Source organism: Alteribacter salitolerans (assembly GCF_016901055.1).
Classification (GTDB): Bacteria; Bacillota; Bacilli; order Bacillales; family Salisediminibacteriaceae; genus Alteribacter; species Alteribacter keqinensis.
On the sequence record NZ_JAFEUX010000003.1, the window covers coordinates 461,373 to 519,043 of the forward strand.

Annotated in this window: 47 protein-coding genes (2 of these 47 cut by a window edge); 39 read left to right on the forward strand and 8 right to left on the reverse strand. The window is 45.9% G+C overall.

Annotated features, from left to right (window positions below; translation table 11 throughout):
* A protein-coding gene (gene ggt / locus JSY36_RS08325; RefSeq protein ID WP_205166006.1) for a gamma-glutamyltransferase crosses the window boundary here: on the forward strand, positions 1 to 1,161 show its 3' portion. It extends 609 nt beyond the left edge of the window; the window shows 1,161 of its 1,770 coding nt (coding positions 610-1,770); its start codon lies beyond the left edge, outside the window; its stop codon occupies positions 1,159 to 1,161.
* Positions 1,162 to 1,212: 51 nt separating this feature from the next.
* Here the strand turns inward: ggt (JSY36_RS08325) and JSY36_RS08330 are convergent, their stop codons facing one another.
* Entirely contained in the window at positions 1,213 to 2,130 is a 918-nt protein-coding gene (locus JSY36_RS08330; protein ID WP_205166007.1) for a LysR family transcriptional regulator, read from the reverse strand.
* Positions 2,131 to 2,429: 299 nt separating this feature from the next.
* On the opposite strand from JSY36_RS08330, the gene JSY36_RS08335 reads away from it, so the two are divergent.
* From JSY36_RS08335 to pgmB, 25 genes are all read left to right on the forward strand, one after another.
* Positions 2,430 to 3,017 carry a GNAT family N-acetyltransferase gene (locus tag JSY36_RS08335; RefSeq protein ID WP_205166008.1) on the forward strand — a complete coding sequence of 196 codons (588 nt, stop codon included), beginning with the start codon at positions 2,430 to 2,432 and terminating at the stop codon, positions 3,015 to 3,017.
* A 177-nt stretch (positions 3,018 to 3,194) separates the two neighbouring features.
* The gene (locus JSY36_RS08340; protein WP_205166009.1) at positions 3,195 to 4,214 is read left to right on the forward strand and encodes a tripartite tricarboxylate transporter substrate binding protein; all 1,020 of its coding nucleotides are present in this window, start codon (positions 3,195 to 3,197) and stop codon (positions 4,212 to 4,214) included.
* A 57-nt stretch (positions 4,215 to 4,271) separates the two neighbouring features.
* Complete coding sequence (locus JSY36_RS08345; protein WP_122899234.1) at positions 4,272 to 4,703, forward strand: tripartite tricarboxylate transporter TctB family protein; 432 nt, start codon at positions 4,272 to 4,274, stop codon at positions 4,701 to 4,703.
* A gap of 12 nt (positions 4,704 to 4,715) precedes the next feature.
* Complete coding sequence (locus JSY36_RS08350; protein WP_122899232.1) at positions 4,716 to 6,203, forward strand: tripartite tricarboxylate transporter permease; 1,488 nt, start codon at positions 4,716 to 4,718, stop codon at positions 6,201 to 6,203.
* Positions 6,204 to 6,304: 101 nt separating this feature from the next.
* A complete protein-coding gene (locus JSY36_RS08355; protein ID WP_205166010.1) occupies positions 6,305 to 6,937 on the forward strand; it encodes a phosphate signaling complex PhoU family protein in 633 nt (210 codons plus the stop codon).
* A gap of 15 nt (positions 6,938 to 6,952) precedes the next feature.
* Positions 6,953 to 8,551, forward strand: a complete 1,599-nt coding sequence (locus JSY36_RS08360) for a Na/Pi cotransporter family protein (RefSeq protein ID WP_205166011.1) — start codon at positions 6,953 to 6,955, stop codon at positions 8,549 to 8,551.
* Between the two features lies 1 nt (position 8,552).
* Positions 8,553 to 10,700, forward strand: a complete 2,148-nt coding sequence (locus tag JSY36_RS08365; protein ID WP_272873273.1) for a BglG family transcription antiterminator — start codon at positions 8,553 to 8,555, stop codon at positions 10,698 to 10,700.
* A gap of 58 nt (positions 10,701 to 10,758) precedes the next feature.
* Positions 10,759 to 11,013, forward strand: a complete 255-nt coding sequence (locus JSY36_RS08370) for a PTS sugar transporter subunit IIB (protein WP_419466033.1) — start codon at positions 10,759 to 10,761, stop codon at positions 11,011 to 11,013.
* A 12-nt stretch (positions 11,014 to 11,025) separates the two neighbouring features.
* On the forward strand, positions 11,026 to 12,279 hold the full coding sequence (locus JSY36_RS08375; RefSeq protein WP_205166013.1) for a PTS ascorbate transporter subunit IIC: 1,254 nt from the start codon (positions 11,026 to 11,028) through the stop codon (positions 12,277 to 12,279).
* 177 nt (positions 12,280 to 12,456) lie between these two features.
* Positions 12,457 to 14,445 (forward strand): transporter substrate-binding domain-containing protein, encoded by a 1,989-nt coding sequence (locus tag JSY36_RS08380; RefSeq protein WP_205166014.1) that lies wholly within the window; start codon positions 12,457 to 12,459, stop codon positions 14,443 to 14,445.
* Positions 14,442 to 15,794: a sigma-54-dependent transcriptional regulator gene (locus JSY36_RS08385; protein ID WP_205166015.1), complete on the forward strand. Its 1,353-nt coding sequence runs from the start codon at positions 14,442 to 14,444 to the stop codon at positions 15,792 to 15,794. Before JSY36_RS08380 ends, JSY36_RS08385 begins: the two co-directional genes overlap by 4 nt.
* Positions 15,795 to 15,956: 162 nt before the next feature.
* Positions 15,957 to 16,970 carry a TAXI family TRAP transporter solute-binding subunit gene (locus JSY36_RS08390; RefSeq protein WP_205166016.1) on the forward strand — a complete coding sequence of 338 codons (1,014 nt, stop codon included), beginning with the start codon at positions 15,957 to 15,959 and terminating at the stop codon, positions 16,968 to 16,970.
* A 530-nt stretch (positions 16,971 to 17,500) separates the two neighbouring features.
* A complete protein-coding gene (locus JSY36_RS08395) occupies positions 17,501 to 17,956 on the forward strand; it encodes a DUF1850 domain-containing protein (protein ID WP_236784662.1) in 456 nt (151 codons plus the stop codon).
* A 7-nt stretch (positions 17,957 to 17,963) separates the two neighbouring features.
* On the forward strand, positions 17,964 to 19,949 hold the full coding sequence (locus JSY36_RS08400; RefSeq protein ID WP_205166017.1) for a TRAP transporter permease: 1,986 nt from the start codon (positions 17,964 to 17,966) through the stop codon (positions 19,947 to 19,949).
* A 12-nt stretch (positions 19,950 to 19,961) separates the two neighbouring features.
* A complete protein-coding gene (locus JSY36_RS08405) occupies positions 19,962 to 20,750 on the forward strand; it encodes an SDR family oxidoreductase (RefSeq protein ID WP_205166018.1) in 789 nt (262 codons plus the stop codon).
* 345 nt (positions 20,751 to 21,095) lie between these two features.
* A complete protein-coding gene (locus JSY36_RS08410; RefSeq protein WP_205166019.1) occupies positions 21,096 to 21,788 on the forward strand; it encodes a hypothetical protein in 693 nt (230 codons plus the stop codon).
* Positions 21,789 to 21,900: 112 nt separating this feature from the next.
* Positions 21,901 to 22,428, forward strand: a complete 528-nt coding sequence (locus JSY36_RS08415; protein ID WP_236784663.1) for a transposase — start codon at positions 21,901 to 21,903, stop codon at positions 22,426 to 22,428.
* 352 nt (positions 22,429 to 22,780) lie between these two features.
* Positions 22,781 to 23,449, forward strand: a complete 669-nt coding sequence (locus JSY36_RS08420; RefSeq protein ID WP_205166020.1) for a hypothetical protein — start codon at positions 22,781 to 22,783, stop codon at positions 23,447 to 23,449.
* A 311-nt stretch (positions 23,450 to 23,760) separates the two neighbouring features.
* A complete protein-coding gene (locus JSY36_RS08425) occupies positions 23,761 to 24,768 on the forward strand; it encodes a LacI family DNA-binding transcriptional regulator (protein WP_205166021.1) in 1,008 nt (335 codons plus the stop codon).
* Between the two features lie 238 nt (positions 24,769 to 25,006).
* The gene (locus tag JSY36_RS08430; protein WP_122899200.1) at positions 25,007 to 25,876 is read left to right on the forward strand and encodes a carbohydrate ABC transporter permease; all 870 of its coding nucleotides are present in this window, start codon (positions 25,007 to 25,009) and stop codon (positions 25,874 to 25,876) included.
* Positions 25,873 to 26,934, forward strand: coding sequence for a carbohydrate ABC transporter permease (locus tag JSY36_RS08435; RefSeq protein WP_249414089.1), 1,062 nt, complete (start codon positions 25,873 to 25,875; stop codon positions 26,932 to 26,934). The genes JSY36_RS08430 and JSY36_RS08435 overlap by 4 nt, the downstream gene beginning before the upstream one ends.
* An 86-nt stretch (positions 26,935 to 27,020) precedes the next feature.
* On the forward strand, positions 27,021 to 28,337 hold the full coding sequence (locus tag JSY36_RS08440; RefSeq protein WP_205166022.1) for a sugar ABC transporter substrate-binding protein: 1,317 nt from the start codon (positions 27,021 to 27,023) through the stop codon (positions 28,335 to 28,337).
* A 96-nt stretch (positions 28,338 to 28,433) separates the two neighbouring features.
* On the forward strand, positions 28,434 to 30,521 hold the full coding sequence (locus tag JSY36_RS08445; protein ID WP_205166023.1) for an amylo-alpha-1,6-glucosidase: 2,088 nt from the start codon (positions 28,434 to 28,436) through the stop codon (positions 30,519 to 30,521).
* Between the two features lie 114 nt (positions 30,522 to 30,635).
* The gene (locus tag JSY36_RS08450; protein ID WP_205166024.1) at positions 30,636 to 32,879 is read left to right on the forward strand and encodes a glycoside hydrolase family 65 protein; all 2,244 of its coding nucleotides are present in this window, start codon (positions 30,636 to 30,638) and stop codon (positions 32,877 to 32,879) included.
* Positions 32,880 to 32,924: 45 nt separating this feature from the next.
* A complete protein-coding gene (pgmB, locus tag JSY36_RS08455; protein WP_122899192.1) occupies positions 32,925 to 33,590 on the forward strand; it encodes a beta-phosphoglucomutase in 666 nt (221 codons plus the stop codon).
* 374 nt (positions 33,591 to 33,964) lie between these two features.
* On the opposite strand, the gene JSY36_RS08460 is transcribed toward pgmB, so the two are convergent.
* Entirely contained in the window at positions 33,965 to 34,633 is a 669-nt protein-coding gene (locus JSY36_RS08460; protein ID WP_205166025.1) for a hypothetical protein, read from the reverse strand.
* Between the two features lie 173 nt (positions 34,634 to 34,806).
* Between JSY36_RS08460 and JSY36_RS08465 the strand changes: the two genes are divergently transcribed.
* Complete coding sequence (locus JSY36_RS08465) at positions 34,807 to 35,148, forward strand: hypothetical protein (protein WP_205166026.1); 342 nt, start codon at positions 34,807 to 34,809, stop codon at positions 35,146 to 35,148.
* 325 nt (positions 35,149 to 35,473) lie between these two features.
* Here JSY36_RS08465 and JSY36_RS08470 read toward each other — a convergent pair whose 3' ends face one another.
* Positions 35,474 to 36,283, reverse strand: a complete 810-nt coding sequence (locus JSY36_RS08470; protein ID WP_205166027.1) for a carbon-nitrogen hydrolase family protein — start codon at positions 36,281 to 36,283, stop codon at positions 35,474 to 35,476.
* A 71-nt stretch (positions 36,284 to 36,354) separates the two neighbouring features.
* Here JSY36_RS08470 and JSY36_RS20450 point away from each other — a divergent pair, with 71 nt between their 5' ends.
* Positions 36,355 to 37,194, forward strand: a complete 840-nt coding sequence (locus tag JSY36_RS20450) for an NERD domain-containing protein (protein ID WP_205166028.1) — start codon at positions 36,355 to 36,357, stop codon at positions 37,192 to 37,194.
* Positions 37,195 to 37,256: 62 nt separating this feature from the next.
* Here the strand turns inward: JSY36_RS20450 and JSY36_RS08480 are convergent, their stop codons facing one another.
* The gene (locus JSY36_RS08480) at positions 37,257 to 37,466 is read right to left on the reverse strand and encodes a hypothetical protein (protein WP_205166029.1); all 210 of its coding nucleotides are present in this window, start codon (positions 37,464 to 37,466) and stop codon (positions 37,257 to 37,259) included.
* 265 nt (positions 37,467 to 37,731) lie between these two features.
* Between JSY36_RS08480 and JSY36_RS08485 the strand changes: the two genes are divergently transcribed.
* Entirely contained in the window at positions 37,732 to 38,526 is a 795-nt protein-coding gene (locus tag JSY36_RS08485; protein ID WP_205166030.1) for a VanZ family protein, read from the forward strand.
* A gap of 397 nt (positions 38,527 to 38,923) precedes the next feature.
* A complete protein-coding gene (locus JSY36_RS08490; protein WP_205166031.1) occupies positions 38,924 to 39,856 on the forward strand; it encodes an ornithine cyclodeaminase family protein in 933 nt (310 codons plus the stop codon).
* On the opposite strand, the gene JSY36_RS08495 is transcribed toward JSY36_RS08490, so the two are convergent.
* Both JSY36_RS08495 and JSY36_RS08500 read right to left on the reverse strand, forming a co-directional pair.
* Positions 39,853 to 40,320 (reverse strand): VanZ family protein, encoded by a 468-nt coding sequence (locus JSY36_RS08495; RefSeq protein ID WP_205166032.1) that lies wholly within the window; start codon positions 40,318 to 40,320, stop codon positions 39,853 to 39,855. The two genes, JSY36_RS08490 and JSY36_RS08495, sit on opposite strands and share 4 nt — an antisense overlap.
* 69 nt (positions 40,321 to 40,389) lie before the next feature.
* Positions 40,390 to 40,767, reverse strand: coding sequence for a hypothetical protein (locus JSY36_RS08500; protein ID WP_205166033.1), 378 nt, complete (start codon positions 40,765 to 40,767; stop codon positions 40,390 to 40,392).
* A gap of 439 nt (positions 40,768 to 41,206) precedes the next feature.
* Here JSY36_RS08500 and JSY36_RS08510 point away from each other — a divergent pair, with 439 nt between their 5' ends.
* The 7 genes from JSY36_RS08510 (at position 41,207) to JSY36_RS08535 (ending at position 54,264) form a co-directional block, all read left to right on the forward strand.
* Complete coding sequence (locus JSY36_RS08510; RefSeq protein ID WP_205166035.1) at positions 41,207 to 42,001, forward strand: nuclease-related domain-containing protein; 795 nt, start codon at positions 41,207 to 41,209, stop codon at positions 41,999 to 42,001.
* 394 nt (positions 42,002 to 42,395) lie between these two features.
* Positions 42,396 to 48,083: a pullulanase gene (locus JSY36_RS08515; protein ID WP_205166036.1), complete on the forward strand. Its 5,688-nt coding sequence runs from the start codon at positions 42,396 to 42,398 to the stop codon at positions 48,081 to 48,083.
* 145 nt (positions 48,084 to 48,228) lie between these two features.
* A complete protein-coding gene (locus JSY36_RS20665) occupies positions 48,229 to 48,360 on the forward strand; it encodes a hypothetical protein (RefSeq protein ID WP_272873274.1) in 132 nt (43 codons plus the stop codon).
* Between the two features lie 589 nt (positions 48,361 to 48,949).
* Positions 48,950 to 51,691: a phosphoenolpyruvate carboxylase gene (ppc, locus tag JSY36_RS08520; protein WP_205166037.1), complete on the forward strand. Its 2,742-nt coding sequence runs from the start codon at positions 48,950 to 48,952 to the stop codon at positions 51,689 to 51,691.
* Positions 51,692 to 51,934: 243 nt separating this feature from the next.
* Positions 51,935 to 53,329: a DUF4910 domain-containing protein gene (locus tag JSY36_RS08525; RefSeq protein WP_205166038.1), complete on the forward strand. Its 1,395-nt coding sequence runs from the start codon at positions 51,935 to 51,937 to the stop codon at positions 53,327 to 53,329.
* A gap of 158 nt (positions 53,330 to 53,487) precedes the next feature.
* A complete protein-coding gene (locus tag JSY36_RS08530) occupies positions 53,488 to 53,958 on the forward strand; it encodes a hypothetical protein (protein WP_205166039.1) in 471 nt (156 codons plus the stop codon).
* 168 nt (positions 53,959 to 54,126) lie between these two features.
* Positions 54,127 to 54,264: a hypothetical protein gene (locus JSY36_RS08535; protein WP_205166040.1), complete on the forward strand. Its 138-nt coding sequence runs from the start codon at positions 54,127 to 54,129 to the stop codon at positions 54,262 to 54,264.
* A 343-nt stretch (positions 54,265 to 54,607) separates the two neighbouring features.
* On the opposite strand, the gene ggt (JSY36_RS08540) is transcribed toward JSY36_RS08535, so the two are convergent.
* A complete protein-coding gene (gene ggt, locus JSY36_RS08540) occupies positions 54,608 to 56,266 on the reverse strand; it encodes a gamma-glutamyltransferase (RefSeq protein ID WP_205166041.1) in 1,659 nt (552 codons plus the stop codon).
* A gap of 4 nt (positions 56,267 to 56,270) precedes the next feature.
* On the reverse strand, positions 56,271 to 56,444 hold the full coding sequence (locus JSY36_RS08545) for a hypothetical protein (RefSeq protein WP_183163862.1): 174 nt from the start codon (positions 56,442 to 56,444) through the stop codon (positions 56,271 to 56,273).
* A 491-nt stretch (positions 56,445 to 56,935) separates the two neighbouring features.
* Between JSY36_RS08545 and JSY36_RS08550 the strand changes: the two genes are divergently transcribed.
* Positions 56,936 to 57,208 carry a hypothetical protein gene (locus JSY36_RS08550; protein WP_205166042.1) on the forward strand — a complete coding sequence of 91 codons (273 nt, stop codon included), beginning with the start codon at positions 56,936 to 56,938 and terminating at the stop codon, positions 57,206 to 57,208.
* Positions 57,209 to 57,312: 104 nt separating this feature from the next.
* Positions 57,313 to 57,671 carry the beginning of an SGNH/GDSL hydrolase family protein gene (locus tag JSY36_RS08555; protein WP_205166043.1) on the forward strand. 472 nt of this gene lie beyond the right edge of the window, so only the first 359 of its 831 coding nucleotides appear in the window; the start codon lies at positions 57,313 to 57,315; its stop codon lies off the right edge, out of view.

Consider the following 57,671-nt stretch of genomic DNA (forward strand, 5'->3'; position numbering starts at 1 on the left):
GTGTTTTTACCGGGTGGAGTGCCGGTAGGGGAAGGCGAGGTACTGGTCCAGGAAGATCTGGCGGATACGTTGAAGAAGATTCGTTCCCACGGTGCTGATTCCTTTTACCACGGTGAAATTGCTGAGGCCATTGCTGACACGGTTCAGGAATTCGGGGGCAGCATGACCACTGAGGATCTTGCAAACTATCAGCTGACCATTGACGAGCCGGTTGTTGGCAATTACAAAGATTACACGATTGCCAGTATGCCGCCGCCAAGCTCAGGAGGGACCTTCTTAATTCAAATGTTGAAGATCCTTGAGGATTTTGATCTGGGTCAATACGAAGTAAGGTCTTTTGAAAAATATCATCTCCTTTCGGAAACGATGAGACTTGCTTATGCCGATCGGGCGGCTTATGCAGGAGACCCTGAATTTATAGACGTGCCGGTAAATGGATTGCTGCATCCGGATTATATTGAAGAAAGACGTTCGCTGATTTCTCTTGACTCCGTAATGACAGATATCGAGCCTGGTGATCCATGGGCGTATGAAGAAGGTTCAGCAGACTATGAAATTGATGCGTCCGGTCACGATGTGGACAATAATCCAGGTGAAACAACGCACTTTACAGTAGCTGACCGCTGGGGAAATGTCGTCTCCTACACGAGCACGATCGAGCAGATATTCGGCTCCGGTATTATGGTTGATGGGTACGGAATTATGCTGAATAACGAGCTTACTGATTTTGACGCTGTACCAGGCGGGGCGAATGAAGTGCAGCCAAACAAGCGTCCGTTAAGCAGTATGACACCGACGATGATTCTTGAAGACGGAAAGCCGGTGGCAACTCTTGGCTCACCGGGTGGTCCGAGAATCATTACCGCTGTACTTCAAGTGTTCCTGAATATTGCCGAATACGGAATGGACCTTGAGGATGCAGTCAAAGAACCGCGTATTTACAATACCCATACGACAGCAACGTGGTGGGAAGAGGGCGTTCCTGCGGATGTTCGCGCACAAATGACTGATTTGGGACACAGGTTTGAATCGAATCCCAACCTCGTAGGAAATGTTCAGGCTCTGCAAATTGATTATGATGCCGGAATGTACTACGGAGTCGCCGATGAGCGTAGAGATGGAGCGGCAATCGGTATTAACCGGCCAAGCCGGGGAAAATAAATAGAAAAAACGGAGCCGATGCCTGGTGCACCGGCTCTGGTTACATTCGGGTTAAGTCCTTTGAACACGGGTTGAAAGGTCTTCAAGGAGGTTAAGGGCATGAAAGGTAATTTCGGGGATGGAGGTGGTTTGTTTCCAGACGATGGAGATGGTGCTGGACAGATCTTGATTTTTAACGTCGATGCCTCTTATTTGATGAGACGGCAGCAGGTCAATCATATCCGTTGGCATAAGGGTGACACCGATATCATTGACGATCAGGTTCGCAATAGTCAGGAGTTCAGGTCCAATCCCCATCGTTTTAGGAATAAATCCGGCAGTCCGGCACGCCTGTTCCAGCGTCGTATGTAAAGAGGAGGAAGTGTCCGGGTCATAATGTAGAAATGTCTCGTTTCTTGCTTCATAAAGGTTGATGGATTGAAGCCGTGCAAGGGGGTGTGCGGCCGAGACGACAAGCTTTACGCTGTGGCTGGTTAATTCCCGTATCATTAACTGGTTCTCCGTTTTTCGCCGGATATGAGCAGGCATGCGGAAAAAACCAATGTCGTAGTCTCTGCCCTTAACAAGATCAACAACGTGCTTCGAAGATGTCTCCTGTATGTGAAACTCAAGGTCATCGAATCGTTCACGCAGTTTATGAAGGAGCGGTGGAATCCAGTTGCTCGCTGCAGAAGGAACGGTAGCGATGCGTATCGTCCTCTGTGGAATAGCGCCTGTTTTTTCAATTCTATGAAGCGTACTTTCGATATTTTCAAAGGAGGGCTGGAGGTTTTCGTATAAAAACGCCCCTTCTTTTGTGAGTGTCACACTTCGCGTATTTCTAATGAGCAGCTTAAAGTTAAAATGCTCTTCCAGCATGGTGATTTGCTGACTTAATGCCGGCTGGGAAATATGGAGGTTTTTTGCCGCCTTGCTGAAATTGAGACAATGGGCGACCTCCACGAAGTAACGGAGTGCCTGTAAGTTCATGTTGAATCCCCTCCTTATTTACGCATGCAAGGCTCTGTGAAAGTGGGACGTTGATTTCCGCCCGGAGAATCTGAAGAAAAATATTCCATGTATACGAATTACATTCATTATAGAAAGTTACAAATCTATCAAACAAGTGGAAAAAGCCCTGATTAGGTGCCAGGCACTGTGTATGACTTCTCACAGTGCCTGGCACCTTTTTAATTCATTCTTAACACGGGGTAAAAATTTGTATCTAGGCCTGTCTTTTTTAACCAGCCCACATGTAAACTTGAAAGATAAGTAAAGGGGGAGCGCAGATGGAAAAGGTGACAATTAAAAGGATGGATGAATTTGAAAGAGACGTGCGGGATGAGGCTGCTTCTGTTTTTATTGAAGGTTATTATAAGGATTTATCCTTTTTCTCGAAGGACCGTACAACTTTACAAAAAGCCATACGACATGCTTTTTGTGAAGATGTTTACTATCTTGCAGAGTGGGAGGGGGAGGTTGTGGGTATTCTTGCCTGCTCAACAAATCAATCCCGTGCAATGAAAGTGAACAAACGGGAGATCGTTGATGCTCTTGGGTTTCTGAAAGGAAGCTTTGCTTACAGTATGCTGAGCCGGGAATTGCATCCACCTTTGCCCTATCCTGATGACACAGGTTATATCGAATGTGTGGCTACAACCAGTGAATCTCGTGGGAAAGGTGTAGCATCAGCCTTGGTTAATCACGTTATCGATCACCTTCATTTCAGCACATACATTCTCGAAGTAGTAGACACAAACACGAACGCACACCGGTTGTACAAAAAACTCGGTTTCACTGAATACAAAAGGAAAAAAGAACGTTTTGGAAATATGAAGGGATTCCGGGAGAGAATTTATATGCGTTTTGAATGCTGATGGTGCCAGGCACTGTGTGTACGATTTCACACAGTGCCTGGCACCTTTTTTTGATACAATGGTTCATTTTTTGCAGGATCTATTCCTCTTTTCTTTGTTCTTGTTGGAATGAATGGCTTTACATTAACATGATTACAAGAGATGAACACAATCTTATTTAATAAGGGGTGAGTGGGAATGAAATTAAAATTGAAATTATTTTTAACATCTATTCTTTTGGTATCGCTTACATTAATCGCTGCGTGCGGTGACGGTGAAGTAGCGGACAATGAAGGAAATGAAGACGGAGCGGAGGCTTCAGAAGGGATGCCTGATGGTTATCCTGAACGACCTATTGATGTTGTGGTTGCCTATGCAGCTGGCGGAGGTACGGATGTAGGTGCTCGGGTATTGGTCTCAGCAGCAGAGCAGGTAAACGGAGACAACTTTGTTGTTCAAAACCGTGAAGGAGCCGGGGGAGAACTGGGTTTTAACTACATGACAAGCGCAGATCCGGATGGTTATACAATTGGGTTTATCAACCTCCCGACTTTTGTATCTTTACCACAGGAACGCCCGACTGAATACGGACTTGATGATATTGAGCCAATCATGCTTCATGTATACGATCCGGCTGTTTTGGTAGTGAAACCTGAAAGTGGGCTGGATACACTTGAAGAATTTTTAGATTATTCAGAAGAAAACCCGGGTAAAATTACTGTTGCCAATAATGGAACCGGTGCTTCAAACCACATCATTGCTGCTCATTTCGAACATGAAGCGGGCATCGAGTTAAACCATGTTCCTTTTGATGGAACGAATGAACTTGTCACTGCTCTTCGCGGGGGCCACGTGATGGCGGGGGTTGCGAAAATCAGTGAAGTTGCTGCTCACCTGGACAGCGGTGAAATCATCGCTCTTGCTTCCATGACGGATGAGCGTCTGGAAGAGCTTGAGGATGTTCCAACACTTATGGAGAATGATATCGATGTCATTGGTGCATCCGGTCGTGGTATCGTTGCTCCGGCTGGAACAGATCCGGAAATTATCGACTACCTGCATGAAGTGTTTAAAGAAGCGATGGAATCTGAAGAACACATCAATCAGGCTGATAACATCAGCCTTCCACTCCGATACATGGGACCTGAAGAGTTTGGTGAATTTATTCACCAGCAGGATGAAGATAACAAACAATTACGTGAACTGTTAGATCTATAAAAGGAAGGCAAGGGGGATCCGGAGTGATCCCCTGCCTTTATATAAAGGGTGAGATGAGTGAGAAATACCGACCGAATGGTTGCTGTAGTATTTATCGTAATCGGAGCTGTTTTCTTTTATCAGACGTTGTCTTTTCCTGAAGGTGCACAAATGTACCCTCGGTTTATTATCGGTATCATGGTTGGACTGGCCTTATTATTGCTTATTCAAACTTTTATAAAAAAACCTGATACATCGTACAAAAAGCTTTTTGGCCATATTCACTGGAAGAGGTTCATCGGCGTTCTGGTATTTAGTTTTCTATATCTTATTTTAATCAATCAGATTGGTTTCTTTGTGACAACAGTTGTTTACTTAGTGGGGACGATGGTGTTTTTACGTGCAACAGTAAAGACAATTGCTATTGCAGTTCCATCCTTTGTACTCGTGCTGTACTTAATCTTCAGTGAGTTTTTAAATGTACCTCTTCCTTCGGGAATTTTGGTATAAGGGGGCAGAACAATGGATTTTGAAGTAATGCTGCAAGGGTTTGTAAATGCCCTCAGCTGGCAGAATATTATCGTGATTGTTTTAGCAACAACCTTAGGGGTCGTAATCGGTTCCATGCCGGGTCTTTCTGCGGCAATGGGTGTGGCACTCCTTATTCCAATGACCTTCACAATGGATCCTGCAACAGGATTGATTATGCTGATCGGAATATACTGCGGTGCTATTTTTGGGGGATCGATTTCTGCAATTCTGATCAGTACTCCTGGTACTCCGGCGGCATCAGCTACCTTAATTGAAGGATATGAAATGACGAAGAAGGGACAGGGAGGGAAGGCCCTTAAGACAGCTGCAGTTGCCTCATTTACTGGCGCTATGGTGAGTGCAGTAGCACTTTATGGATTTGCGCCGCTTCTGGCTCAGCTTTCTCTTCGCTTTGGACCCGCTGAATATTTCTGGTTAGCTGTATTTGGACTTACAATTATCGCGGGTGTAAGTACGGGCTCTATGCTGAAAGGGTTATTGGCAGGTGCTTTTGGTCTGGTTCTTGCCATGATTGGTCTTGATCCGATTACCGGCATGCCTCGGTTTACCTTTGGAATGAACGAATTGATCTCCGGGATTCCATTTACTCCAGCTCTTATCGGACTTTTCGCTATGTCACAAGTACTGATTATGGCTGAGAAAAGGATGAAAAATACCGGGATCACAAACCAGGTTAAGGACAATTCCACCATCACCTGGGGAGAAATAAAGAAGATGAAAACAACCCTGGGGCGTTCGTCCATCATTGGTACAATTATCGGTCTGCTGCCCGGGGCCGGGGCTACCATTGCGGCTTTCGTTGGGTATAACGAGGCGAAGCGCTTTTCAAAAAACAAAGATGAGTTTGGGAAAGGGGCTCAGGAAGGGGTTGCCGGTGCAGAAGCAGCCAACAACAGTGTAACTGGTTCCTCTTTAATACCCACATTAACTCTTGGTATTCCTGGTGAAAGTGTAACAGCCGTACTGTTAGGGGGACTTGTGATTCACGGTCTTCAGCCAGGTCCTGATTTGTTTACGGTTCACGCAAATACAACTTATACTTTCTTAGCCGGTTTTGTTTTTGTTAACGTTGTCATGCTCCTTCTCGGGTTATATGGAGCAAGATATTTTGTTGGTGTAACGAAGATTCCTGATGGTGCTCTGATTCCAATTATCTTTACCCTGAGTGTGATTGGTTCTTATGCAATTCATAATAACTTCTTTGACGTCATACTTATGTTTATCTTCGGTTTGATTGGTTATTTCTTCAGGAAATTCACCCTTAATTCAGCATCTATTGTACTTGCATTGATTCTTGGTATTCTTGCTGAATCAGGTTTCAGGCGTACATTGGTTATCTCGGGTAATGACCCTCTGGCCCTTGTGGCAAGTCCGATAAGTATTGTTCTTATTGTTTTGACAGTACTTTCATTATTTTCACCGATTGTAATGAATAAGTTTACGAAATCAGCAACGTAACATGATGAAGTCCGGCGTTGAAGCCCATTTGCTATCAGATGAGAGCCCATGCCGGGCTTTTCTTCATTGTGTAGTAGTAAAAATAGACAGGAGGAAAGTGAATGACACCGATAATGAAGAATTTTTCATATGAAATGAACAAAGTGCACGACCGTCTGCTCGTTCTTGCCGAGATGACAGAGGGACAATTCGCACTGACTCAAAACGTAGTTGCTCACGGAGCGACACATGTTAATAAAGTGAAAAAGCTGGATCGTGACATTGATGAAAAATATGAGGAAATTCAAAAGGGTATTCTCAATATGTTTATCATTCAGACTCCTTTACCGAATGAAATAAAAGCACTGACGACAATCATGCGAATGTCCGGGGAGCTGGAAAGAATAGGCGATCAGATGGTCAATATGATGGCTTCATGTGAACATTTGAAACATGAAGATTCAAGGTCCTATGCAACAACGGTGATTGAGATGCTTGGACATGCCGGCCGCATGCACGAAATGTGCACGTCCATACTCAAAACATATGATGAGGAAAAGGCAACGACCATTATTGAAACAGACAGACTTGTTGATCAGGCTTTCCACCATTTCCGAACGGAGCTTCCCCAACTGATACAGGAACACCCACAATATATAGAAGATTTTATGCAGTATTTTTTAATAAGCCGATACATTGAAAGGGCGGCTGATCATATCGTTAACATTGTAAAACGAATTAACTTAATTACGTGAATGGAGTAATAGTTTATGGACTTAATACAAATTATACTAGGCGTTATCGGCGGGCTTGGAATCTTCTTATATGGAATGCATCTGGCAAGTGATGGATTAAAACAGTCAGCTTCCAAACAGCTGAAATCATTTTTAAAACGAGTAACAAAAAACCAGGTATACGGTTCTGGGGCAGGGATGGTTTTGGCTGCTGTACTGCAATCATCGAGTGCGGCAACAGTAATGGTGGTTGGATTTGTGAATGCAGGTCTTATGACACTCCGCCAGTCGATGGGAGTCGTACTTGGTTCGGCTATTGGAACGACGCTGACCGTTCAGCTTATTGCCTTTAAGGTCACAGATTATGCTCTCGTATTTGTCAGTCTGGGAGTATTAATGTTTTTAATTGCAAAAACCCAAACGATACAGCACGTGGGGAACATTATTCTGGGATTTGGTTTTGTGTTCTTTGGAATGGCACTCATGACAAATGCCATGATTCCTGTCCAGCAAAGTCCCGAGTTTATGAACTGGTTTGTTGCTGCTACAAGTAACCCTATTATTACTATTTTAATTGCTACTGCGTTTACTGCTATTATTCAAAACAGTGCTGCTACTATTGCTATTGCTATGACCCTTGCCGTTGGTGGGTCCATGAGTATGGAAACAGCCATTGCTATTGTCTACGGAGCCAACATCGGTACCGTTATAACCGCGCTTATTTCAAGTTTAAATGCATCAAAGGATGCCCAACGGACGGCTGTAGCCCATGCTTTGTTTAAAATTATAGGAGTTCTTGTTTTTATCCCGGCTACATTCTTGTTTATTCAGGTCCTTCAAACAATGGGAGGCTCTGTAGAACGGCAGATTGCCAATGCTCACACGCTCTTCAACATTGTGAACTTATTGATCCTTCTTCCTTTCTGTAACTTGTTTGCAGACTGGATGACAAAGCTTATTAAGGATAAAAAATCAGTCGATGACTTCAAGTATCTTGATAAGAATAGTTTGAACTTCCCCACGGTTGCCCTTTTAAACACTCAAAAAGAGCTCCAGTATATGGCTGAAAAAATCAGTGAGCGCATGTTTCAGCCACTCCTGCCCATTTATGTAGAGGAAGGAAGTGCAGTAAGGCAGCAAATTCAAAGTGAAGAGAAAAGGATTGATCATTTATACAGAGGGATCTATCATTATCTTCAAGAGATTACAGAGAAAAAATTAACGGACGATGAGTCTCGTGAAAGTTTACAAATGTTATATGTAAATAATGACTTAGAAGGAATATCTGATATAATAAATGAACTATCTTCATTGTCGATTAAGCTCGAGGGTAACGATATTTTGTTGAGTGAATGGGAAAAAGAGTCCATCCAAACATTGTTTGACAACGTTTTTCAGAATTTTCAGGATGCAGTTGAGTGCTTCTCAGAAAAAGATCACGAGCTGGCAACGAAGGTTGTTCATCAAAACCCTGCAATTATCCGACTGGAGAAAGAGCTTAGGTTTAAGCATTTTCATACAGAAGGAGGCCCGAGCAGCAGGGTAAGTTCTGTCTATATGGATCTGCTGAACGGCTTGCTGCGAATTAACCAGCACTCTGTTAATATCTCACAAACGACGTTAGGAATGATTTAACATGGTCCCGTTTAATCAGAGAAGACTTTTAATCATGAAGGAGCTTTTAACAGCTACAGCACCTATTACAGCAAAAAAGCTCGCCAGTCTCATTTCTTGTTCTGAGCGGACAGTTCGTGAAGATATTCAGTTTTTGAACATGTGGCTGAAGGAGCTGCAGTATCCTGAACTTTTGAGAAAACCTAACCTCGGTTATTTGTTACAAGTTAATGACGTGAAGAGGGCATGCCTTAGAGAAGACTTGGAATCCATTGATCTTACCCATTATGAGTTCAGTCGAGATGAGCGGATTAACTTCATGACCTTGGAATTATTAACGGTTTCAAAACCTACAACAATAAGTAAATTTGAACAACTGTTTCAAGCAAGCAGAGGCACGATTATGCGGGATCTTACTTTATGTGAGACAAACCTCTCTTCATTTGACATCAAGATGGTAAAGAAGCCAAAACGAGGCATCTGGATAGAAGGAGAAGAGCTTTTGATTCGAAGTGCTCTGTCTCATACATGTAAGACAATGGACCCTCTATTAATCCAGGTGGTAGCGAGAAACCACGAGCGCTATGAGAGTTCATCTGAACAACAAGTTTCTGTGTCCAAATCAATGGCCCATATTGTCGATGAACTTCAAGTTGAAGAAATTAAAGAAATTGTCGAGCCGATTTTGTCCTGGAAGGAAATTACCTTGAGCGATGACAGCCGGCTGGCGTTATATATGCACATCGGTATGGTATTAAAAAGAATTCGTTCCTCCAATTCCTTTACACTGCCTGAAGAGGATCTTTCTGCTATCCTGAAGCAACGGGAATTTCATATTGGTCAACTTTTAGCTTTTCAGTTAGAAAAGTATTTTCATATTCACATTCCTGAACAGGAAGTGGCTTACATTACACTGCATTTGATGGGCGGACAAAATGCTCCTTCAAACAAAATAGCAGGGTTGTCACGGGATGAAGATGAAGGGTTGCTGCAGTTAATTATGGAGATGACCAAGGCTATCGAAAAGCGACTGGGACTGTCTTTTGAAAAGAAGGAAAACCTTTACCACGGTCTTCTCCTGCACATGCGTCCTGCCATATTCAGGGCCAAATACGGATTGACAGAAAACAACACTCTTCTTGAAGATATAAGGCAGGAATTCTACAATCTTTTTGAAGCGATTAAATCCGAAATTTCAATGATTGAAGAGGAGTATCAAGTCCAATTCCCCCAAGAAGAGGTCGCTTATATAGCAATGCACTATGGAAGTGCGGTTGGTATAGTTGGAGAGGAAAAAGAGGACAAGCTTCTGCGTATTATGATTGTTTGCAACAGTGGGGTTGGTACGGCAAACTTATTGAAGAACCGTATCACGTCTCTTTTTGAAGGTATCCATATAATTGAGACTTTATCGTACCAGCGTTTTCAAAAAGAAGACAAGTGGGAAGAAGTTGATCTGATTGTAAGCACAATTGATATAGAAAGTCCGCTTCTTCCAGTATTAAAAGTAAATCCTCTACTGCCGCCAGAAGATTATGAGAGACTTTCCAGATATGCTGAAGTAAAAGGGAAAGCCCAATCTACCTCCCAGGAGATTTATGAAACTGTATGGCCGCTTATCGAAAAACACTGTGATATCAAAGATTCGAAAGCGCTGACAAGAGAAATGATCGAGCAGGTCGATCTGTTACTGAAAAAAAACAGAACCGGAATTCCCATGTCACTTGGATCCCTGGAAGGCATTCTGACTGCCGATATGATTCAGCTTAATGAAAAAGCATCGTCTTGGCAGGAAGCTATAGCTATTTCTACAGCCCCTCTTGAAAGGAGCGGATTGGTACACGGGAAGTATAAAGAGCGTATTATTGAAGCTTTGAATGAGAGAGGCCCCTACATGGCTGTAGTTCCTGAAATCGTCCTGGCACATGCTGCACCGGATGCGCATTTCCCGAGAGTCGGATTAAGTATGACAAGATTTGATGAGGGAGTTACATTCGGGCATGCTGGGAATGATCCTATTTATTATGTGTTTGTTTTTTCTTCACCTGATCAAACGAGTCAGGTACCAGCTCTTCAGCAACTCTTCCAGGAACTTATAAAAAATGATAAAAAAGACCAACTGCGAAAGGCCAAACATTCATGGGACATTTTGAAAGTTTTTTCACAGTGAGGGTTAGGTGATACCAATGAAACAGCCGATAACAATTGCCGTTGTATGCGGACAGGGAATGGGAACAAGCTTATGGTTAAAGATTCAAACCGAGAACGTGTTAAAGAGCATTGGAATCAGCGCATACGTTCAGCAGATCGACCTCGGGACGCTGCCTTCTGTCCATCCGGACGTTGCTATAAGTGTGAGTTACATGAAGAGTAAGGTAGAGGGTCATGCCCGTTCAACAATTTTTATAGATAACTTGTTGCAAGAGGCAGAGCTTAAAGCCCGATTATTAGAAAACCCTTTTGTAAACGAAGTGAAAGGATAGAGGGGTAAGACTATGTTTTCTCAAATGGTAGGAGAGACAGCACTCATAATAGGGCTTGTTTCGTTCTTAGGGTTGCTGGTACAAAAGAAAGGCTTTCCCTTTGTGATTGAAGGAACGATAAAAGCAATCGTAGGTTATGTGATCTTACAGTTTGGAGCATATCTGGCTATCGAACAGCTGAGCCGGTTAACCGTGTTGTTAGAGCGTGCATTTAATGTAAGCGGAATTGTCCCTAATAATGAAATGATTGCAGGAATTTCTCAGTGGTATTACGGGCAGACAATCGTCATGATCATGTTTACAGGTTTAATTGTACATATTTTGATTGCCCGGTTCAGTCCTTATAAATTTATCTTCCTTACCGGCCACCATATATTGTATATGGCATCTTTAATGGCAATTATTATGGTAGGATCCGGAATGGTGCTCTGGGTTCAGGTGCTGGTGGGAGGGGTTGTACTTGCTCTATGTATGACGTTCTTTCCTGCTATATGTCAGCCTATGATGAGAAAGGTTATCCCTGATCAGAACGTTGCCATCGCACACTTCGGTTCAATTGGATACGTGATTGCCGGTTATTTGGGAAAAGCAGTTGCCTCCAAGAAGCCAAGCGAGAAAAAATGGTCAGAGAAAACCGTGTCTTCTCTTTCCTTTTTCACAAACATGAACGTAACAATTACATTGTTTATGCTATCTTTTTTCATCTTCGTAGGGGTTTTTGCAGGCATGGATATATTAAGTGAACAATCAGGCAGCCGGAATGTAATCCTTTACGCTGTTATGCAATCGGTTAAGTTTACTGCAGGGATCTATATCATCATTATAGGAGTGAGGATGGTTCTTACAGAAGTACTCACTGCTTTTAAAGGAATTACAGACAAGCTAGTTCCCGGGGCCATCCCTGCCATGGATTGCCCGGTTATCTTTCCTTACGCACCGGCGGCAGCGGTAATGGGTTTTGCTGCAAGCCTTGCAGGGGGATTTGTATCCATGGGCATCCTGATTGGTTTTAATATGGCAATCGTTTTGCCAGCAATTATTGCCCATTTCTTTTCAGGTGGTGCTTCTGGCGTATTCGGATATGTGATGGGAGGCGTCAGGGGAGCCATCGTTGGAGCTTTTGCCCACGGTATGCTCATTACGTTTTTGTCCCTGAACCTTATGCCAGTAATGAATCAAGTAGGCTACACTCAGACTACTTTCAGTGATTCTGATTTCAGTATTGTAGGATTGCTGTTGTTTTGGTTGTTAGAGTTGGTTTTTTAAATGACCGGATGGTGCCAGGCACTGTGTGTACGATTTCACACAGTGCCTGGCACCATTTTTTTTCGAATAAAAGACTACGGTTTCGACAAAGTTCGGGTGGTGACAGGCACCGATTTCCAAAATCCACAAAAATACGTTAGGATTAAAACTATAAACTGCAATGAATGAGAGGTGGCCATGATGAAGGGAATAATCGTCTTTTTGTGCTTCATACTAGTGGGCACCTTTAGTATGTCTGTGAGTGCCGAAACCGGCGAACCGCTCAGAGTCGGCTATGACCCTGAGCTTCCCCCGCTTCATTTTAACGACGATGGCGTGAGAAAGGGCTTTGCCATTGATGTGATGGACGAGGTGGCAGAGCGGATGGGCCGGAGCATTGTGTATATAGAAGTGCCCAGAAGAGAAGGAGTGGCCTTTCTTGAAAACGATACCATTGACGTGATGCTGAGCGGTTATTTTAATGATGAAGATGCCCGGTCCGTGGAGTTCACGGACGACTACATCAGTACGTCGGTGGGGCTGTTTGTACATAAGAGCAATGACAAGGTTGACGGCCTGGCTGATCTGGGCGAGGTGATCACGGCCCTTGAGCGGGACACCCTTGAGTATGAATTTCTCCGCAATATCCGGGGGATTCGTTACCATACGGCGAGCACGCCGGGCAGTGCGATCGACCTTCTTATTTCGGGCAGGGCGGACGCCTTTGTGGGAAATATGCTCACAGCTGACTATGAGCTTGAGCGGCAGGGAGTCCGTGACGACTATAAAACGATCGGCAGTTATTTGCTGCCGGTGGAATATTCCATGGTGGTTCAGGGCGAGAATTATTTACTGATGGACCAGATCAACCGGGCGCTCAGGGATGTCCGGGGTGACGGGACGTATAACGATCTTTATGAGAACTGGTTTGCCGGGGAAAGCGAGCTGGCTGACCAACTCTGGCTGATCATTCAGATTATCGGGACGCTTCTTATTCTGACGCTTATCCTTTTTCTCATCGGGGTGAAATGGAACAGACAGCTGCAGCGGGAAGTCAATAAAAAGACAAATGTCCTTAACCAGCTGAATCAGTCCCTCCAGCATCAGGTGGAACAGACCCAGAGCAGCGATGAGTTTAAAAAGCAGATCCTCAACAGCAGTCCCCGGGGGATTGCGACGGTTGACCGAGAGGGAATGATTACGTCGTTTAATAAAAAAGCAGGGGAAATGGCGGGAATAAAAGAGGACGCTGTTTCCATGCACTATCAGGACGTGAGGATTTTAAACCAGCTGTTAAAGGACAAGTTTGAGCACGTGTTTGATTCAAGCCGCCTGTACCTCGGGGAAGATGCGGAGTGGAAGCGTGACGACGGACGTCTTTATTTCCTCCGGTATTATGTGTACCCCCTTTATGACCTGGACAAAAAAGCAACGGGAATCATCGTCACCTTTGAGGATGTAACGGAAGAGAAAAAGCTGCGAATGCAGATGTTTGAGCAGGAAAAAAACCAGGCCCTCGGCAGGGTTGTGGCGGGAATCGCCCATGAAATCAGAAATCCCCTTACTTCAATTAAAACGTTCGTGGAGCTCATTCCAAGAAAGTACGACAATCCACGTTTCCAGCAGGAGGTTTCGACTTACGTGCCCCAGGAGATTGAGCGGGTAAATACGTTGATTGAAGGCCTGATTGACTACGCGAAGCCGAAGCAGATCAACAAAGAAATCATGGAAGCAGGCTCCTTTTTGGAGGAGTGTACGATTCTTTTTAAACGAACCGCGATCAACAGCGGGTTTGATATGGTGTGTGAAGCCGAGAAGGATCTGTATATTGAAGCCGATGAAAATCAGCTCAAGCAGGTGGTCATCAACTTAATTTTGAACGGCATCGATGCCATGACCATGAGCGGGACAAAAGAGCAAAAAACGCTGAGGCTTGCGGCGTTTCAAAAAGGCAGACAAGTTGTAATTAAAGTGGAAGACGAAGGCATCGGCATGAGTAAGGAAGAGAAAAAGCAGGCCATGGAGCCGTTTTTTACGACGAAAGCAAAAGGAACGGGACTCGGACTTGCGATCGTTCAGCAGTATGTGCGGGATAATAACGGACAGCTGATGATTGAAAGCAAAGAAGGCCGGGGAACCTCTGTTTTCCTTGCTTTTGACCGAGTCGAGAGGGGGTACCAAACATGAAGAAAGTAATGATCATTGATGATGAGCCGTCGATTTGTTCTTCACTGGCGTTCGCTCTGGAAGACACGTATGACGTTGTCACGACCACCGATCCGGAGAAGGGGCTCGCTATGATTGCCGAAGACCATTTTGATCTTTGCCTCCTGGATCTTCGAATCGGCAATGTGGACGGTCTCGATGTGTTAAAGCAGATTAAGCAGACACGCCCCTCCGTTATTGTGATTATGGTGACTGCCTACGGGACAATATCTTCCTCCGTGGAGGCCGTGAAGGAAGGGGCCTTTTCCTATATTACGAAACCGGTGAATATGGACGAGCTTTTTACTGCGATTGAACAGGCTTTTCACTACCGGGAGCTGAGCGACCAGGTGGAATACCTGAGTCAGGAGCTGGAGAAGAAGTACCGGTATGAAGGGCTCATCGGCAAAAGTGAAGCGATGCAGCACGTGTTTAGGATGATTGAAAAAGTGAAGAAAGTCGACACGAACGTGCTTATTACCGGCGAGAGCGGTACGGGAAAAGAGCTGGTCGCAAGAGCGATTCACTTTGCCGGGAAAAGAAAGAAGGAGCACTTTGAAGTGGTAAACTGCGCAGCCATACCCGATCAGCTCCTCGAGAGCGAACTGTTCGGCTATGAAAAAGGGGCGTATACCGGAGCGGTTACTGCGAAGGAAGGCAAGTTTCAGCTCGCAGACAAAGGGACGATCTTTTTGGATGAAATCGGTGATATGCCGTTCAATCTACAGGCAAAGCTCCTTCGCGTCCTTCAGGATAAAAAGGTGACAAGACTCGGCTCGAACAAGCCGGAAAAAATTGATGTAAGGGTCATAGCAGCGACGAATAAATCCTTTGAAGAAGTGATTCAAAACGGGGAGTTCAGAGAGGATCTGTATTTTCGCCTGAATGTCCTGCAGATTCCCCTGCCCCCGTTACGGGAAAGAAAAGACGATCTTCCGTCCCTGATGGACCACTTCATCCGGCTGTTTAATAAAGAGCTGGGTAAAGACATCAAAGGGTTTACGAAGGAAGCGAAGAAGGTGCTTTTGAATCATGATTATCCCGGCAACATCAGGGAGTTTTCCAATATTATCGAGTCCTCCATGGTGCTGGCAGACGGAGGGATGATTGAGCTCTCGGACCTGCCGCCTGGGATCAAGCAGGGGCTTACCATACCATCTGAGGATTCGGGTACCCTGGAGAAATATGTGGGGCTGACTCTGAAGGAGCTGGAGACGAAATTTATCATGGCAACCCTCGAGCACAATGAAGGCCACAGGAAAAATACAGCGAAGATGCTCGGCATCAGTGAAAGAAGCTTGAGAGATAAAGTGAAAGCATTGGAAGAGTGATAAAAACCGGCAAAATTTGCAGAAGGGGCAGATTTTGCCGGTTTTTTAACGAGTAATTTCTGCCGCTCGAAAAGAAAGCGCTGTCATAAAGGGGATTTTTAAAGTTGGCACAACTCTTGCATTATTCAGACAGTGACTACAAATTCCAAGGGGGACTGAAACATGAAGAAGAAATTATTAGGTGTTCTCGCAGCGACAATGATTTTTGCAACAGCGTGTGGAGACGACGGTGGAGATACAGGCAACAATGAAGAAGGCGGCGGAGAGGCAGAAGGTTCTGAAGGCGCTGAGCTTGATGACCTGTTTGTAACCGTTGCCACCGGTGGTACATCCGGTGTGTATTACCCGATTGGCGGAGCGATTTCCACGATCCTTGAAAGCGAACTTGGCATTGACTCGTCCGTTCAGGCTACAGGGGCTTCTGTTGAAAACATCAACCTGATCGAGAATGGCAGAGCCGAGCTTGCGATTACAATGGCAGATGCCGTCCAGCAGGCTTATGAAGGAAGCGGGGCTTTCGATGGGGAGGAACCGACTGATAACCTCCGTGGCATGGCTTCACTTTATCCAAACTTTGTACAAGTCGTAACAACGGAAGATTCCGGAATTGAATCCATCGAAGACCTGGAAGGGATGACCGTAGGTGTAGGTGCCCCTAACTCAGGTGTTGAGCTGAATGCCCGTATGGTTCTTGAAGCTTACGGCATGTCCTATGACGATATCGATGAAGACTACCTGTCTTATGCAGAAGCGATTGACCAGATCAAAAACGGCATGGTAGATGCGGCGTTTGTAACAAGCGGTGTGCCGAACGCAACGGTAATCGACCTTGATACAACCCATGATGCGAAAATCATTCCGATCGATGGGGAAGGAATGGCGTACCTTGAGGAAAACTATCCGTTCTTCTCAGCAGAAACAATTCCGGCAGGGGAGTATAACAATGACGAAGACATCCCGACAGCCGCAATTATGAACGTTCTTTTAGTATCCAACGACCTTTCTGAAGATGAAGTATACGAAATGACAAAAGCACTCTTCGATAACCTTGAAAACATCCAGGGGTCCCACAACGCAGCCCAGGACATCACGCTTGATACTGTAGAAACAGGAATGCCGGTACCCCTTCACCCAGGCGCAGAGCGATACTTTGAAGAAGTCGGCGCGTTGGAGTAAGTACATCCTAAATTAAAGTCGGTATCTCAGGAAGAGTTTATAAAGTCTCACTGTTTTAGTACAAGGGAAAATTCCGCTGCAGGCGGACGCTTTCCGCGGGCATCGCTTCAGCCTCCTCGGGGAAACCGCCCTGCGGGGTCTTCAGCCGATGCTTTTCCCGCAGGAGTCGCCGCCTTCCGCTCCATTTTCTATCTTATTAAGCTGCAATTTATTCTGTAACAGCTTATCGTTGCTTTTGCTGAAAAGATAATGAAGCCGGAGTTCCTTAGACTTACTGTGTCGTTTGGGTTCAGGCAAGACCCCGGCATAGCATTAGCTTTAGGAGGCTCCCGAACCGCCCGCGGAAAGGGAGCGCAATGAGCGGAAATCAACACGCCCCACGGAAAGGGAGCGTCTGGAGTTCAGCGTAGCTAAGATACTACCGAACACTCTATTTGTCTTTTCCCGTAAACTACTTTTTAGAGCAATGCTTTTTACAAAAATCAGAGAGAAGGCGCAAACCCTTCTCTCTGCCTTATAAAGAGGGATGAATGATGAGGACCACAACTTTACTCGCCTTCCTTCTCCTTTTCACAGGAGGGTGCCAGTCTGAAGAGAAACTCTACCTGGTCATCTCCGATCAGGAAAACGACCAAATCTTCGTTGAAGAACAAATCACCGAAGGCCAGCAGATTACTCTCAGCTGGATCCACTCCGTTGAAAAAACACCGTGGAGCGAAATCTACGACGTTACCGAAAAAGGACAGCTCGTCCTCACTGAAACCGAATTCGAATCATTCGGCGCAGGCGTTGATTTTTCAGGAGGAACAATGACCGTGGAAGACGGTAAGGTTGTGGTGAAAGATATCGATCAGCCTGTTGAAAGCATTACGTGGATTCATTCCCAGAACGCGGAGCATACCGTCCGCATCGGAGAAACAATAAAAGCAGGCCCTGAGTATTTGCCCCATCATCATGCGATTGAGTTAGTAATTGAAGAGAGGTGACTGTGTGATGGCAGACAAAAGAACATCCATCGATGAGCCTGAAATGACAGGTGAACAAAAGAAAGTACTGGAGAAATATTCCGCAGAGTCCAGGTACCGTGATTTTTCCAGCAAAACCATTGCGATCATTGTATCCGCGCTTGCGATCTTTTTATCCCTTTATCATATGTATACATCCTACTTCGGCACCCCGGTGACCCTGCAGCACCGGTCTCTTCACGTGGCCGTGATTCTTGCCCTTGTATTTCTCCTTTATCCGCCGTTTAAAAAAGCATCCCGCACGAAACTGCCTTGGTACGACATTCTGTTTACACTCATGGCGTTTTCCACGACCGTCTACATTTTTGTCGATTACCTGGGCATTGTAAACCGCGGCGGTATGCCGAACACGTACGACCTGATTTTCGGCGGCATGCTCGTCATCCTTGTTCTTGAAGCCGCCCGCCGTGTAACCGGCTGGGGACTTCCGGTGCTCGGTATTCTGTTTCTTTTATACGGCTTGTTCGGCCGTGAGATGTCAGGGATCTTCAGACACCGGGGTTACACTTGGGATGAGATCGTAAACTTTATGTATGTAACAACAGAAGGGGTGTACGGTACGGCCATCGGCGTGTCGGCCACCTACATCTTCCTGTTTATTTTGTTCGGTGCCTTCCTGTCCAAATCGGGAATGGGTCAGTTCTTTAACGACCTGGCCATGGCCATTGCCGGGCAGACCAAAGGGGGGCCGGCGAAAGTTGCCGTTATTGCCAGTGGTTTTTTAGGAAGCATTAACGGAGCAGCCGTGGCGAACGTTGTAACAACGGGATCCTTTACGATTCCTCTCATGAGAAAAATCGGCTACAGCCGGAACTTTGCCGGTGCCGTTGAAAGTGCCGCCTCTGTCGGTGGACAGATTCTGCCGCCGATCATGGGTGCCGCCGCGTTTATTATGGCTGAGATGCTTGGCATTCCTTACAGCCAGATCGTCCTGGCTGCCCTGCTTCCGGCACTGCTCTTTTACCTCGGAATCATTGTCCAGATCCACCTCCGTGCCACAAAGCTCGGGCTGAAAGGGATCTCAAAAGACAACCTGCCCCAGGTAATGGATGTTTTAAAAGAGCGCGGTCATCTGCTCATTCCACTGATGTTTTTAATGTACATGCTCTTTTTCAGCGGAAGAACGATCATTTTCTCCGCATTTTTAACCATCATCGTAACGGTTATCGTTGCCATGATCAGAAAAACGACGCGCATGTCTGTGAAGGATATTCTTGACGCTCTTGAGAACGGGGCGAGAATGGCCGTCAGTGTTGCGGTTGCCTGTGCGTCCGTAGGGCTTGTTGTCGGTATCGCAACAATGACAGGCTTTGGCCTGAAGCTTGCAAACGGCATTGTCACTCTTGGAGGCGAAAGTCTGTTCCTCACACTCGTGTTTACTATGATCGCGTGTATCGTTCTCGGAATGGGACTCCCGTCAATCCCGACCTACATTATCACTGCAACTATGGCAGCGCCGGCCCTTGTCAGCCTCGGTATTGAACCGCTCGTTGCCCACTTGTTCGTGTTCTACTTTGGTCTTTTCGCCAACATCACACCGCCGGTAGCTCTGGCCGCCTTTGCCGCAGCCGGAATATCGGGAGGAGACCAGATGAAGACCGGCTTTGTGTCCCTGAAGCTCGCCATTGCCGGCTTCATCGTACCGTACATGTTCGTCTACAACCATTCGCTCCTTCTGATCGACACGTCCTTTGTTGACGGAACGCTCGTGGTTATTACGGCAGTAGCCGGCGTCATCATGCTCGGTACAGCAGCGGAAGGGTACCTGTTCACCTACATGAACCCGGTTGTGCGTCTCGTCCTGTTCGGCGGTTCACTCCTGTTCATGAACCCAAACGTGATTCAGGACGTCATCGGCTTCTCAATCATCGCCATCGTCTGGTTCTGGCAGTGGCAGAAGGCGAAGAAACACGGAAACATGGAACCCGATGAATCCGCCCGCACAACATCATAGGAGGAGATACACATGGATTTGCAATTGGCTAAAAAATCAGTCGTCGTCCTTGCTTCAAGCAAAGGGTTAGGGAAAGCATCCGCTCTTGCCTTTGCCCGTGAAGGAGCAAACGTTACGCTTGCCAGCAGGGACTCAGGCAGCCTCAAGCAGGCGGCAGATGAGATATATGAAGAAACCGGCGTTAAACCGTCGTTTAAAGAATGCGATGTCACAAACCCAGAAGACATCAAAGCCCTTTTTGCCCAGGCCGCTTCTGAGTTCGGCACAGTGGATGTATTGGTCAACAATGCCGGCGGACCGAAAGCCGGGGGCTTCGACAGCCAGAATGACGAGGACTGGCAGACCGCCTTTGAACTGAATCTCTTGAGCTTTGTCCGTGCCGTCCGGGAAGCCCTGCCATATATGAAGAAAAACGGAGGAGGAAGAATCGTCAACATCGCTTCCTCTTCCATCAAGGAGCCGGTAGAAGGTCTGCTTCTGTCCAACACGTTCCGTATGGGCATCGTCGGCCTTTCCAAGACACTGGCTAAAGAATATGGCGAGCATAACATTCTCGTAAACACAGTCGGTCCGGGAAGAATCGCCACAGACAGAGTGGCCGAACTCGACCAGATCCGGGCAGACAGACTAGGCATGAGCTACGATGAAGCCAAAAAGCAGCACGAAAAGACGATTCCCGTCGGGCGCTACGGCGAGCCCGGTGAATTCGCCAAAGCCATCGTCTTCCTCGGTTCCTTCGCCAACACCTACGTCACCGGCCAGTCCATCGTAGTCGACGGCGGCTCCACAAAAGCGTACTGATTTTGGTGCCTGTCACTCCCCGAACTTTGTCGAAATCGTAGTCCTTTATTCATTGATCGAGCGCAGTTTCCACTATGGGAACTGCGCTTTTTTGGGTACCAATCAGCTAATGTTTTAGGGAACGGGTGTTCTTTTTGGTTTTTGATATGGTATACTTTTTTATGAAGACTACCTGCACCTATTCCTCTCCCCCTTCTTCTCGACCTCTGAATATTCACCTTCTTTATCAGTGGCTTTCCGTTACTCTGTCCCATAATTATTGTTGAAGACGTTCACTATCTTCCTTATACTGTTAGGAAATGGAGATCGGCTGTAAAGACTTGAAGTTAACAAGGAGGCAAAAAAATGAATGAGGATAAGCTGGACTTAATTGCCGCTCAGTTAGGAAATATTGAACAGGATCTAGGACAGGTCAAGAAAGACGTCACCCAGGTCCATGGACTAAAAGAGGATCTAACGCAGGTCAAGAAAGATGTCGCCCGTGTACATGCACTCGAAGAGGATCTAACGCAGGTAAAGAAGGACGTCACCCAGGTAAATGGACTCAAAGAGGATTTAACGCAGGTCAAGAAAGACGTCGCCCGTGTACATGGACTCGAAAAAGATCTAACACAGGTCAAGAAAGACGTCGCTCAGGTCCATGGACTCAAAGAGGATTTAAGGCAGGTCAAGAAAGACGCTGCTCAAGTACATGGACTAAAGGAAGATCTAACGCAAGTAAAGGGAGACGTCATCCGGATACATGCACTTGAAGAGGACTTAACACAGGTCAAGAAAGACGTTGCTCAAGTACATGTACTCAAAGAGGATGTCAAAAACAGTTTGAATCAACTGGATGGAATTAAAGAAGAGTTAAAGCGATTTGATACAATTGAAGCGACACTTAAGCGCCTTGAGGAAAATCAGCCCAGAGATATTGAAGCGATTTTAAACCAAATCAAGAAGAAGGTAGACGGCCGTGACTATGAGGTACAAGTGTTAAACAAACGTATGTTCAAAGCGGAAAGTGAGATAGAAAGATTGAAGGAACAGCAATAGTTTGATTGGTGCCTGTCACCACCCGTAATAGGTATCTTCTATATAACTCGATGTAACTAAAAAGGGGAGGCGATGATAACTGGCGCGTAGACAAAGAATATGGATTCCTGAAATGTTCTACCATGTGGTGAGCAGAGGGAACAGAAGAGAGCCGTTATTTTTAGATGATTATGATTTTCTGGAGTTGCTGCAGATTCTGGATGGTGTCTCGTTGAAGGTCCCTTATCAGTTAGGATCGTATTGCTTGATGAACAACCATTTTCATCTGCTCATTCGCTCAAAAGAACAGTCTGTTTCCAAGGTCATGTCGTTGGTCAATAAAAGATATGCGAATTATTTTAATACGAAGTATAAGTACGAAGGACACGTTTTTGAAAAGCGATTCTTCTCAGAACCTGTGATGGGTAGAAGAGGAATTCTGGACGTCTCCCGTTACATTCATTTAAACCCCTTGAAAGTTGGTATGGTGACCTCCGTCAGGGAGTATCCCTGGAGCAGTTACCCGCTGTACTTAAGCAATACCCTCGCATCCCCTTCATACTTTGATAAAACATTCCTGTTACATTACTTTCCCGGCACGATGGAAGAAAAGAGAGAACAGCTGATTGAATATACTGAAAAACCTAGAGTAATCCTCTAGTGAAAAGCGCTGCTTCCATTTTCCGTGGGAGCAGCCTTAATTTTTGAATAAAAGACTATGGTTTCGACAAAGTTCGGGTGGTGACAGGCACCATATCACGGTAGTAAAATCCTACATGGAGAATACATAAAAGAGGGGTAGTATGTTAAAACACAAAGGGTTAGTGACACTGAAAAGTTTGCTTGTTTTTATAATTTTGCTATTGATTTGGCCTCATTTACTGCATTTATTCAGCGGAAGGGGGGCTGACATAGGAGGCGGCTTCTCTCATATACTGTGGTTTTCCTTATACGCTGTTCCCATAATCTTACTAACGGCCGTTCCTGTTACAGTTGCGGCCGGTTTTATAACAATGGGGCTTAGCGGATTATCAAGGACCGCTGTTAATTTTACCATCCATATAGGAAGTGCGGCTTTAATTGGCAGCGTCCTCTTTGATGGGTTCAATGAATTTACCTATTTAGCGATTGCTGTAGGAGCATTCTTCTTCTTTTTTGACGAGTGGCCCCATGCCTGGGGGAGAAGAAATAAACGCGGTTTGATGGCTGTGACTGCACTGGTGCTGCTTTTTACCCTGATCCCTACGTGGATCTCTAATTATCAGGTGGTTCAGGATCTCAGGAAGATTGATAGTGAAGGGTTTCCTGATGTGGTCATTTTTATTAATGGCCAGGAAGTGCCCGGCACGACTGTATCAACCAAGTACCTCTCCACCGGCCTCGAAAAAAGTGACTACAAGGGTCATAGCGCAGAGATTTTGCCTAAAGGCATTCTCGAAGACTCACAGTATGATATCTATGAAGTAAATGAAGGAGATGTTCTTTCCGTCACGATGGACGGCAGCTTGAGTGAGGACTATACACTGGAGCTTTTGTATATCAACGATACAGGGCAAAAAACCGAAGTCCTTTCTGAAAATAATAACGAGTTTGTTTTACCAGGTGAACTGGATCCCCAGGCTTTGTTATTCAGAGCTGCCTGGAAAAGACATATGGTGTTGTTTCAGGTGTATGTGAAATAGGTGCCAGGCACTGCAATGCACATAGTGCCTTGCGCCTATTTTGTATTCTTGGTCTATAATTTGGAATTGTATGGATTCAAATCTGGTTATCTTAACAGAAAACCGTCATAACTTAACAGTCAAGGGGCAAATTTTAACAGAAATCCGGCATATGTTTACACAAAGCCTCGATATTCAAAAGTCCCACACCTATTAAACTAACAAATCAGTCTTTATTATTAAAAATTTGTATATACCGGTTGTAAACGATTTCATAATGAGTTAGTATAGATTTATGAAAGGCTTTTCATAAACGATGTGAGGTACTGCCTATGGAAAAAGTAACGATGAAAGATGTTTCCCGCCTGGCCGGGGTGTCAATGAGCACCGTGTCGCGTGTTTTAAACTCTCCTGAAAGCGTTAACAGGGAAAAGCGGGAAAAGGTCTTAAATGTCATAAAAGAACTTAAGTATCACCCAAATGCGTTGGCTCGGGGGTTGGTGTATAAACGGACAAACTCTCTTGGGGTTCTCATTCCGGATGTTTCCAATGCCTACGTGGCCGAGGTGATCCGCGGAATGGAGGACACGGCGCTGCACTACGGCTACAACCTGATCCTGTGTAATACTGACCTGGATCAGAAGAAGATGGTTAAGTACCTGCAGGTTTTGAAAGAAAAGCAGGTGGATGGGATTGTTTTTACAAGTGAGCCGGTAACTGCCGAGTTGAACGAATTGTTTGAGCAGCTGCAGCTCCCAGTGGTGCTTGCCTCGACTCAGAGCCTTGAGTATAACCTACCGTCAGTAAAAGTGGATGATGAGAAAGCGGCTTATGATGCGGCTTCCTATCTCATAGGTAAAGGGCACCGGAAGATCGGGATGATCAGCGGACCAACCTTTGATATCATTTCAGGCGCCACCCGCTACTATGGATTCCAGCGTGCGATGAAAGAAAAACTTCAGATTAACGCAGAAGACATGGTGGAGTTTGGAAGCTACCGTTTTGAAGATGGCTACAACGGGATGAAAAAGCTGCTGAAGAGAAAGCCGGATGTGACGGCAGTGTTTGCTGCAAGTGATGAAATGGCTGTCGGAGCAATTACATATTTACATGAACAAGGCGTTGATGTTCCCGGTGATATTTCAATAATGGGTTATGACAATACGAAGTTTGCGAGTATGTACATTCCGAAGCTCACTACGGTTGCCCAGCCAATGTACGAAATTGGAAAAACGGCAGTAGAAAAGATGATGGAAAAGCTAGAGGGAGAGGAAGGGACACTTCTGCGCTCCTATCTTGCCCATCAAATTATAGAGAGAGACTCAGTAAGAGAGCGGTAATTTTTTTTAGGAGACTATGAAAGGCTTTTCATAAGTTTGTATAAAGACAAGGTTTCATCAAACTTTTTATGAAAGGCTTTTCAAATAAACGGGAAGAAAGGGGAAAGAAGGTGCCTGTCACCACCCGAAAATTGTCGCATTCATAGGTCAATTTAATCGCCTTTATTTTCGAAGAAAAGACTAGGGTTTCGACAAAAAACGGGTGGTGACAGGCACCGGAAACACAGGAGGGGAAAAGATGAGATTGAAGAGGTTCATGAAGAAGTACAAGCTTGAAATCGCCATGTTTATGCCGATCGTGTTATACATAGCTTACTTTACAATCGTACCGATCATAAACACGGTTTCCTTAAGTTTTCAGAATCCCCGCGGGAGCGGGCTCACCCTTGGGAACTATACGGCGATTTTCAATAACATCAACTTTAATGCCGCGTTATTTAACACACTGTTTATTACATTGATCGGGATTGTCCTGCAATTATCCATCGCCATTGTGGTGGCGCTGATTTTAAAACAGAAGTTTAAAGGCCGGGGATTCTTCCGGACGATGATGCTGATTCCCATGGGGGTGCCGACGCTCGTTTCGGGGGTAACGCTGCTCTTCATTTTTGGCCAGACCGGCTACTTCAATGAAATGCTGTTGCGCCTGGGCCTTATTGAAAATCAGAACTTCTGGCTTGGAGGCGGGATTGACACACTCTTTGTGATTATATTTGCCGACATGTGGAAGGTGCTTCCTCTTACGATTCTCTTATTGCTGGCAGGTCTTGAAGCGATTTCCGATGACGTGTATGAAGCGTCATCTCTTGACGGGGCCAACCGGTGGGAAACGTTCTGGAACATTACACTGCCATTATTAAAGCCGTCGATCACGATGGCGATTATTCTCCGGGCCATCGATGCCTTCCGGATTTTCGAGCTTCCTTTGGTTATGGCGGGTCGGAACGCACCTGTACTGTCCACGTTCTCGTTTGAGGAGTTCAGAAGAAATAACTTTGAAATGGCAGGGGCGGCAGCGTCGATTCTCCTCGTCATTATTCTGATTTTTATTACACTTTATATTCTCCTTGTGGAAATGAAGAAGTTTAAGGGAGGGAAGGCACAGTGAGGGATAACAAACTGTTGAAGTATACATCTTATGCACTTTTATTAGCCTTTACTTTTGCCATGATCTTCCCTGTCTATATTTTGTTTAAAGTGTCGTTGAGCAGTCCGGAAGAAGTGATGACGGACCGGCCGACGTTTACGATTCAGCAGCCTACCCTTCAGCACTGGCAGAACATCCTGCTGACGGATAAAACAACCGATACAGGTCAGGCGATTTATGAAGTTGCTTCCGGGGAGTACACGCTCAGTAACGAAGAGGGAGAAGAAGCCACGTTCGGTGAAGGGGAAAGCCTGACGGTGAACGGGGTCACGAGAAATGTCCGCTCCCTTGATGTGGAAGGAAAGCAGATTCAGGTGAGCCTGGAGGATCTCCAGGTGTTCCGGGAAGAGCTGACCACCTCGAAGACGATGTTCGGGGCGGTTACGATGAACAACCTGTACATGCCCCTTCTGAAAAGTCTGATGGTAGCCTGTCTGACAACGGTGGTGGCAATCATTATCGCTGCACCGGCAAGTTATGTGATATCGAGAATGCCGCGGATGATTGCCTATGCGGTTGTGCTGGCATTACTCGTCACGCGTATGTTCCCGGATGTGGGAATTGCGCTTCCGATCGCAACACGGTTTATCTCGTGGGGATTCATTGATTCCACTTTCGGTCTTGTTTTGGCCCACCTGATTCCCAACCTGCCATTTCTCGCTTGGATATTGGTCGGAACCTTTATGATGATTCCAAAAGACCTTGAGGAATCGGCTATGGTTGATGGGGGAAGCCGGATTACAGCCTTGGTGAGAATTGTCTTCCCGGTCGCCATGCCGGGAATCGCAGTCGGCGCGATTTTCGTCTGGCTCAACTCGTGGAATGAATTTATCTTTGCACGCTACCTGTCCACAGAGTCAGGTACACTGCCGCTGAGAATCTATGAAGTGATCACAAACGGCAGTATTTTTCCAGCAGCAGCATACTCAATGATCCTTACCATTCCCGTTATTTTCATTACGTTCCTACTGCAGCGCTACCTGAAATCAGGCATGCTCTCGGGGGCCGTAAAAGGATAACCGGAGTGTAAGATATGGGCCTGCCGGGAGAGGGGATCTCCCGGACGGACCCGGACATTAATTTTAACTAACAGGGGGAAAGCAAAATGAAGAAGATGAGAACGTATTTAACAGTGTTGACAATGTCGGCGTTCGTACTGGCAGCCTGCGGCGGTACAGATGACACGAATGACGGTGGCGATGACCAGCAGGGTTCAGATGAAGCAGGGGAAACAGAAGGCGGCGACGATGACATTCTGTCAGAAGAGGAAGTTACGGAGCCTTCTGAAGATGGGGTTCTTCACGTATCATTCGGTCTTGGTGAAAGCGAGTGGGCCGTGTTCCGTACGGAGATTCTGCCTGCCTTTGAAGAAATGACAGGCATTGAAGTCCGTGCCGTTCAAGTGGAAAGCGGCGATCTGGTAAACAAACTTACAGCTGAAATTGACGCGGATAATGTAACAATTGATATGTTTGCCCAGGACGTTAACCACCTCACAGGCCTTGTGTCACGTGACCTTGTGGAAGACCTTTCAGACTACCGCGATGTTGTGCCTGACAGTGTGATCGACGGCATGATGGAAGTATCTGAATTCGAAGACGAGCTTCTTTTCCTTCCATATCGTCCGAACGTGGAAATTACATTCTTCAACGAAGAGAAGTTTGACGAGTACGGCATCGATTTACCCCGGAACTGGGATGACCTTTTAGAAACCGCTCAGGCGCTTGAAGAAGAAACAGGTCAGGGACGTGTAGCGATCAAAGGGATCCTCGAAGACGACACGGTTCTTCACATGTTTGACTTCATCCGTTCTGCCGGCGGCGACCCTCACCAGTTTAACGATGAAGGAAGTATTGAGGCGATGACATTCCTTCAGGAGCTGTGGCCGCACCTTTCCGAGCAGAGCACAACAGCGAACTGGGATACAATGAACCAGTATCTTGAAAATGACAGCATTTACTTAGGCAAAAACTGGCCTTTCTATATCGGTGAGTTCCACGCCAACGGTAAAGATGAAATCCAGGCATATGCTGGCTGGGAAGGTCCGGAAGGCATGAGCCATGCCCTTGGGGGCGAAGTGATCGGGATTCCGCGGGGGTCTGAGAACGTAGACGAAGCGATTCAGTTTGCCGAGTTCCTTATGTCTCAGGAAGTACAGGAGCTTCTTGTAAGTGAACTTGCCTGGCCGGCGGTCCGCTCTGACGCTTATGGTCTTGTTCAGGGTTACCAGGAGCCGTACTTTGAAGCGATCCGTGACGCTCTTGAGCACGCAGAACCACGCGGCAACGTACCTTACTGGGAAAATGCAGAGCAAATCTACATCGACGCCTTCCAGCAGATCGTTGTAAACGGTGAAGACGTAGAGTCAACCCTTAACGATGCAGCCGCTGAAATTGAAGAGCTGCGGGAAGATGCTGAATAATAACTAAAGACTAGAGGCTGTCCCAGCGGTAATCTGTTGGGACAGCCTCGAAAGTTTAAAGGACATTTAACGATATACATAAACGGAGGTATCACTATGAACACCCATGTCGTACGAGATCATGACTTATTTTTAATCACCAGCTCCACAGGGGAAGTGTCATCTGATCAAAACGAAGCGGGGCTCGGGCTCTACACGAAGGATACCCGCTTCCTCAGTGCAAACGCACTTAAAGTGAACGGGAAAAAACCAAAGCTGCTTGCGGCAAGAGAAGAAGGGTACAACCTCTCATCCTTCCGCCTCATGCATGAAGAACCCGATAAAGGCGCCGTGGAAATCCTCCGCACTCCTTTTATCCATAACGGCACGATGTATGAAAAAGTAACGTTCAAAAACTATTTCCCATATGAGTACAACTGCGAAGCGGTATTTCACTTTGAAGCTGACTTTCAGGATATGTTTATTGTAAGAGGCTTCCGAACCGGAGAAACGGGAGACGTTCAGCCGAGCACCCAAGGGGAAAACACGTTCACCCTGAACTATCTGGGAAAAGATGAGGTAAAAAGAAGTACTTCGATCCGTTGGGAAAGTGATGCAACAGGCCGTGTAGAAGAAGGGGATCTGGTTTTTCCAATGAATCTCCGTCCACAGGAAGAAACGAGCATTGTGTTTACGATCACGCCTGCCCATGACGGTCAATCGCCTGAGCCTGCCGACTATGAAGAAGCAAAAGCGAGACTGGTGAAGAGCTATGAAGAGTGGGAAGCGTCGTTTCCGAAGCTGAGCATGAAGCATCCGGCTTTTGACGGCATGTACAAGCAGGGCATCAAGGATATGAAGATGCTTCTTGTGGATGTCGGCTACGGCGACATTCCAGTTGCCGGCACGCCGTGGTATGCTGTGCCTTTCGGAAGAGACAGCATCATTACGACTCTCTTTATGCTTTCATCGAAGCCGGAGCTGGCTAAAAATACCCTCCGCACCCTGGGCGCGTATCAGGGGAAAGAAGTAAACAAAGAGCGTGATGAGGAACCGGGTAAAATTATGCACGAACTCCGCTTCGGAGAACTGTCCACAACCGGGCAGACGCCGTTTACCCCTTACTATGGAACGGTTGATGCGACTTCATTGTTTCTTTATCTCGCTGCAGAGTACTATCACTGGACGGCAGATGATGACCTGATCAAAGAACTGAAGCCGTCGCTGGATGCGGCACTTGCCTGGATCCGCTCAAAAGAAACGGCCCGCCCGAACGGTTTTGTTTCCTATCATAAACAGGCAGACAAAGGAATCCCGAACCAGGGTTGGAAAGATTCCTCAAACTCCATGGTTCATAAAGACGGCGCTTTTGCCGCGTCACCGATCAGCCTCGTTGAAGTTCAGGGCTATGTGTATGCGGCTAAAAAAGGACTGAGTGCCATTTATGAAACGATCGGCTGGCAGGATGAAAGCGACGTTCTGAAGAATGAAGCATTGAAGCTGCAGGAGGCGATTGACAACCATTTCTGGGTGGAAAAAGAACAGTATTACGCCCTGGCCCTCGATGAAAACGATGAGCAGGTTCAGTCGGTCACGTCCAACCCGGGCCATCTGCTACTGGCAGAAGTAAAAAGGGATGCCTCTGTTGTAAAGCGTTTGTTTGCACCGGACCTGAACAACGGATATGGCATTCGCACCATGAGCGATCAGGAAAAGGGATACAACCCCCTAAGCTACCACAACGGCAGTGTCTGGCCTCATGATAACGGCATGTGCCTTCTCGGCCTGAGCAAGAAGGGCTATACAAATGAAGCGGCTGCATTAATGAAACAGCTTCTTGACGCGTCTCTTGAGTTTGAGGACCAGCGTCTGCCGGAGCTTTACTGCGGTCATGATCGTCAGAGTGAAGGACTTGTACCCTATCCAACTACTTGTTCCCCGCAGGCATGGGCAGCTGCAACCGCACTGCTCTACACCCAGGCCGTAACGGGTCTGAATCCCGACGGTGTCTCAAAAACCGTCACGGTCAACCCGGCCTTTTTAGAAGGTGTAGAGAAAGCAGAAGTAACAGGGGTGAAGCTTGGAGAAGGACATCTATCCCTGAAACTGATGAAAACAGACAACGGATATGACTACAGCGTGGTGGAGAATACATCGGGGTACGAGGTGGTGCCTGTCACCACCCGAACGGTGTCGAAACCATAGGCCGTTTCTATCTGAATATCTTTGAATAAAGACCTACAAATTCGACAAATATCGGGTGGTGACAGGCACCGGCACAAAGAACCGGGCACCATTCGAGCACAAGGAGTGTTTGCATTGACTTGGAAGCTAACGAGAACTGCGATAAACAACGAAGAACTACTCACCAACGAAAGCCTGTTCGCGATCGGGAACGGCTACATCGGGGTCCGCGGCAATTTTGAAGAGGGATACGGCGAAGGAATGACATCGATCCGCGGTACGTACATCAATGCGTTCCACGATGAAACAGGCATTGAATACGGAGAAAAACTCCACGGATTCCCTGAAACCCAACAGAAGCTGCTGAACGTCATCGATGCCCAGACAGTGGAACTGTACCTGGACGGCGAGCGTTTTTCACTGTTCGATGGAGAAGTCCTCCACTACGAACAGAGTCTTCACTTTGACCGTGGGTTTTCCGAGCGTAAAGTGGACTGGAGATCACCAAAAGGAAAAGAAGTGCGCCTTCATATCCGACGTCTTACCTCTTTCGTAACCAAGGAACTCTTCGCCATCGACTATAGAATTGAAGCCTTAAACGACGTGAAGGAAGTCAAAATCATCACTACTGTAAACGGGGATGTGACCAACTTTGTCGACCCGAACGATCCGCGGGTGGCGTCCGGCCATGCAAAGCGTCTGAATGTCCTCGACGCAAAGCACGAAAACTGCACAAGCATTGTACAAAACGAGACATACGAATCTGGTTTAAAGGTCGCCTGCACTTCAACAACTCAACTTGCAGACCAAACCGAGCCTGAAGCAGAAGTAGCCCAAGGCGAGGTAAAAGAGACGTACACCGCTTCTCTCGAAAGCGCAGTTCAGTTTACGAAAAAGAGCATCTACACCGACACCCTCCGTCACGGCGACCGGACAGCTGAAAATGGAGCGGAACTGCTCACCGAAGTCTCGGACCAGTCCTTCGACGACCTTCTCGCTGAGCAAAAAGACTACTTGGACAGCTTCTGGAGCACAACGGACATCCAAATCGACGGTGACAGCGATCTTCAGGAAGGGATCCGCTTCAACCTGTTCCATCTTCTTCAGTCTGCCGGTAAGGATTCTGTGAGTAACATTGCTGCCAAAGGGCTCTCGGGTGAGGGATATGAAGGGCATTACTTCTGGGACACGGAGATCTATATGTTCCCGGTATTTCTCATGAGCAACCCGGACCTCGCAAAAAATCTTTTGCTTCATCGCTACTCCCTGCTGGACGCAGCTAAAGAAAGGGCGCGGGAGGTAGGTCATACGAAGGGCGCTCTCTTCCCCTGGCGCACGATCACCGGTACGGAGTGCTCCGCCTTTTTCCCGGCAGGCACGGCGCAGTATCACATCAGCGCTGACATTGCCTACAGCTACATTCAGTACTATCTGGTGACGAAGGACGAGGCGTTTTTGCGTGAGTATGGTGCGGAGGTGCTGTTTGAGACGGCGCGGCTCTGGCTGGATACGGGTCATTTTTACAACGGGCAGTTCCGGATCGATGATGTGACGGGGCCTGACGAGTACACATGTATCGTGAACAACAACTACTACACGAACGCTATGGCGAAGAACAATCTCGTGTGGGCGGTGAAGGCGTATGAGCTGGCCGGTGACGCGGCCGGGTGCGGCGTTACGGCAGGCGAAGCGGCAGAGTGGGCGGAAGCAGCTGAGACGATGTACCTTCCATACGACGAGGAGCTCGGCATTCATGCCCAGGATGACACGTTCCTGCAGAAAAAAGTGTGGGATCTTGAGAATACACCTAAGGAGAAATTTCCGTTATTATTAAACTATCATCCGCTCACCCTGTACCGCTATCAGGTGTGCAAGCAGGCGGATACGATCCTTGCCCACTTCCTGCTCGGGGAAGAGGACGAGGATGTTGTGAGACGTTCGTACGATTACTACGAAAAGGTGACGACGCACGATTCGTCCCTGTCCTATTGCGTGTTCAGCATCATGGCATCGAAGCTCGGTTACGATGAAAAAGCGTACAACTATTTCAACAAAACGGCACGTCTCGACCTGGATAACACCCACGGTAACACGAAGGACGGCCTGCACATGGCGAACATGGGAGGCACGTGGCTGGCCATCGTCTACGGATTTGCAGGCCTTCGGGTAAAAGAAAGCGGAATCTCGTTTTCCCCAACGCTCCCTGAACAATGGAACCGGCTGGCGTTTTCGATCCAGTATCAGGGTCGGGTGATCGGTGTGACACTGGAAAAAGCGCGTGTCACGTACACGTTGAAGTCCGGAGCCGCCTTGACCATTAAGCACGGAAACAATGACGTTTCGCTTACGGAACAAGAAGCAGTAACAGAGGAAATTTAACTTTGGAAGGGGGCGCTGTCCCCCTTTTACTGGAGGCAGATTGGGATGAGTTCAACCATTAAGGCGTTTATTTTTGATCTTGACGGTGTCATTACAGACACTGCCGAATACCATTTTCAGGCGTGGAAGGCACTAGGCGAGGAGCTCGGCATTTCGTTTGGCCGCGACTTTAACGAGCAGCTCAAAGGCGTGAGCCGGGAGGAGTCCCTGGAGCGTATTCTTGCTCTTGGCGATCGGGACCTCGGGCTGAGCGAGGAAGAAAAAGCCGCATTATGCGCGAAGAAGAACGATCACTACAAGCAGCTGATCGAAGGAATCTCACCTAAGGATATCCTGCCGGGGATCGAAGACCTTCTTAAAGACGTGAAGGCAGCCGGCATTCCGATGGCGATCGGTTCGGCAAGCCGCAATGCCCCTGCGATCATTGAGAAGCTTGAGCTGAACGGATACTTCGATTACATCGTCGATGCCGGGAAGGTAACGAAAGGCAAGCCCGATCCGGAGACGTTCACTGTCGCGGCTGATCACTTTGGGGCAGACTACGGGAGCTGCGTCGGAGTGGAGGACGCTCATGCAGGTATCGAGGCGTTGAAAGCAGCCGGTATGTTCGCAGTAGGCGTCGGTTCTGAGGAATCTCTCGGAAAAGCCGATTACCGCGTGGACAGCACGGAACAATTGAAGTTTGATGCAATCGTCCAGAGATTCGTTTAAGCGGTGCCTGTCACCACCCGGATTTTGTCGAAAACGTAGGACTTTTTTGTAGAGATTTTTTCTGGTGCCAGGATCTGTGAGCAGTACTGTACACAGATCCTGGCATATTTGTGTTGGAGGGGCGTATTTAGGAATTAAATAAATAAATGTAGTTCTGTCAATATCGCCGGTTCAAAAAACGAGTGGCGGGAGAAGATAATTCTATCAAAAACCAATTAAATTCTATCGATAATGCATTTTATTCAATCAAAAATGTCATTAATTCTATCAAAAATCCAATTTATTCATCCAAAAGCTAAAGTGCAGCATGCCAGACAAAGTTTCCAAATAAAAACGCCGGCCCTCCGCAGAGGTGAGCCGGCTTTATATAATGTTTATTTCACTTCAAACGTCTCAATGACATGGGGAAGTTCTTCATTTATCATCGTCTGAAGCTGAATCAGTTTGTCTTCGTTCTCCGGTTCGAGCAAGTCATCACTCGGCTCCGAAGCGATATTGTAGGAAAATATGTATTCTTCTGAGGAGGCTATATACACCCACGGCGTGTCCTCGAGGTACTCCTCGCCATACTCTCCCGGCAGGACATCGATAGAGAAAAAGAAATGGGAGAACTGGTTATCTGGTGTGTAATTGATGATGAACGATCGCACCGCATCAGGAGCATCGTCGCTTTGCTGAATCGAAATGAGACCTCTCCAAGCTGCGGGGAATTCAATGGAAAACCCAAATTCGTCATTTTCGTAAAGGTAAGGTTCGGACCCCTGCGGTACATGCAGCGTTTCTTGTTCCTCGTCAGATACGATATCTTCTTCAGGGTTGGAGTCAGTTTCAGACGGCTCATTTTCTCCGTCGCCTTCTTCTTCTGCAGGTTCGGGCTCATTAACAGGGGTATCTTCTTCATCTTCAAATTCTTCAACTATTACGTCTTCTTCTTGTCCAGCTTCTGTTTCCTCATTTTCGTCGACAGCATCATTCGTTTCCGTGTTCACACAAGCGGATAAAATGATGATGCCTGCCAATCCCAAAAGTACCAATCGATTCAACAGCCCCACGCCCCTCTCACGTTCGTACTATAAATTTTACCATAACGCAGCCTTCTTTAGGTGCCAGGCACTGTGTTTATCATTTCACACAGTGCCTGGCACCTTTTCTTGTACTTGTTTTTAGAAATGACGAATAGGATAAGACAAGTGCACATATAAGAGGGGGCAAGGAGATGAATATTGGGAAACGGGCACTGGCTGCGGGATTGGCTGTATCGATTGTATCCATGTGTGTATTGCTGGTTCTAGGACTTGGGGCGTATGCGCTGGCGGGGCTTGTGGGACTCGTGTATCCGCTTGTTACATTGCTCCGGGGGGAGAACGTTCACCGGGTTTATGGAACCTTATCATTGATGTTTACCGGGTTGATTGCCATCATCTTTTTAACAGACATTTTTTATAATCATTCGGGATTGGTTAGTGCAGGAGGATTTGTGTTTCTGCTGGGATTGTTTCTCGCACTCTTCGGTGTGTGTTATAAAGACAGAGAACATGAAGTCACTGCAGAAAAGTAGAGTGAAGAATCATAGAAAAAGCCTGTCACTTGAGCAGTGGCGGGTTTTTATGTTGATGGATTGAGGGAAGTTCTGTCGATTAAAGAATATTCATGTCATCTTGCGGGTGTTTAATTAAACGTTTATTTAACAATTCAAATTGCGACATAGGATGTGTGAAAGTGAGAATGACCGACAATCCCTTGCTGTTGTTATGCTATAATTTCCTGCATATATTACTTTTTGTCTGGTTTCGCTTCGCTCCGGAACGCTACATCATTGAGGCTGTGCCATCCGATTAAAAAGAGGATACTTCACCGTTAGTTATGGCGCACCATCTTTACCTTTAAAAAAACCGATCCTCCCTCAGCCGGTATTCGTCCCGGCTTTTTCGAATTGTCTTTTTTGACAGCTCGAACACCTTCACTTCTTCATCCTCCGAAAAAATAGCCGCCTCGGTGTTGTAATCAACCCACGGAGGGCAAAAGACAGATCTTCCGTACTTTTCCCCGGCCTGGTTCAGGCTGAGCATGTAAACCTGATTCTCAAGGGCTCTGGTATGAACGAAGTGGTGCCAGCTGGGGTAGGACTGGTCCTTGTAAAAGGCGACCGGGTGAAGGAGGCAATCCACTTCTTTTTCCAATGCGTACTTTCTCGCAAGCTCCGGAAACCGCATGTCGTAGCAGATCATCAACCCAAACGAAAACCTGTCAATCGTAAATGAAACGAGCCGGTCACCCCGGGAAAAGTACTGCTTCTCAAGGGACGCACCAAACTGAGCGAGATGAATTTTGTTGTAATGGGCCACATAGTCACCACCACTGTCCAGCACAACCTGTGCGATAAAAATTCTCCCGTTTTCTTTCAGCGGCATGCCGTAACAGACAAACGCACCAAGTTCTTTGGCCAGCCAGGAGAATCGCTTGAACGAGGGTCCATCAAGCTCCTCCGCAAGTTCCTGCAAGTGAGCAAACGTGTCTTTGGAATACGAGATCGTAGACAGCTCCGGAAAAACAACAAGATCGACCTCAGTTTCCCGAAGTTTTTCCCGTGTCCTGCCTGTCACGTTCCGCACATGCAGGTCTCTTTCCACCATCGAAACGATGTGTGGAACCGTCACCTGGCACCCCGCAATTTTAATGGATGTTGTTTCCATATAAATCCTCCTCACCAGCGAATAATGGTATAATATACCTAATTTGTAAAAGGGGGGGAGGCGGTGTTGAAGTGGCTACAGTAAAAAAATACTCTTCCGATTTAGAGGATCAGGTGAAACAGTATGATAAGGAAGTGCGGACGATTCAGTTTGCCCAGAAAAAAAGTCTCGAAGTCCGTAAACACGAAATACATAGAACCATATGGATAGGAGCTTTAGCCGGTACGATTATTCTGATCTTTATTTTCCCAATCGGGACACTTCTTGGAGCGGGAATTGGTTATTTAATCGGGGTTGAAAAAATCAAAGCACCTTTTAAAAAACGTATGTTCAGACTTCACGAGAAATATCCTTCAATTAAGGCCGTAAGAAAAGGCCTGGCAGGAGAAATGAGTGTAACAGAACATATTACAAAAAACCTTTCAGATGACTATCTGCTTATAAATGATCTCACCATTCCCACTGCTAACGGACGAGGCACTCAGATCGACCATATCCTCTTTGGAAAAAGTACAGTCTATGCCATTGAAACGAAAAATATCACCGGGAGGTTTTATCCTTACTCAAAGCACATGTGGCTTTGGTATCCAATAGTTAGCCGAGGAAAAGTAAAAAAGAAAACATACGTGGACAGTCCTGCTGCCCAGTCCCAATATCATGCAACTCAACTCCGGAGGCTTTTGAAATCAAAAGGTCATACCTCCATAAAGGTAACTCCTGTCGTCATATTAACGAACGCTCAGTCGGTTTGGCATGGACGTTTTAACCAGGAGTGTCCGGTCTTTAGTAATCCCAAAGCATTTATTGACTACACCCTTGAAGCAGACATCGGTCCGGGGTTGGAAGATACGGAAGAAGTGGTGGATGGTCTGCTGGAATTTCAGGATGAAAAAGAAGAGAGCTACGCATAAGAAGCCAGCTGTGGATTCGCCTCACAAAAAAACCACAGAGGATGTCACCCTCTGCAGCACCTTTAACGAGTCATATTGCATTCAACTTTGGGTTGTTCACTTTTATCAACAGAACCGGTATGTTTCGTCATCATAATCTTCAATAGTTTGTCTTGATGAAAAGCTGCTTTTTTAATGAGTTCACTTCGTTTCTTGTGATTATCCTCGCTGCAATGATTGTACAGGTGTAAATAATAGTCAACAGAGAATTCGTGCCACATTGTTTTCATCATCAAAACCTCCTATCCTTTTTCATACGTAGGCCAGCACTAGAGATAACCGGAATAGACTACAAACCTGCGCCAATCTTATGACTCATGATTATCATAGGTCTATTATTGACTATAGATACCCTGAAATCCTTTGTTTAAGCTGTATTTAACTAAAAATAAACACGATGTCATATATGTAGCTAGTTCTATATACATGGATTTGTAGATGATTATGGTAAGACCCTGCAAATGTTATAATAGGATAATCAAAATCGAGGAGTTCATCATGAAAAAAAGCAGGTACATCTTCTTTAACATCCTACCCATCTTTATTATAATGGCCATCATTTTCACCGCTTCATCCCAATCCTCCGATCAGCAGGATATCAGCCCTGTCGTTGACCGGATAACGGACCGGGGTTTTTTGAAGGACAGCATTATATGGGTAATGGACAAGGCTGACCGCGTGGTTGAGCGGGGGGCGGCCGCAGCAGCAGCCAGGCCCTACCTTGCCCTCGGAGCTGCCGCTATACTCGGCCTTTTAACAGCCGCAGTCTTTTTCCGCTTATTCCGGTCAACCGATTCCCGGGTTAAAAAAGGGCTCAAATCACTTATCTATACCGGCATTTTATTCGCCTTCGCGCTTGCCGTACTCGCCCTGTTAAAAAGTGACGCCATCGTAGAGGTCATAAGAAATCACACCTCCTACAACCAGCTGGTCAGCCTTTTAAACAGAATCGAATTCACCTATGCCGGCACAGTAGTCAGTATCGAGGCCAGGGGAGTGGAAAGCTTCCTCACTTTTCTAATTCGCAAAACCGCTCACTTTACACTATTCGGGCTGCTCGGATTCTTCCTGTTTCTCGCAATCCACCGACTCAACGGGCGTACGCTAGTCACATTCGTTTTGGCCATGCTCTTCGTCGTGGCCTACGCCGCCCTCGACGAATACCGCCAGACATTTATCCCGTCACGGTCCGGTCTCGTGGAGGATGTGATTCTCGATTCGGCAGGAGGAGTGTTCGGCACGAGTATGGCCTGGCTCAAAGTGAAGATATCCCAATGGTGGGAACGGACGTAATATCTAAAAAATGGATGACTATTTGGTTGTATCTTCTAAAGTACTCGATTTACTTTTGGCAGAATAAACGGGATTTTCGATAGAATAAACTGCTTTTTAGGCAGAAAATATTTCATTATCGACAGAATAAAGCTTGGTTTTGACAGAATATCTTCTCTCTCGCAAGTACGTTTTTCTTTTGAAAGAATAAATTGGATTTTTGCTAGAATAAACTGCTTTTTAGGCAGAAAAAATTTCATTATTGACAGAATAAAGCTTGGTTATTGATAGAATTCCTTTTCTATCGCACTTTTTACTTTTTAAACAATCAAACCATCACATAACCTAAAAAAACACCTCCTGTGTGAAGGTGATCTCTGCAATAATAAAGATAAATCGTTTTAACGGAGGTTTTACCATGCACATGATCGATCACAGCCAGATCACCGAACTCATTACCATGCACGAGGTCATCGAAGCCATCGAAGACTTCTATTTGAACGGAAACCAAAAAAGCGTCGTTATTCCGGAACGGATGCACGAAGGAGACGGTGACAACACCATCCTGCTGATGCCATCCTTCTTTGAAAATTATTATGGTACAAAAATGGTCGGCGTTGCCCCGAACAACCCGTCCCTCGGCAAGGATACGATTCACGCCCAGATGCTTCTGTGCAACCGCGAAACTCTTGAGCCCCTCGCTCTTATGGATGCTCAGGAAATCACCGCCCTCCGCACAGGGGCCCTCGGCGGAATCAGCATGAAGTACCTGGCCAGCGACACCGCCTCGACCATCGGCATTGTGGGATCAGGCGTGCAGGCCTTCAGCCATCTCCAGGCCGCATGTGCCGTGCGCCCGATCAAGCGCGTTCTCGTTTACAGCCGGAAAAAAGAAAGCGTAGATCGTTTTACTGAAAAAGTAAACCGCGCGTTTCCCGAATTAGACGTGGCTTACGCCGAAACTCATGACCTTATGAAGCAATCCGAGATCATCGTTACCGCTACAAGCAGCAAATCGCCTGTCCTTCCTGAACTGAGTGAAAAAGATCTCGCCGGCAAGCACATCGTCGGCTGCGGATCATTTCGCCCTTTCATGCAGGAGATCCCTGACTTCGTATTCAAGCAGATAAACGACGTTTACGTAGACAACCCGATGGCCCTGAAAGAATGCGGCGAACTGATTCAGGCCAGGGAGCTTGGAATCACAAATGATCACATCTTTACTCTTGAAGACCTGATTCAAAACAGCAGGCGCTTCACCTCTGAAAAAGAGAAATTAACGGTTTTCAAGTCAGTCGGCCTCGCCATCTACGACCTTGTAACGGCCATAGCCATCCACAAAAAGCGTTAATGCTTTTCAGCCTCCGGAAGACTCCTGTCTTTCTGGGGCTTTTTCGTGAGCAGTCCCTGAAAACACACAAAGGTAAAGCTGCCTAAACTGTTAATGAGTACATCCAGCACTCTTCCCGAGCGGCCCGCGAGAAAATGCTGGTGAATTTCATCAACCATTCCGATCGTGGAAGTTGTCATGACCGCCATAACCGCAGCAATCCACCGTCTTTTTACCGGAACAATCGCAGACAGAAACAGAGCGATAACCCCGTAAACAAGGAAATGAACGAGTTTTCTTTCAAAGTTGGAAGTTAACGAATAAGAGGAGTAGAAGGAACTTTCCCGTTCAAAAAGAAAGGAGAAGGAAACTTCCTTTTTATAAATCGAAGCCATCCCGGCAGGTGCCCGGTCAAGTTCGTATACCATGCTGGAAGTGATAATCAGAAAGGTGATTGCAACAGCGGTGAGGATATAATAACGCATCGTTTTTGCCCCCGTTCATGGAAAAGTACTACGAACAGTTTCGTCATGAAGAGGGGGACGTAAACAGGTCTAAAAATGAACGATGTTTTTTCTAATCAGGAGCTTCATAACTTCGTCTCCAATAAAGAAAACGACTGCAACGACAGTGGCCAGAACGAACCCGAGTGTGGCTGTAACCAGGTAACCGGCGGATGTATGTATGAGAAGGGAGGCGATTACCCGGAGAGCGCCGATGAGTTTCTTTGTAACGATGTCGCTCAGCAGTGATACGGTGAGTCCGAAAACAAGAATTCCAATAAAGGCCGCAGATAAAACGAACAACAGAAGGATGAAGCTCTCGAGCAGCTGGGTATGGGGAGGAATGAGCAAGAACGTAATCATTCCCACAGCCAGCAGCAGTGTGGTGACGGCTGCAACAGTAGACTTCATCCATATTTTTCTTAACATGTATAATCACATCCTCCTTTCACATTTTATAGAAGATTTATAGGTGTGTATAGAGGGGGGTTCCAGAAAACTGGATGCGGATCTGGTTATCTTAACAAAAAACAGGCATAAATTAATAATCGCCGGTCATAACTTTACAGAAAGCCCGCATAACTTTACACAAAACCTCAAAAACGGCCATTTCGACTCGAAATTCTACATTTATTATTTGCTAATCTAGTATTATACCCAATCCACAGTAAGGAGTGATTCCCCGTATGATACTCAAACATCGCAAGCAGTCTGTCTGGCTTTTAAAGCTGACTGCATTGAAAAGAAGGCTACCTCATTTTCACAAACAGTTGGCCAAAGTCAGCGAAGATCACTCATTGAAAAAGTCGGGATATCGAGGTGAAAAAGCCCTCGATTATCAACTGGACTACATTATTAATGAGTCTGATTGTGTTGTTTTACAGGACTTGAGACTGACCGGCCAGCTGGAACGACACTTTCAGGTGGATACCCTTTTCATTACGCCAAATTCATAACCATAATTGAAGCAAAAAACTATGCCGGCACGATAGAATTTAAGCCGGAATTCAATGAGCTGATTCAGACAAAAGAAGGTAAGCAAAAAGGCATTAAAGACCCTATAACTCAGGTAAAACGTCAGATGCAACACCTCGATTTCTGGCTCCGTCAACATCATTATCCTTCAATCCCCCTCCGCTATTTTACTACCATCAGCAATCCCACCACGATAATAAAAGCTCCCTCTTCATACAAAGATGCATTGGAAAAGGTGATTCATGTAGAACAAATTAATACAAAGCTTCTGGAATTAGACAAAACTAAGGGGGATGTACTCCTGAATAACGAGTTAATGATAAAAATAGCACAGCAGGTTCTTGCCAAAAACGAGACTTATGATAAGGATGTTCTGGAACATTATAAAATTGAGCGGGCTGATATCATTACCGGCGTCTGCTGCCCGGAATGTTCGAAGCCTGGGATGAAGAGGGGATATGGGGGTTGGATATGTCCCGTGTGTAAAAAGTATTCTGATGATGCACATGTCGAGGCTTTTTGTGAATATGCTTTACTCTTTGGAAGTCGTTCAACAAACAGACAGTTGAGGGCTTTTCTCGGGATAAATTCAAGAGAGGTCGTAGCGAAAATGATGGACGATTTAGAGGTGAAGAGGGTAGGAGAGAAAAAAGGGAGAGTGTATATGTTGGATCGTTTACTGGAGTGAAGGTGTGATTTCCAGTAAAATGGATGCGGATCTGGTTATCTTAATAAAAAACAGGCATAAATTAACATTCGGGCGAGATAAATCCACACAAATACGGCAAACCTTAACTCAAATCCTCAATAAAGAAAAAGTATGGACCTACTTGGCACTGGCCAGGACTTTAGTATTAGGGTGAAAATAAAATCACGTCCATAATCACACACAATCTCCCATGATTTATCAGAATATTCATTGTATAATTTAAAAGTGAAAACGTTTGCACAGAAATATTAAAACCTGTTTCTGGACCAACTTAATTTTTTAAGCTTTTGTGCAAACGCTTTCATTTACTTGTGGAAGTAAGAAAGGAGGATTAATCGAGCGTTTCTATTACACAACGGAGGGGATTAAAGGGATGAGAAGAAAAACGAAACGTTATTCGTCCATGTTCATGGTATGGGTTATGCTCATGAGCATGCTGCCGTTTTTTGTTCCGGCTTCACAAGCCGGTGCAGAAGAAGCAACAGAGGACAATGGTAACAGAACTGTAAAGCTTACTTATGAAAGAGAAGACGGTATTTTTGACGACTGGGATGTCTGGGTCTGGAATACCGGGGTTCAAGATAACAATATTGATTTTACCGGGTTTGGGGAGAACTCAGCTACTGCTTATATAGGAGTAGCGCAGAATACGAGAGAAATAGGATTTATTGTAAGAAAAAACGACTGGAGTGACCGTGAGCCAAACGGTCAGGAAATGGATCGTCATATCCGGATCAATCATCAGGACCCTGTAACCAAGGTACATATCAAACAGGGGGAAACAGAATTCCATACTGTACCGACTGTTTCCGGACCGGTTGTTGATGACGGCACAGCAACGTTTTTTTACCGCGATCCGGCTCTTTACTTAGCTGATGAGATGGATACGATCGAAAAAGTCGAGCTCAGCATTCTCGGTGAAACCTATGAGCTCGAATACGAATCGAAAAACGAAAGATTTGTCTACACCTATGAAAGCCTTCCGGAAGGTGAACACGAATACACCTACCTCGTAACGAAAGACGGAGAAACAACAGAAGTAACGGATCCATACAATACTGTGGATGGCAAGTCGGTTGTGAAAAATTCCGCAGCAAACGTTGAGGTTTCAGGTGCTGTTGAGCCTGGCGCCGTTGATTACAACGAAAATGCAGTTCTTTCAGTAAATGTAGAGAGTGATGCGTCGATCAGAGAGTTATACGCAGACACGACAGCTCTTGGCGGACCGGAGCGCCTCGCTATTGACCTTGAGCTGAACGAAATTACACTGTCTGTTGCCCACGATGTGACAGCGGGTACAAAAGAAATTTCACTTACGGCAGTGGACGAGTATGGGACCCGTCACAATGGAACCGCCGAACTTGAAGTGAAAACCCGTCAGTTTGTCGGCGATCACGATTTTGACTGGGATGAAGCAATGATTTACTTCATGCTGACAGACCGTTTCTTTGACGGTGATGAAAGTAATAACGATCCATATGGCATGGATTACGATACAGACAAGCGGGGAACGTACCAGGGCGGAGATTTCAAAGGTATTACTGAGCAGCTCGATTACCTTGATGACCTTGGAATCAACACAATCTGGATCAGCCCGATTGTAGAAAACATTAAGTATGACGTTCGATTCAACCCGGACGATGACATTGAAGATCAGCCTTACTTCGGCTACCACGGCTATTGGGCGAGCGACTTCACCAAGCTCAACCCGCACTTCGGTTCGATGAAAGACTTCCACGAGCTCATTGATGAAAGTGCTGAGCGAGGGATGAAGGTTATGGTTGACGTGGTTCTTAACCACACCGGTTATGGGTTAAAGGAGATTGACGGAGAGCTCCCTGAAGGTGAACGTCCGGAAGGTTATCCGACAGATGATGAGCGCGCATTCTTCAGTGACATGCTTCGTCAGGGAGACGATGTTGGAGGAGATGAAGTCACAGGAGAACTTGCAGGTCTGCCTGACTTCATCACAGAAGACCCGGAGGTGCGTGAGCAGATTATCGAGTGGCAGACGGATTGGATTGAAAAATCTCGTACCGCAGCCGGAAACACGATCGATTACTTCCGTGTGGATACTGTAAAACATGTGGAAGAAACAACGTGGATGGCGTTTAAGAACGAACTTACCCGTAAAATGCCTGAATTTAAAATGATTGGTGAGTCTTGGGGAGCTGACCAAGACAGAGACCATGGTTATTTGAGAACTGGCACGATGGATTCACTCCTCGATTTTGGTTTTAAGTACACAGCAAGAGACTTTGCCAACGGTAACCTTGAACAGGCGAACAGCCGGCTTGAAACACGCAATGCACAGATTGACAATACAGCCACACTCGGACAGTTTCTTGGAAGCCACGATGAAGCAGGGTTTCTTGAAATGGTCGGTGGTGATGAAGGAAAGCTCAAAATAGCAGCGGGTCTGCAGATTACGGCAAAAGGTCAGCCCGTCATCTACTATGGTGAAGAGCTTGGTCTGAGCGGTGGCGATAACTATCCGTTCTATGACAACCGCTACGATATGGCGTGGGATCAGGTAGAGGATAACGCTATTCTTGAGCACTATCAGAAGCTTCTTTCTTTCCGGGGCGAGCATTCGGTTATTTTTGCCCGCGGTGACAGAAGTACGCTTGCCGGCTCGAATGAAGATGGTTTCCTTTTGTTTGAAAGAAGCTATCAGAATGAAGAAGTGTATGTAGGTCTGAACACATCAGAAGAAGCTCAGACTGTTACGCTGGAAGTCGATTCATCCGAGGCGATTGTAACCGACGCTTACAGCGGGGAAGAGTATGACGTGACAGATGGTCAGGTTACAATCGAACTTCCAGCCATGAGCAGCGGTGGTACCGTTCTTTTAACACTGGAAGGCGGATCGTTTGTAGGTGAAGGAGACGGGACAGTTGATCCTGTGGAGGGTGACACACTAAGAATTCACTACGAGCGTTCAGACAATAACTATGAAAACTGGGGACTGTGGACTTGGGATGACGTGGCTAACCCTTCTGAAAACTGGCCATCAGGAGCAACACCATTTGAAACAGCCGACGGGGCTTCATTCAGCGCGGCTCAAGTGACCGACTTTGGTGCCTATGTTGATGTTGAGCTTCAGGAAGACGCTGAGCAAATCGGGTTCCTTGTCGTGAACCGGGTAAACGGTGACAAAGACGGCGATGACAAACATGTGAACATCCTGTCCCCTGATATGGATGAAGTCTGGATTAAAGAAGGCACGGATCGTGTCTGGCTTTATGAGCCGGTTGATCTGCCGGAAGATACGGTTCGTATCAATTATGAGCGTGTAAACAGCGATTATGAACCGTGGGGCTTGTGGACGTGGGGAGACGTCGCTTCGCCATCTGATGGATGGCCTGATGGTGCAACTCCATTCTCCAACGATCAAGTAGGAAAATACGGAGCTTACGTTGATCTCGAACTTAAAGAAGCGGCACAACAAATCAACTTCCTGGTTGTAAATCGTGAAAACGGAGATCAAACAGGTGATATGAGCTTTGACCAGCTCGCAGACAATGAGCAGCTGTTTATTCGGGAAGGGGATGAGACTGTGTACACAAACCCTTACTTTGAACAACTCGAAGGCCTTGTTTCCGGGGAGCTTCTGAGCAGTGAACGAATTGAGCTCACATTTACTTCAACCTTGTGGCTTGATGAAGAAGAACTGGCGGAAGCGATCTCCATCGTGGATAAAGACGGAAACGACGTTACCTTTGACAGGGTCACAATTGAAAGTGAAATAAAAGTGTTTATTCACGGCAGCTTTGACATTGACCAGGCACCGTTCGCTGTTACATTTAACGACCGTACCGTTCAGGCATCAGCAGGATGGCGTTTGATTGACGAAATGTACGCGTATGACGGTGAACTTGGTGTAAAACTGCATGAGGACGGCACGGCAGCACTCAAGCTGTGGTCACCGAATGCAGACAACGTCAGTGTGATAGTGTATGACCGTGATGATCAGTATGAAGTCGTGGCAGACGGCATTGACATGGCCTATGGTGACCGCGGTGTGTGGGAACTCACACTCGATGAGACCAACACAGGCAAATCTGATCTAACCGGATTCTACTACCACTACGCGATCGAGCGGGATGGGGAGACAAAGCTTGCTCTCGACCCTTATGCCAAATCCATGGCAGCGTGGAACAACCTGGATGAAAGAAATGAAATCGGAAAAGCGGCGATCGTGGATCCTTCCGCTCTCGGACCAGAACTTGATTTTGCCGACATCGAAGGTTTTGAAAAGCGTGAAGATGCGATCATCTATGAAATTCACGTTCGCGATTTCACATCCGATCCAACGATTGACGAGGAATTGGAAGCACAGTTCGGTACGTTCGCAGCGTTTGTGGAGCGTCTGGACTATATTGAAGACCTGGGTGTCACGCACGTTCAGCTCCTGCCGGTGATGAGTTATTTCTGGGGAGACGAGCTGGCGAATGCCGAAAGAATGCTCGAGTATTCTTCAACGGGCAACAACTATAACTGGGGTTATGATCCTCACAGTTATTTTTCACCAACGGGTATGTACTCTGAAAACCCTGAGGACGCGGAACTTCGTATCAAAGAATTGAAGAACCTGATCGACGAGATTCATAACCGCGGTATGGGAGTAGTTCTCGATGTCGTCTACAACCACACTGCCCAGGTTAAAATCTTCGAAGATCTTGTTCCAAATTACTATCATTTTATGGATGCAGACGGTACGCCGCGCACAAGTTTCGGCGGGGGACGTCTCGGCACGACACACGAAATGGCCCGCCGCATTCTGGTGGATTCCATTACGTACTGGACAGAAGAGTTTAAGGTGGACGGGTTCCGTTTCGACATGATGGGTGACCATGATGCAGAAAGCATTCAGATTGCTTACGATAAAGCAAAAGAAATTAACCCGAACACTGTGATGATCGGGGAAGGCTGGAGAACGTTTGTAGGAGATGAAAACGGCGGCGACGTGATGCCTGCAGACCAGGATTGGATGCAGCACACAGAAAGCGTTGGTTCATTCTCTGACGACTTTCGAAACGAACTCAAGTCCGGATTCGGAAGTGAAGGACAGCCGCGCTTTATTACAGGCGGTGCTCGGAGCATTCAGCAGATTTATGACAACCTGACTGCAAACCCGCATAACTTTACAGCAACAAATCCTGGTGATGTCGTGCCTTACATCGCTGCACATGATAACTTAACGCTGCACGATGTAATTGCACAATCGATTAAGAAAGATCCTGAGTACCATCAGGAAGAAATTCATAAGCGCATTCGATTGGGCAATACAATGGTTCTCACTGCGCAGGGAACGGCTTTCCTCCACGCAGGACAGGAGTTTGGCCGTACGAAGCAGTTCAGAGCTGAAACAGACGAAGCACCGTACAAGTCAACGTATATGACGGATGAAAACGGAAATCCATTCGTGTATCCGTACTTTATCCACGATTCGTATGATTCAACGGATGCCATCAACAAGTTTGACTGGACGAAAGCAATGGACGCTGAGGCGTATCCAATCAATAACCTTACTCGTGAGTACACGACCGGATTGATTGAGCTTCGCCGATCAACAGATGCCTTCCGTATGGGAACGATGGAAGACATCGACAACCAGGTGTCATTCATTGATGCACCTGAAATCCAGGATACGGACCTGGTTATCGGGTACAAAGCCGTGTCCACTGACGATACAGGCACGTACTATGTATTTGTGAACGCAGATGATAAAGAACGTACCCTTACTCTTGAAGAAGACATTGCGGATGGTACAGTGATTGTTGACGGAAACGAAGCCAATATTTCCGGGGTTTCTGATCCATCCGGATTTGAACTCACTTCCGCTCAAATTACGATTGATGCACTAACGGCAGTCGTCGTTCGTGTCGGAGGAGACGTTCCGGATGAAGAAGACGAGGAACAGCCAGGAGGACCTGGTAACGGCAATGCACCACCACATGCCGGCCAGCCGGGACCACCACCACACGCAGGACAACCGGGGAAACCTGATCACGCAGGCAATCCGGGAAAAGGTAAAGGGAACAACGGAGGGAAATAGGATTTACGAAAAACCAGAAGCCGAGAGCTTCTGGTTTTTCTTTTTGATGTGAAGATATGTGCAATACTTTATAGGAATTTTCTCCTGGAAGGATAACAATACACATACAGCGGTGGACATTCTATGTAAAAAAGGGGGACAAAGCATGGCAGAAAATGGTTTATTTTGTAAAAATCACTTTGAAGATAAAAATGAGGTAACATGCCAAAAACACCCTGTAGATTTTTATCTAAAGAGTGTTATTTTTACTATGCGGGTCATTCATATTAAAATGTAAAACTATGCCTCGCTTACTTCGGCTTTACTGTTTGAATTAGTCGAAGGCATATCTTTTTTGGTGAATTTCAGCTGATGCGCCGAAAATGCCATGTAACAATCAGGGCATTGAAAAGGGAAAGAAATCTTTTTGTCTAAAGAGGCTACCCGCACGTCAGGACTGTCAGGACCGTATGTATCTTTAGCAATGGTATTCCATTTATCAACACTCTTTGTATTTTCACAGTTTGGACACTCTATGTGAGAAAAATCCAGTGTTTTCTTTTCTTTCAATTTCCTGAAGAACATCATAACCACCCCAAATAACCATTTTCTCTTTTTCTATTATATAGATAATGAAAGAGAATGAAAACGCTTTTGTCATTTTAAGTAGAATAGTCACGAATATCCAGCCTAAGAAACATATGGGTTATCGTTAATAACAAGCAATAGGGCTATATGTGGAGAAAAATCAGAAAATTAGCGTTATGTATTTGTTTTTGATAAGATAGTAAAAATACGTGAGCAGTATTCTTTTTCCTCGATAGGGACGCAAAGTGTCCCTGTTGACGAAAAGTGATCCTGCGCTATTACAAAAGGAGATGATTTTTATGCAACAGACAACAGACAACAGTACCCTTTTGCGAAATGATGTAAAAAAGCTGGGCAATATTTTAGGCGACGTCCTGAAACAGCACGGCGGCACAGAGCTGTTTGATAAAGTAGAAACGATTCGTGAAGCAGCAAAAGAACTGCGTAAAGACTACAGCGAAGAAGCGTTGAATAGATTAAAAGATCAAATTGCATCCTTGGAGTCACCTACGAGGCAGCATGTGATCCGGGCATTCTCTACATATTTTCACCTGATCAACATTGCTGAGCACAACCACCGTATCCGGCGTTCCCGTCAGTATCAGCTTGACGACAGCATTCTTCAGCCGTTTTCGATTGAAAGTGCAGTTGCAGCAATAAAAGAAGCGGACTATCCGGACGATGTTATTCAGCAGGTTCTGAATGACCTGTCCATTGAGCTCATCATGACTGCGCACCCGACTGAAGCGACAAAGCGGACGGTGCTGGAGATTCAGAAGCGGATCTCAACGATTATTCAAAAATTCGACAATCCGCTCCTTACAACGAAAGAGCGGCGCAAGCTTGAAGAAAGTCTCACAAACGAAGTCACAGCTCTCTGGCAGACGGACGAGCTTCGTCAGGTGAAGCCGAGCGTAATTGATGAGGTGAAAAACGGTCTTTATTATTTTGACCAGACCCTCTTCAGCGTCCTTCCGGCGATTCACCAGGAGCTTGAAGACCAGCTTGACGATTACTTCCCTGATCATCAGTGGAAAGTGCCGAATTTCCTCACGTTTGGCTCCTGGATTGGCGGAGACCGTGACGGAAATCCGTATGTAACACCTGATGTCACGTGGGAAGCCTTGAAATTACAGCGTGAACTGGCAGTTAAAAAATATGACGAGGCGATGGTCGAACTGATGCGCCGTTTCAGCCAGTCAGACAAATATGTTCCAGTCAGTGAAGAACTGAAGAAAAGTGTGCAGGAAGGGGAGCGAACGTTCTTACGCAAAGGGGAAGCCTGGAAGATAGAGCCCGAGTACTACCGCCGTAAGTTTGCGATCATGCTCAAACGCCTTCGTCACGTGGATAAATCAAAAGCGGGCTACAACGAAGCAGAAGAGCTTCTTGAGGATCTGCAAATGATTAAGCGCAGTATTCTTGAGCATACCCAGCCGGGACAGAAGCTGAAAAAGCTGGATAAGCTTATCCGTCAGGTTGAGCTGTTTGGCTTCCACCTTGCTACATTGGACATTCGAAATCACAGCGGTGAACACGAAACAGCCATCACGGAAATTCTGAAGATGGTCGGAATCACCGACGATTACAGTCAGCTTTCTGAAAAAGAGAAGATAGCAACACTGGAGCGGGTATTAAAAGACCCTCGTCCACTGATGCTCTTAAATGAAGATTACTCAAAAGAAACGCAGGAAATTTTCAGCGTCTTTCAGCTGATCAAAAAAGCCCATGATACCTTCGGACCTCGTTCAATTGAAGTGTATCTTGTAAGTATGACCCAGTCTTCCAGTGACCTCCTTGAAGTGCTGGTGCTCGCAAAAGAAGCAGGGATTTACCGTCTTCACCCTGACGGCCGGGTGGAAAGCGGCCTGAACGTTGCGCCGCTGCTTGAGACGGTAAACGATCTTATTGCAGGACCTGAAATTATGGAGACGCTGTTCAGCATGGATGTGTACCGAAACCATATTAACGAGCGGGGCAACCATCAGGAGATCATGCTCGGCTATTCTGACGGCAGTAAGGACGGCGGAACGATTACAGCCAACTGGAAGCTGTTTAAAGCCCAGCAGGAAATTCACGATATGGCGGGCAAGTACGACATCCGCCTGAAGTTCTTCCACGGACGCGGAGGATCTCTCGGACGTGGTGGCGGCCCGCTGAACCGCAGTATTTTATCCCAGCCGGCGCAAACACTTGGGGACGGGGTTAAAATTACGGAGCAGGGTGAAGTTCTGTCTTCCCGTTACATGCTCGGGGACATTGCGTTCCGTAACCTGGAGCAGGCGGCATCGGCGCTGCTTGAAGCTTCCGCCAAGGCTACCAAAGACGTTGATCCGGTTAAAAAAGAGTGGGAAGACGCCATGGAAGAAGTGTCAGAGAAATCTCTGGCTAAATACCAGCAGCTCGTATTCGGTGACGAAGACTTCCTTAAGTACTTCAAACAGGCCACACCACTTGAAGAAATTAAGGAGTTAAACATCGGCTCCCGTCCGACGAGCCGTAAAAACAGTGAGAAGTTTGAGGACTTACGGGCGATCCCTTGGGTGTTTGCCTGGACTCAGTGCCGCCACATGCTGCCGGCATGGTATGCCGCAGGAACAGGCCTTGCAGCATTCGCGGAACAATCGGACGAAAACGTGAAGATGCTTCAGGACATGTACGAAGCTTGGCCGTTCTTCCAGGCCACGGTAAACAACCTGCAGATGGCCCTGATGAAAGCCGATATGCAGACGGCGAAAGAGTATGTTGATCTCGTAGAAGATCCGGCCGTGGCCGAGCGGATTTTCGGTGACATCGAAGAAGAGTACAAACGTACACGCAAGGTTCTCCTTGATATCTCAGGGGACAGCGAACTTCTCGATCACACGCCGAACATCCAGGGCTCCGTGCACCGTCGTAATCCATACGTTGATCCACTCAGCTTCCTCCAGGTGGATCTCATTCGCAAAATGCGCGAATCAGACGAACAGTCCGATGAATTGTTAACAGAAGTGCTGCTTACTATTTCAGGTGTGGCAGCAGGACTCGTAAATACAGGTTGATCCTCTTATGGTGCCAGGCACTGCGTGGGTAATTTCACACAGTGCCTGGCATTTTTTTGTGCCTGGCACCGTATACCCTGAGTCTAGTAATCTACGCAATAATATGGATAAATTATCAATATAATGTAAAAATAAGTATTTATACTCATAGGTTAATAGGAAGAAATAACCTTATCAGAAATATCAGAAAAAAGTACGATGTAATAGAATTTAGACTATTAAAAGGGTAAAGGGAGGCTTTCAATGAAAAGGTTTATTGCTGCGCTTACGGTTACTGCTATGGTCACATTTGGTACTTTTGGAGGGACAGGTTTTGCCCAGCCGGTGGAAGGGTACAAAAATGCCGGCTATGAAGCGGCTTTTGATCAGAGGGTCATTAACAGAATTAACGTAGACTATATCTATAACAATATCGATTACCTGCAACAAACACCGCGGGTGGCTGCCTCTGAAGAAGAATATGCGGCTGTTCAGTATATTAAGAGTGAGTTTGAGTCTTACGGATATGCTGCTGACGTTCAAGCGTTTGAGTTTATGGGCTTTACTGCTCCTCACACAGTAGAGTTGACTGTGAACGGCGATAGTTTGAGCCCTCTGCCATTTACATATACTCCGAGTGGAGAAGTCACGGGAGAGTTGGAATATGCAGGTTTAGGAAGAGTGGGAGATTTTGACGGGAAAAATCTAGAAGGGAAAATCGCTCTTATTCAACGGGGGGAGATTTCTTTTGGTGATAAGGTCTTTAACGCATCCCGTGCAGGAGCGAAAGGGGTTATTATTTTTAACAACACTGCCGGTAATTTGAACGGTACTCTCGGAGCGGCAAACGATGAATTCGTTCCTGCAGTATCCATAACTCAGGATCGTGGGAATGCCCTGGTTGAACAATTAAACCAAGGAGAAACAGTTACTGCTTCTTTAACTGTACTCGGTGCTGAATCAGGCATGCGTACATCCCATAATGTGATTGCATCCAAAAAGCCCACAAACAAAAACAAAGATAACGGGAAAGTGATTACGGTCACATCCCATCACGATTCGGTCCCGGGTGCACCAGGAGCAAATGACAATGCTTCAGGAACAGCCATGGTCCTTGAGTTGGCCCGTGTGATGAAAAACATGCCAACGGACACAGAACTCCGTTTTATCACATTTGGAGCAGAGGAGCTCGGGCTTATTGGTTCCAGACATTATGTGAACACACTTCCTGCTGACGAGCTTGAGCGTATTGAGGCCAACTTCAATCTGGATATGGTAGGCAGCCGCGATGCCGGAGACTTAGTCATGAGAACGGTTAATGGCCAGGCAAACCTTGTGACAGACCTGGCGCAGGCATCGAGCCTCCGCTTAAACGGGGAGCCGACACCGTTTGCCCAAGGGGGAAGCAGTGACCATGTGCCGTTTGGCGAAAGAGGAATTCCAGCAGCCCTGTTCATACATTCTCCACTTGAGCCGTGGTACCACACACCAGAAGATACGATCGATAAAATCAGTAAAGAAAAATTACAGGATGTAGCCCAGATTGTAGGAACCGCGGTTTATGACTATGCAAGCTTCGATAACCAGGGACCTAAGCCTAAGAAGCAGAAGAAACAGGATCTGCCGGCAGATATGTATTACGAAGAGAGTATCCGATAATGTTGAGTGCCAGGCACTGCGTGCGCAATTTCACACAGTGCCTGGCATTTTTTTGTTCCATTCACCACGTGCTGCTTTTCACACAGTGTCAGGCACCGTACTATTGTGGGATAAGCCGGAATAAACATCTGTAAGGACTTTTGGAGGGAGTTTTCGGCATGCGCAGGAGACGTTCATCTGTCACACCATTTTTGCTTGCATCCTTCGTACTTGTTGCAGGCGTTATTCTTCTGTTTACGTTAATACCATCTGACGCGAGACAGGCGGAAAAAGCAGTGGAACTTTTTTACACACTCGAACAAGAAGGAAAGTTCGCATCTTCCTGGGAACTTCTTCATTCCAGCATGCACAACCGGTTTTCAAGGGAGAATTACATTCAGGACCGCTCTCATGTATTTATTAATCATTTTGGAGCTGATTCCTTTCGTTTTATATTAACCAAGCCTAAAAAAGTGGAGGATTGGAAAAAGCATGAAGAAGCAGAAGTAATGGATGTCTACCATCTTACAGCCACGAAGAAGTATCATGGAAAATACGGCTATTTTGAGTTTGTGCAGTATGTTTATGTAACAGAGGAAGAAGGGGAATGGAGAATTCTTTGGGATTATAATGAGGATAAGGGAGCTTAGTTGACTGTTCGTTCAGTTAACGAGGCTTTTTTTATGGCAATTCACTACTATTGAACTACTAATTCTCTGTGTAGATATTGAAAATAATGGGTATATCATCTTTACGACCAGAAAAATATCCATTACAATAGTACTTAATCCATAATTTGTAAAGAGGTGTATTACATAGTGAATTCAGATAATCTTATGCTCTCACAGGACGATCTCAAAGACCTGTTGTCGGAACTTTTGGAGCTGGGAAACCAGGAAAGCGCTACTACAGAAGTGCTCGTAGAAGAAATTAAAGTAAGGTTAATAGAAAGATAGCCCACACAGATGTGTGGGTGTTTTTTTGCTGTTCCTCCCTCTTTCCAAACAAAAAAAGCTGGGACATAAAGAATGTGTTTATCTCAAAATCCGAACAATGCCCTTGTGTAGCGGATGAAATATACGTAGACTCCTGCGGGAGGAAAGGAAGCCACTGAAAAAGTACAAAACAACTTTTTCAGTGCCTTCTGAAAAGCAAAGGTGAGACCCCGGAGTGCGATAGCACACGGAGGCTCACCAGCTTCCTGCGGAAAGCGGAGTATATTTCAGGAGCGGTTTTATTGCACCGCATATTGTTCGTTCGGGTTTTCATTCAACTAAAACACTTTTCTCCCGCCCTCTTTTAATCTTTAGAATCCCAACTCCCATTCCTTCTCGGGTCGCTGGCTCCATAGATTTTATTGTTTTCGTGATCAATGACTAATCCTTGGACATTTCCAAAATTGGTTGTGCTGTCGGTATTGTTGATGTTGATGCCGCGTTTTTCCGGGTCTTCTAAAAAGATATAATCGCCTTCTACATGAAGGGCATTCTCATTAAACTCGAGGAATGACCGCGGTTGTTCGACCGATTCTTGCACTGGTTCATTGAATTTAATCATCTTCACAAGTTCCTGGGTGACCATTGAGGTAATGCGCCGGCCTCCAGAAGCCCCTATGCCTATTACCGGTTTGCCATTTTTAGCTAGAATCGTCGGTGTTGTATAGCTGAACGGTCGTTTTCCGGGTTCAGGACTATTCGGTGAGTTTTCATTGTTACTGAAGTTTTTCAGTTGGTTGTTGAGAAAAAATCCGTCCACATATATCCCCGATCCAAAGGACTTACTCAAAGTGTTTGTCACGGATACCATCATGCCATCTTGATCGACTACAACGAAATGTGTGGTATTCTCATGGTCTTCAAGGTCTGCATCTGAATCAAGCTCTGCCAGGTATTCATCCGAGAGCTTCGTACCATCACCAATGTCCGAAGTGAGATTTCTCAGATTATCCTCAGAAAGCATCTTTTTCACAGGCACCTTATTAAATTCTGGGTCACCTACATTCTCTAAGCGATCCTTGTAGCTGGCTCTGTTGATCATCCCCATGAGCATCGTAAAGTCCAACGGCTTCTTCTTCGTCTCCTCAGCTTTCAGCATTTCAGCCATTTTTAGATTTTGAAGAAGCATAATTCCGCCGGATGGAGGGGGCGGCGCTAAAACATCATAGTCACCAAACTCCCCTTCGATAGGCTTTTTGACTTCTACTTTATAAGACTCCAGGTCATCCTTGTCAATTTTTGATTCTTTCTCATTGATTGATTCAGAAATGTCTCCTGAATAGAACGCACTTGGACCATCCTGCTGTATCCTCGTTAAAGTATCCGCAAGCTGCTTCTGTATCAAAATTTCGCCTGCTTCAATCGGATCACCATCTGGATACATATGGCCCAGATTCGGCATACGGTTTTTTGCTTCCTCTAAATGCTGGTGCATCGTTTCGGAGACAACGATACCGTTTTTAGCAAAATAAATCGATGGTTCAATAAGCTGTTCCATTTTCATTGTGCCGAAGTCATCATGGACACGATTCATCCCTGCCACAAAGCCGGGCACTCCTGTTCCGCTTTCAGGAACGCTTTTTGAGCTGGGTGCTGTCTCTCTGTAATCGTAAACGACAGGGGAATGATCGCTGCCTTTTTGAGGGTGGATAAGCATCGTTCCTCCCCCGCCAATCCCTGATCCATGCGGCTCTGCAACGCCCAGTGCATAACTTACGGCAACGGCCGCATCAACGGCATTGCCGCCCTGTTCCAACACCTTCATTCCTACTTCCGTCGCAATTTCACTATCCGATGTCACACCATATGAGCCATCTTCTTTATCCGTTTTTGTATCATTTAATGAAAAGTCTTCTGACTGACGGTGGTTTATCTCATCAGTATTCTGCAAAAACAGGACCAGAAGTATGAATAGGGTGACAATTAAGCTGCTGATGATAATGATACGGTTTCTTTTTATCATTTTCCTACACCATGCCGATTACAAATAGAATCACCATAACCGTAATGCCGATGGTGGCATCTTTCATTGTCCTTTTTTTATGTAATTTGATCGTTTTCAACATCCATTCGCTCAGGGTCAATCTAGATTCTTTCTTAGATGCTTTATTTTGTTTTTTATCATTTAATGCTGTATCCATTATTAAATTCCTCCTCCAATAAAGTTTGATAGAGTTACTGCGCCAAAGGTGACAGCACTTTACCCATTCCATAGCCCAAATGTTTAATGTGGATGCCGGATAATTCGCAGAGAATACGTTGACTAAGAAGCTCGGATTGCTTTCATCCCCAACCATGACGATTGGTGATGTCGTTTGACGTATCCGAAGATAATAACCTTCTATTCACTGATCGTCAACTTTGTGGGGATGAATTTATTGCACTACTTGAGAAAGTTAATTTGCAGACTAATATGGGTACGTTTAAAAAAACCTGCAAAACGAAGTCAAAGAGCATATTCTCATATTTAATAAGAAGAATCAAATATCAGTGAGTGCAGGAAATAAATATATTACTAGAAATGGGGGAATGGACTTGGGAGAATAGTTCTTTATTTCCGTTAACATTTCAGTGATTCAAATGAATGGAAAATAGAGCCGATGCTTTTAATAAAATTCATGAATAAAGCGAAATGGGTGTTGGCATATTTTCAGATGATTTTGGTACGGGTTATTCGTCGTGGCAGATGATTAGAAAATTAGCTGAACAGTCGACAAAATTCACAAAAGAATTAAAGAATAACTCCAAGTCTGCTGTCGATGTGATGGAAAGAGTATCTAGTATTTTAGAAGAACAAGAAATGAGTGTAAAAAAGAGTCAGGAAAGTTATTTGATCATCAACGAAGCAATGAAAAACATTAACTTAATTAAACGTTTGAATAACTTTATCAAAATAGACACATAGTTTACAGATCCAACACAATATTTCATACTTTGGAAAAAACTGCTGATCACTTCAGACTTTAGATGTATAATAAACATTATTAAGCAGCTAAAGGAGTCACATTTATGAAGAAGGCCGTTTTTGCATTTATTATCTTTTTATCAATAGGTACAGTTCTATTCGGCAAGCTCCATTACGATCAGAAATTACAGAACATCTCGGTAGAGGCTTCCGAGTCTATGGTTTCAGAAGAAGCAAGTGATGAAGAAGATGATTCACATGCTGAAAGTAAAGATAACGTTAAAAGTGATGAGGACCAACTTGATATGGAATCCCTTGTAACGCCGCTCCCGAAGGAATTAGGTAAAATGCTGATTACTGCTCATGCCGGCAATACAAAACTATCCTTTGTAAGTGTCGGTTCAGGGGCAATTACAGACTATCATGACGAGGGGATCTCACCTTGGACAGATACAGTTGCTTC

What these genes read in the sequence shown, in the direction of transcription:
- JSY36_RS20665 (WP_272873274.1), top strand. Translation starts at nt 48,229, where the DNA reads ATGGCAGAAAATGGTTTATTTTGTAAAAATCACTTTGAAGATAAAAAT.
- JSY36_RS08370 (WP_419466033.1), top strand. Translation starts at nt 10,759, where the DNA reads ATGGGAACAAGCTTATGGTTAAAGATTCAAACCGAGAACGTGTTAAAG.
- JSY36_RS08515 (WP_205166036.1), top strand. Translation starts at nt 42,396, where the DNA reads ATGAGAAGAAAAACGAAACGTTATTCGTCCATGTTCATGGTATGGGTT.
- JSY36_RS08395 (WP_236784662.1), top strand. Translation starts at nt 17,501, where the DNA reads ATGATGAGGACCACAACTTTACTCGCCTTCCTTCTCCTTTTCACAGGA.
- JSY36_RS08425 (WP_205166021.1), top strand. Translation starts at nt 23,761, where the DNA reads ATGGAAAAAGTAACGATGAAAGATGTTTCCCGCCTGGCCGGGGTGTCA.
- JSY36_RS08330 (WP_205166007.1), bottom strand. Translation starts at nt 2,130, where the DNA reads ATGAACTTACAGGCACTCCGTTACTTCGTGGAGGTCGCCCATTGTCTC.
- JSY36_RS08365 (WP_272873273.1), top strand. Translation starts at nt 8,553, where the DNA reads ATGGTCCCGTTTAATCAGAGAAGACTTTTAATCATGAAGGAGCTTTTA.
- JSY36_RS08410 (WP_205166019.1), top strand. Translation starts at nt 21,096, where the DNA reads ATGAATGAGGATAAGCTGGACTTAATTGCCGCTCAGTTAGGAAATATT.
- JSY36_RS08500 (WP_205166033.1), bottom strand. Translation starts at nt 40,767, where the DNA reads ATGTTAAGAAAAATATGGATGAAGTCTACTGTTGCAGCCGTCACCACA.
- JSY36_RS08390 (WP_205166016.1), top strand. Translation starts at nt 15,957, where the DNA reads ATGAAGAAGAAATTATTAGGTGTTCTCGCAGCGACAATGATTTTTGCA.
- JSY36_RS08350 (WP_122899232.1), top strand. Translation starts at nt 4,716, where the DNA reads ATGGATTTTGAAGTAATGCTGCAAGGGTTTGTAAATGCCCTCAGCTGG.
- JSY36_RS08545 (WP_183163862.1), bottom strand. Translation starts at nt 56,444, where the DNA reads ATGGATACAGCATTAAATGATAAAAAACAAAATAAAGCATCTAAGAAA.
- JSY36_RS08405 (WP_205166018.1), top strand. Translation starts at nt 19,962, where the DNA reads ATGGATTTGCAATTGGCTAAAAAATCAGTCGTCGTCCTTGCTTCAAGC.
- JSY36_RS08470 (WP_205166027.1), bottom strand. Translation starts at nt 36,283, where the DNA reads ATGGAAACAACATCCATTAAAATTGCGGGGTGCCAGGTGACGGTTCCA.
- JSY36_RS08480 (WP_205166029.1), bottom strand. Translation starts at nt 37,466, where the DNA reads ATGATGAAAACAATGTGGCACGAATTCTCTGTTGACTATTATTTACAC.
- JSY36_RS08420 (WP_205166020.1), top strand. Translation starts at nt 22,781, where the DNA reads ATGGGGCTTAGCGGATTATCAAGGACCGCTGTTAATTTTACCATCCAT.
- JSY36_RS08400 (WP_205166017.1), top strand. Translation starts at nt 17,964, where the DNA reads ATGGCAGACAAAAGAACATCCATCGATGAGCCTGAAATGACAGGTGAA.
- JSY36_RS08495 (WP_205166032.1), bottom strand. Translation starts at nt 40,320, where the DNA reads ATGCGTTATTATATCCTCACCGCTGTTGCAATCACCTTTCTGATTATC.
- JSY36_RS08355 (WP_205166010.1), top strand. Translation starts at nt 6,305, where the DNA reads ATGACACCGATAATGAAGAATTTTTCATATGAAATGAACAAAGTGCAC.
- JSY36_RS08375 (WP_205166013.1), top strand. Translation starts at nt 11,026, where the DNA reads ATGTTTTCTCAAATGGTAGGAGAGACAGCACTCATAATAGGGCTTGTT.
- JSY36_RS08485 (WP_205166030.1), top strand. Translation starts at nt 37,732, where the DNA reads ATGAAAAAAAGCAGGTACATCTTCTTTAACATCCTACCCATCTTTATT.
- JSY36_RS08445 (WP_205166023.1), top strand. Translation starts at nt 28,434, where the DNA reads ATGAACACCCATGTCGTACGAGATCATGACTTATTTTTAATCACCAGC.
- JSY36_RS08440 (WP_205166022.1), top strand. Translation starts at nt 27,021, where the DNA reads ATGAAGAAGATGAGAACGTATTTAACAGTGTTGACAATGTCGGCGTTC.
- ggt (WP_205166041.1), bottom strand. Translation starts at nt 56,266, where the DNA reads ATGATAAAAAGAAACCGTATCATTATCATCAGCAGCTTAATTGTCACC.
- pgmB (WP_122899192.1), top strand. Translation starts at nt 32,925, where the DNA reads ATGAGTTCAACCATTAAGGCGTTTATTTTTGATCTTGACGGTGTCATT.
- JSY36_RS08380 (WP_205166014.1), top strand. Translation starts at nt 12,457, where the DNA reads ATGATGAAGGGAATAATCGTCTTTTTGTGCTTCATACTAGTGGGCACC.
- JSY36_RS08335 (WP_205166008.1), top strand. Translation starts at nt 2,430, where the DNA reads ATGGAAAAGGTGACAATTAAAAGGATGGATGAATTTGAAAGAGACGTG.
- JSY36_RS08430 (WP_122899200.1), top strand. Translation starts at nt 25,007, where the DNA reads ATGAGATTGAAGAGGTTCATGAAGAAGTACAAGCTTGAAATCGCCATG.
- JSY36_RS08385 (WP_205166015.1), top strand. Translation starts at nt 14,442, where the DNA reads ATGAAGAAAGTAATGATCATTGATGATGAGCCGTCGATTTGTTCTTCA.
- JSY36_RS08360 (WP_205166011.1), top strand. Translation starts at nt 6,953, where the DNA reads ATGGACTTAATACAAATTATACTAGGCGTTATCGGCGGGCTTGGAATC.
- JSY36_RS08465 (WP_205166026.1), top strand. Translation starts at nt 34,807, where the DNA reads ATGAATATTGGGAAACGGGCACTGGCTGCGGGATTGGCTGTATCGATT.
- JSY36_RS08525 (WP_205166038.1), top strand. Translation starts at nt 51,935, where the DNA reads ATGAAAAGGTTTATTGCTGCGCTTACGGTTACTGCTATGGTCACATTT.
- JSY36_RS08530 (WP_205166039.1), top strand. Translation starts at nt 53,488, where the DNA reads ATGCGCAGGAGACGTTCATCTGTCACACCATTTTTGCTTGCATCCTTC.
- JSY36_RS08490 (WP_205166031.1), top strand. Translation starts at nt 38,924, where the DNA reads ATGCACATGATCGATCACAGCCAGATCACCGAACTCATTACCATGCAC.
- JSY36_RS08550 (WP_205166042.1), top strand. Translation starts at nt 56,936, where the DNA reads ATGGGTGTTGGCATATTTTCAGATGATTTTGGTACGGGTTATTCGTCG.
- JSY36_RS08340 (WP_205166009.1), top strand. Translation starts at nt 3,195, where the DNA reads ATGAAATTAAAATTGAAATTATTTTTAACATCTATTCTTTTGGTATCG.
- ppc (WP_205166037.1), top strand. Translation starts at nt 48,950, where the DNA reads ATGCAACAGACAACAGACAACAGTACCCTTTTGCGAAATGATGTAAAA.
- JSY36_RS08415 (WP_236784663.1), top strand. Translation starts at nt 21,901, where the DNA reads ATGTTCTACCATGTGGTGAGCAGAGGGAACAGAAGAGAGCCGTTATTT.